This window comes from Lentzea sp. DG1S-22 (assembly GCF_036321065.1).
GTDB classification, from domain to species: domain Bacteria; phylum Actinomycetota; class Actinomycetes; order Mycobacteriales; family Pseudonocardiaceae; genus Lentzea; species Lentzea jiangxiensis.
Genome location: NZ_CP143276.1, coordinates 2,572,699 through 2,627,880 on the forward strand (window position 1 = coordinate 2,572,699; position 55,182 = coordinate 2,627,880).

Here is a 55,182-nt window from a genome sequence, read left to right on the forward strand (position 1 = left end):
GTTCGGAGTAGTCCGCCGACACGGGCCGGATCGCCGCGACCGCGGCCGCCGCCGGATCCTTCTCGTTCGACGCGAACCCGCGCACCGCCAGCAAGGCCGACAGGCTCGCCGGGTCCTTGGCGGGATCCGCGATGCCCGCGACCGCCTTGGCGCCGGGCCCGATCAGCTCCCGCCAGCTCCTGCCCTTGGCCGGATCCCTCACCGCGAGCACCACGGGCGACAGCGCCACCGACACCCCGGCCTCGGGCACCCGCCAGGCCCCGGAGTCCCGCGCCTGCCGCAACCACATCGTCGACTCGGGCACCCACACCGACGGCGCCCCGCTCCCGTCGACGAGCCGGGCCATCGTCTCGCGCGCCGCCTGGGCCTCGACCACGACGCGGTAGCAGTCGCCGCTCACGTCGAGCTTCGAGGCCGCCTCGGTCAGCGCCGGCGCGACCGCGGGGGCGGCGGTGACCTGGACGGTGGCCGGGTTGGTGCAGCGGGTGGCGGTGAGGCGGTCGATGACGGCGTCTCCACCGATCCAGGCGACGATGGACAACACGAGCAGGACCGAGAGTCCGACGACAGGCGCCGTCGCCCGTCGTGGTCGCACCATGGCGGACACCTTAGACAACAGGGCTCGGCACGACCAGAACTCGTTGGTTCCGATTTCGGGGACAGCGTAGGCGCACCAGCAACGTGCGTGGCGCGCCCACTGTTGTGCGCGAAGCGCGGCACGCGCGGCATGCGCGAAGCGCGGCATGCGCGAAGCGGCGTGCGCGCGAAGCGGCGTGCGTGCGCCGGTCCTCCCCGCCTCAGGCCCAACACGGCGGCAGGCGCCGTCACCACTGGTGACGGCGCCTGCCTGGCTCCCCCTGCGGAACCCCTGACCGCAGCCTGCGCGGACCACACCTGCGCGGACCACACCTGCGCGGACTACACCTGGTCGGCCCCGGCCGTCGTGGCCGGCTGCGCGCCGGGACGGCGGCGGTCCTCGAGCTTGATGTCGCACTTGCCCACCAGGGCGACGCCGGCGCCGATGGTCGTGGCGACCGGAGCGGCCAGCGCGGCGACGACACCGAGAGCCACCGGCACCTCGAGCACGACGTCGTCCTTGCTGTCCCGCACGACGACTCGACGGTTGATGCCCTCGCTGACCAGCCCGCGCACGGCGTCGACCACCGAGTCGACGGTGGTGCGGGTGGACTCGGGCTTGGGTTCGCTCATGACTCTCCTCGGACTGCGGTTTCCCCTTGACGACTTCCAGCCTGCCCGCGGCGGGAACGCCTGCCATCAGGGTTCGACCCTGACCTCCACCTGATCTTCCCCTCAGAACACCGGAGGTCCGCGTCCCCGAGCCGGTACCCCCGTTTGCCGCCCCCGGCGCCGGGTAGCCGACCGACGTGGCTGAACAACTCCCTTTGACGGATTACGACCAGCTCCCGCTGGGCGACCTGAAGCACCGCATCCGGTCGCTCACCGAGGAGGAGCTCGAACGCGTGCGGGACCACGAGCGCGAGCACGGCAACCGCGCCCCGGTGCTGCAGGTGATCACGGCACGATTGGAGGAACTCGCGGGCGGTGCCGAGCCCGCGCCGGGCGACCAGCGCAACGCCCCGCCGGTCAGCGGCGCGGCCGGTGGTTCACCCGTCTCACCCGCGCATTCGCCCGACGGCAACACGCCTCTGCGGCACGGTGTGTACCAGCAGACGCCGGCACGCGGGCGGGACTAGGCGAACACCCGTCATGGCGACCCCGCACACCGGTCGGTCGGCTGTGCCCCAGGGGCCGCCTCAGGCCCGGCTGTCGCGAACGTGGACCTCGGCACAGGCCCAGGCGAACACCCGGTAGGACGACCGTCCACACCGGTGTTTCCGCCGGGCCGGCCGGGGTATCCGCCGGAGTCGCCGACCGTCAGCGCTCGGTGACTCCGAGTTGAGAACGCAGCTCGCCGCATTCGACTGTGGGAGCGCTCAGTGAAGATCGCAATGGTGTCCGTCCGCTCGAACCCGCTGGGCCTAGGCGTGGATCCGCTCGGCGCCCAGGTCGCCGGTCTCTCGGCGGCGTTGGCCGGGCGCGGTCACGAGGTTGTCGTCTACAGCCGCCGGGCCGATCCGGAGCTGCCCGACCGGGTGCGCACCGATCGCGGTTTCGACGTGGTGCAGGTGCCCGCCGGGCCTGCGGAGAGGCTCGCGGACGCCGAGGTCCTGGCGCACCTGGGCGACTTCACCTCGTCCCTCACCCGGGAGTGGGGTGTGACGCCGCCGGACGTGGTGCACGGGCACGGGTGGATGTCGGGCCTGGTGAGCGTGCTGGGCGCGAGGCGGGCCGGGGCCCCCGTCGTCCAGACGTTCCACTCGCTGGCGAAGCCGGGGAGGCACCGCGCGACCGACGGAGGTTCCGCCGAGCGCGGCAAGATCGAACTGCTGGTCGGCAGGGAAGCGGCGCACGTCGTCGCGGCCGGCTCGGACGAGGCGTTCGCCCTCGCCAGGAAGGGCGTCGACCGGAAGAAGATCTCCATCATCGGCAGCGGTGTCGACGTCGACAAGTTCACCCCGGAGGGTCCGCGGGCCCGGCGCGACTGGATGTACCGCGTGGTCGTCGCGAGTCCGCCACCGGCCGCGCGCGGCATCGACGGCGTCCTCGTCGCACTGTCGCGAGTGGACTGCGCGGAGCTGCTGATCACCGGGCTCCCCGACGGCGAGCGCGAGGCCGCCGAGCTGCGGGCACGGGCGGAGAAGTTCGGCGTCGCCTCCCGGACGACCTTCGTCGGCAAGGTGCCGCACGAGTCGATGCCCGCCCTGCTCCGCTCCGCCGACGCGGTCGTGTGCGCGCCCGCGGGTGAGCCGTCGGGCGGGATCGCGGTCGAGGCCATGGCGTGCGGTGTCCCGGTGGTCGCCACCGCGACCGGCGAGTTCACGGACATCGTCGTCGACGGCATCACCGGCCTGCTCGTCCCGCCGGACGACACCGAGAGGCAGGCGCGGGCGCTGCACAGGCTCCTGATGGACGACACGCTGCGCCAGGAGTGCGCGATCGCGGGCCGCGACCGGGTCTGCGCCCGCTACTCCTGGAACCACGTCGCGCAGGAGGTCCTGCGCGCGTACGAACGAGCCGGTGCCACCTCGCGGGTCACCACCGCCGTGTCACCGGATCCCGCCCGGTAACGGCGGGAGCGTCATCCCAGCGGCGGGCGAGCGCGCCGCAACGGCTGCACGGCGACCCGCACGACCGGGGCGTCGCGCAGCTCCTCCAGGGGCACGGGCAGCGGGATGCGCCAGTTCGGGTACTCCCCGGCGGAGCCGGGGAAGCCGGCCTGGCGCGCCTCTCCCAGCAGGTCCTCCGGTGCCACCAGCAGCAGCCGGCACGGCGTGCGCGCCAGCAGCTCGTGCATCGCCACCACCACCTCCTGCTCGCCGGCGTCCTCGTCGACGAGACCCTCGGCGAGAAGGAGGTCGACGAGCTCGTCCCGGTCGAGCCGTGCCCGTGCCCGCTCCTGACCGGCGGGCAGCTCCAGCAGCCCGAGCTCCGCGCGCACCCGCACGTGCTCGGCGCGCAGGAAGCCGGTCGCGGTCGGGAGGTCGTGCGCCGACAGGGTCGCCACCGCCTGCGCGGGCCAGCGGTCGGGCGGAAGGGGCCGGCACCCCCGCCGGGACCACAGCGCCGCGGAACTGAGCATCCCCCGGTCGTGCAGCGCCCGCGTCACCTCCGGCTCCACCTCCCCCGGGTCCTCCCCCACGACCACCGCGCCCGCCCGGTGGGCCTCCAGCGCGAGCACGCCGAGCATCGCCTCGGCGTCGTAGCGGACGTAGGTGCCCCGCTGCGGCGGTTCACCCCGGGGAATCCACCACTGCCGCCAGAGCCCGGCGACGTGGCCGACCCTGATGCCGTCGGCGTGCCGCAGGACGCCGCGCAGGACGTCGCGGAACGGGGCGAACCCCGCGGCGGCGAGCCGGTCGGGACGCCACGGCGGCACTCCCCAGTCCTCCCCGGGAGGGGCACCGATCGTCGTCCCGAGCGCCAGCACGTCCTGCGACGCCCACGCGTCCGCGCCCGACGGCGCCACCCCCGCGGCGAGATCGCCGATCAGGCCGACGGCGAGGTCGGCAGAGTCCCTGGCCTTCGCGACCTGCTCGGCGCACAACCGCTGCAGCCACGCGTGGAACGCGACGCGGGGAGCGAGCCGCGCGGCCTGCTCCGCCACCGCGGGCGAATCGGGGTGCCGCAGCCGGGCAGGCCAGCGCCGCCAATCCGCACCGTGCCGCTCGGCCAGCGCGCAGAACGTCGCGAACCGCGCCAGCTCGGGACGCGGCGGCTCGTCCGGTGGCGAAGCGTGCGACCACAACAGCTCCAGGGCCGCAAGCTTGGCCTGCCACGTCTCGTCGTGGTCCACCAGCTCGCCGCCGGACGGCCGGAGCTCGTCCACGACCTCGCGGATCTCCGCCGGGGCGTGGCGGTACGCGGCGGTGTCCTCCACCCGCAGGTAGAGGGGGTTCAGGAACTGCCTGCTCGACGGCGAGTGCGGGGACCGCTCGACGGGCGAGACGGGGGTGACGGCGTGCACCGGGTTCAGCAGCACCGCGCCCGCACCGAGCTCACCGCACCAGCCGACGAACGAGCTCAGGTCGCCGAAGTCGCCCATGCCCCAGGACCTCCCCGAGCGCAGCGCGTGCAGCTGGACCGTCCACCCCCAGGCGGGCAACGGCGTCGGCACCCCGCGCGGGGTCACGAGCAGCAGCACCCGCTGGTCCTCCGTCTCCAGGCGGTGCACTCCGAACGGGAGCCGGTCGGCGCGCGCCCGGCCGCTCACCGGGATCTCCTGGCCTCCCTCGCAGTGCACGACCCCGGCGCGCGGCAGGTCCACGGCCTGCCGGCCGCTCAGCACGACGGTCTCCGGCAGAACGCCCGCGCAGCGCCGCCGCCGGACCTCCGCCAGCTCACCGCGGACCGCCGCGGCACTCGAGGTGTCGAGCCCGAACTGCTCCAGTACCGCCCGCACCACCGGCCGGTCCACCGGCAGCCGCTCCTGACCGGCGCCGCGGTAGGAGGTCGACACCCCGAAGGCCTCGGCCAGTTCGTGCAGGTCGTCGTCCACCACGCGCGCATCAGCTCCTCGGCGCTCCGCACCCGAACTTCCCGCGCGGACCGCGCTGAAACGCGCTGGCGGACCTGGAAGCCGCACTACCACGCAGTGGTCATCGGTGCCGAGGCGCTTCGGGTTCTGCCGGGCGGTCCGCGGAGCGCATCGAGCAAGCCGCCGACGGGGTGCTGCTCGAACAAGGACACGTGCAGCTGTGAGTCCGGGACCGGTGCACGTCGAGCCGGCCACCACGGCTACCGGCGGCCGAGCACCGCCCACACCGTCTTGCGGCCCCCGGCCGCGTCGACCACGCACCCCCAGGTCTTCGCGAGCTGGGCGACGATGTGCACACCCCTGCCCGCGTTGCGGGCGTCGCTCGCGGGGTCGACGAGCACGGCCGGAGCCGGGTCGTCGTCGCCCACCGCCACGGTGAGCCGGCCGCGGCGCAGCTCCAGCCGCAGCCGGGCCTCGGAACCGGCGTGCTCCACGGTGTTCTGCACGAGTTCCGACGCCACGTGCACCGCGTCCTGCGTCAGCCGGTCCGGCAGTTCCCACTCCGCGCAGGTCCCCGCGACGAACCGGCGGGCGGCGCGGGGACTGCCCAGGTCGTGCGGCAGGGTCCGGTGCGCGCGCCGGCGCGGCTGCGGCCGGTCGACGTTCGCCAGCGCCTCCCCCACCTCGCCGAACACCCCGACGTAGCGCCGCGCGGGTGCGCGCCGGAACAGGTCGACGTACGCGGCTCCGGTGGCCACCAGCACCGGGAGCGCCGGCCAGTCGCTGATGCGCAGCCACACCGTCGTGAACACGTTCAGGACGCTGTTCGTCGCGATCTTCACAGCGCTGAGGTCGACGACCAGCGCCCGGGGTTGCTCGACGGCGCACTTCAGCATGAAGTCCCGCAGCACGCCGTAGGTCGAGTGCCCGAGGACGCCTTCGGGGCGGATCACCGCGCACCCCTCGCGCTCCTCGGCACTGCACCTCAACCGCTGTTCGCTCCGCAGTCCGGTCATCAGCCGGCTTTCGCGGCGCTTCCCGCACTCACGAGCGCGTCGTGCAGGGACCCGGCCACCGGGAGGTGCCCGTCGAGCCCGCTGACCTCCAGCAGCCGCTGGAGCGGGCGCGTGTTCACGACCACGCGCAGGTCGACGCCGTCCCGTCTCGCCTGCTCGCAGGCCTCCACGAGCACACGCAGGCCGGTGGACCCGATGAAGGAGACCTCCTCCAGGTCGACCACCACCACCGGTGGCGTGGCGTCGAGGGCCTCGAAGAGAGGGGCGCGGACCGCCGCCTCCGTGAAGGCGTCGACCTCACCGGCTATCCGGACCACCACGGCCGCGTCGATCGTGGCGACACGCACCGACGCGAATTCATCGTGCTCAAAAGCTTCTTCAGTCATACGGCATCCCTTGTGAGGTGGCGCCGCATCAGCCGAGCTGCCTGCTGAACCCGACCTGGCGGTGAAGGCAGGTGGTACGACCGTATTACCGTCCGGCCCTGCCGTCGACCCGGAAACCCGCGGCGGGGCCGAACGGAGCAACGGCCCCGAAGTGTCGCTTCGGGACCGCGGGGTACCCCGTCCCGACGACACGAGGCAGAGGAGCACCATCAGTGCCACGAGACCTTGTCGCCGGAGCCTCCGCCGACGCAGTGGAGGCGTTGCGCGCTCCCGTCTCCGGACTGCCCGCAGCGATGATGGTCGTGCCGCACATCCCGGCGCGTGGTTCCTCCGCCCTGTCGACCATCCTCGCCCGCTCCGGGTCGCTGTCCACCTCCGTGGTCGCTGACCTCCCCCGAGAACGGCTGGACGCCGGACGCGCTGCTCGACGCTCACAACGGCGGCCCGGAGAAAGCGCCTGCCGGACGAAGGCGTCGCACTCCCCGCCGGCGCGGGCGTGAGCTGATCGCCGTGCGGTACGACGTGCAGGAAGAAGAAGCGCACCCGCTGAGATCGGGTCTGCGGCGGGACGCGGGCGCGTGACGGACATCAGCGTGCGGACGGCGGACCTCGCGGGCGTGGTGGTGGCGACCCCGGTGGGGCGGCTGGACCTGTCCACCTACGCCGAGCTGCGCGACGGGCTGCTCGAGCAGGCGACCGGGGTGCCGGTCGCGATCGTCGTCCGCCTCGGTCCGGACTTCGAGTCGGCGAGCCACGCCATGCTGTCCGTCTTCGCCACGGTCTGGACGAAGATCTCGGACTGGCCGGACGTGCCGCTGGTGCTCCTCGCCGAGACGGCACGGCACCAGCGCGACCTCAGGCGCAGCGGCGTGACGCGGCACGTGGCGACGACGACCGACATGGCCGCTGCCCTGGAGCGCGCCGAAGGACCTCCCCTGCGGCGCCATCGCCTCCTGAGCCTGCCGCGGTCGCTGGTCGCGCCGCTGATGGCCCGGGACGCGGTCCGCTCCGCCTGCGAGGAGTGGGAGCTGCCCGCCGTGGCCGACGACGCGGTGCTCGTGGTGAGCGAGCTCGTCGAGAACGCGGTCCGGTACTCCGGTTCCGAGCCCTCGCTGCGCGTCGAGCTGCGCGCCGGCGGCCTGTCCCTCGCCGTCCGCGACGACAACCCCGAACCCCCGGCCCGCCGCGCCGGACCGTGGTGGGGCGGACTGGACCTCGTCGACCGGACGTGCCTCGCCTGGGGCAGCACCCCGTCCTTCGGCGGTGGCAAGGTCGTGTGGGCTGTCCTGCCGCTTCGGCGCCGGCGGTAGTTCCGCCGGGTGAACGACCGTCTCCTCCCCGACGCGGACCAGTCCACAGTGGAGGAAATGGCGACCACCACGCCGGGAACAGGGGTGCCGCGGCCGGGCGGATTCGCTCGGGAACGGCGTGTGATCCCGTGGTCCGTGCGGTTGAACGCGTTCTCGGCGGGAACACCTGCGGTTCCGAAAGCCGATCGTCGCGAGGTGGCAGCAGATGTCCGCAGACCAGTACACCCGGCAGGACCCGCGGGAGCAGTACCCGCGTCCCGATGCCCAGGAGGGGCAGGAGCAGGCCCACCCCGGCACCGGCCGGCAGATGGGGCCGGAGCCCGACCACGGGGAGAAGACCTACCGGGGCAGCGGCCGGCTCACCGACACCAAGGCCGTGATCACCGGCGGGGACTCGGGCATCGGCCGGGCGACGGCGCTCGCGTTCGCCAGGGAGGGCGCGGACGTGCTGCTGTCCTACCTTGAGGAGGAGCAGGAGGACGCCGAGCGCACCGCCGAGCTCGTGCGCGACGCCGGGCGGCAGGCCGTGCTGGCGCCGGGCGACCTGCGCAGCGAGGACGCGTGCCGCGACCTGGTCGAGCGGGCGCGCGAGGAGTTCGGGCGGATCGACGTCCTCGTCAGCAACGCGGCCTACCAGATGACGCAGAGCGAAGGGCTGCTCGGCATCGACACCGAGCAGCTGGACCGCGTCTTCAAGACCAACATCTACGCGATGTTCTGGCTGTGCAAGGCCGCGGTGCCGCTGATGCGGCCGGGATCGGCGATCATCACCACCTCGTCGATCCAGGCGTTCATGCCCTCTCCCTCGCTGATGGACTACGCGGCCACCAAGGCCGCGATCGTCAACTTCACCAAGGCGCTCTCGGCCGACCTGATCGAGAAGGGCATCCGGGTCAACTCCGTCGCACCCGGCCCGGTGTGGACGCCGCTGATCCCCGCGACGATGCCCGCCGAGAAGGTCGACGACTTCGGCGCGCAGACCCCGATGGGCCGCGCCGCGCAGCCCGCCGAGCTGGCACCGGCCTACGTCTTCTTCGCCTCGCAGGAGTCGAGCTACATCACCGGGGAGGTCCTGGGTGTGACCGGCGGTCAGCTGCTCACCTGATCTTCAGCGGTTCAAACGCCGCGTCGCGGTACACCTCCACTATGGACCAGAACAGGGCACCAGTGCTGGAAGCGTTGCAGGCTTACCGCGAACGCGGCTACACGCCGTTCACCCCACCCGGCCACCGCCAGGGACGTGGAGCCGACCCGCGCGTGCTCGACGTCCTCGGCGAGGACGTCTTCGCGGCGGACGTGATCCCGGTGAACGGCCTGGACGACCGGACCAGCAGCCAGGGCGTGGTCGAGCACGCCCAGCAGCTGATGGCCGAGGCCGTGGACGCCGACCAGGCGTTCTTCTCGACCTGCGGCAGCTCGTTGTCGGTCAAGAGCGCGATGCTGTCGGTGGCGGGGCCGCACGAGAAGATCATCGTGCCCCGCCACGCCCACAAGTCCGTCATCTCCGCGCTCATCCTCAGCGGCGTCTCGCCGGTGTGGCTGTCGCCGCACTGGGACGCCGAGCGCCACCTGTCCCACCCGCCGGGCCCCGAGGACGTGCGGGAGCTGTTCGAGGCCGAACCCGAGGCCAAGGGCATGCTGCTCGTGACGCCCAACGACTACGGCACCTGCGGTGACATCGCGGCGATCGCCGAGGTATGCCACTCCTTCGGCAAGCCGCTGATCGTGGACGAGGCCTGGGGCGCGCACCTGCCGTTCCACCCCGACCTGCCGCAGTGGGGCATGGACGCCGGTGCCGACGTGGTCGTCACCAGCGTGCACAAGTCCGGTGCCGCGGTGGAGCAGAGCTCCGTGTTCCACCTGCAGGGCGACCTGGTCGACCCGAACGTGCTCAAGGCGCGGGAGGACCTGCTGGCCACCACGAGCCCCACGTCCATCGTCTACGCCACCCTCGACGGCTGGCGGCGGCACATGGTCCAGCACGGCGAAGAACTGCTCACGGCGGCGCTCGCACTCGCCCACGCCACCCGTGACTCCATCAACGACCTGCCCGGCCTGCGCGTGATGGGCGAGGCCGAGTTCATCGGGAAGGGACTGGCGCACGCGCTCGACCCGCTCAAGATGACCATCGACGTGTCCGGCCTCGGCATCAGCGGCTACCAGGCCACCGACTGGCTGCGCGAGCACCAGCGCGTCACGCTCGGCCTCTCCGACCACCGCCGCGTCGTCGCCCACTTCACCCACGCCGACGACCACCGCACCGCCGCCATCCTGCTCGAAGCGCTCTCGGCGCTGGTCAAGGCCGACCTGCCCGCACCGCCGCAGGTGGACCTGCCGTCACCGGACGAGCTGCAGCTGGAGACGGCGATGCTGCCGCGGGACGCGTTCTTCGCCGAGGTCGAGCAGGTGGGCGCGGAGCAGGCCGTCGGCCGGATCAGCGCCGAGGTGGTCACGCCCTACCCGCCCGGCGCTCCCGCGGTCCTGCCCGGCGAGGTGATCACCCAGGAGGTCGTGGACTACGTCCGCAGCGGCCTCGACGCGGGGATGACCCTGCCCGACCCGTCCGACCCGGAGCTGAAGAGCTTCCGCGTGGTGGTGCGCAAGCCGTGAGGTCCAGGCGTGCGCGCGGTGCGGCTCCTCAGAGGTGATGTGGAGGTCCGTCACGACTGCGATCGCACCCCGAACTCGCTGACGACACCGGCGACCACGCCGGTGTCGTCAGCGAGCGGTCCCGGTCAGGTCGGGACCTTCGACAGTGGAACCGGCCGGTGGCCTCGCGGACAGTGGAGCGGTACGACGCGGGACCAGGCCACACGACGGGGTGAAGGACATGGCTCAGGTGACGGCGGCGCTGGGGCTCGGGCCCGAACAGGTCGAGGGCGTGCTCGCGGCGGCGTCGCTCGCGGCGGCGTCGCTCGCGCCGTCCGTGCACAACACCCAGCCCTGGCGGTTCCAGGTGAAGCGGGACCGCATCGAGCTGTACCCGGACCACGGCCGCAGGCTGGCGGCGACCGACCGAGAGGACCGCGAACTGCGGCTCTCGTGCGGCGCGGCGCTGTTCAACCTGCGCCTCGCGCTGGAGGCCCGGGGCGTGCGCCCGCTGGTGTCGATGCTGCCCGGTCACGACGCGCCGGGCGCGCTCGCGGTGGTCCGGCGCGGCGGCTCGATCAAGATCAACGCCGAGAACCGCGCCCTGCTCGACGCCGTTCCCCGCCGGCGCACCAACCGCACCCCGTTCCTCGAGGCGCCGGTCGACCCTCGGCAGCGGCACGCCCTGGTCAGGGCGGCCGAGCTGGAGCGCTCGTGGCTGCACGTCATCTCGACGCCGCAGGACCGGGCGCAGCTCAAGCGGTTCGTCCGGCAGGCGCACGAGATCCAGCTCGGCGACGAGGGCGTGCAGGCCGAGCTCGCGGCGTTCACCGGCCACCGCCCCGGCGCCACCGACGGCGTGCCGCCCGCCTCGGCGGGGGTGCGGCCCGCGATGCAGGACGAGTGGGCCTTCCGCGACTTCCAGGGCCCCGAACGTCACCCCGGCAAGGACTACGAGTCCGACCCCCTCGTGGTGGTCCTCTGCTCGTTCTACGACGGCCCGCTCGGCGAACTGCAGGCAGGGCAGGCCATGCAGCGCGTCCTGCTCACGGCGACCACGCGCGGCCTGTCGGCGTCGTTCCTGTCCCAGCCGGTCGAGGTGCGGCAGGTCCGCGAGAACCTGAGGCGCGCGCTCGGCGGCATGCTGGTGCCGCAGACCGTGCTGCGGGTGGGGTTCAGCACCCCGGTCCCGGCGACGCCGCGCCGCCCCGTCGCGGAGCTGCTGGTGGGCACTGACGAGCACGCGCCCTGCTGACGTCGGGACTCCGGTCCCGTCGCCGAGCCCGCTTCCCGCTCTGCCGCGGACGGACGGCCCGAAGCACCGCGGGCCCGGCACGCCGAAGGCCGTCGGCGCAGGGCACCGCCACGTCACCGCACCGGTCGGGGGCGGAGCGGGTGACGGCCGCGTGCCGCGCCGCCGTCCTGGTCCGCTCCCAGCCCCACGAGGCGATCGTCCGCACTGCACCACGCGCCGTGTCCCGTTCTCGTGATGCACCACCCCGTCCTGGAAGCCTTCCAGACCACATGACCGTCCCCGCCTCCCGGTGCACACCGGAAGTTGATCGAGGTGTGCACGACCGCCCACCGGGAACCCAGGGACTTCGGTCCTCGTCCGCGTGGACCGCATGCCCTGTCCGGTGGTCCTCCGCGACGGCAGCGTGGGAGGCAACGAAACCCAGTGAGGAGCACGAGATGCCGAACGCCGACCTGGAGCTCGTCGACGCGTACTGGCGAGCCGCCAACTACCTGTCGGCCGGCCAGATCTACCTGCTGGACAACCCGTTGCTGACCGAACCGCTGACACCGGAGCACATCAAGCCCCGTCTGCTGGGCCACTGGGGCACCACGCCGGGGTTGAACTTCCTCTACGCCCACCTCAACCGCGTCATCCGCGACCGCGACCTGGACATGATGTTCGTGACCGGTCCTGGTCACGGCGGTCCCGCGCTGCTGGCCAACACCTGGCTGGAGGGCACCTACAGCGAGACCTACCCGGACGTGCCGCGTGACGAAGACGGCATGCGCAAGCTGTTCCGCCAGTTCTCCTTCCCCGGCGGCGTGCCGAGCCACGTGGCGCCCGAGGTGCCCGGCTCGATCCACGAGGGCGGCGAACTGGGCTACTCCCTCGCGCACGCGTTCGGCGCCGCGTTCGACAACCCCGACCTGATCGTCGCGTGCGTCGTCGGTGACGGCGAGGCCGAGACCGGGCCGCTCGCGACGAGCTGGCACGCCGGCAAGTTCCTGCACCCCCGGCGTGACGGGGCGGTGCTGCCGATCCTGCACCTCAACGGCTACAAGATCGCCAACCCGAGCCTGCTCGCCCGCATCCCGCACGACGAGCTGGACGCGTTGCTGCGCGGCTACGGCTACACGCCGTACTACGTCGAAGGCGACGAACCCAAGGCGATGCACGCGCGGATGGCCGAGGTGCTCGACCAGGTGGTCGACGAGATCCACCGCGTCAAGGGGTCCGAGGACCGGCCGCGCTGGCCCATGATCGTGCTGCGCAGCCCCAAGGGCTGGACCGGTCCGTCCGAAGTGGACGGCAAGCCGGTCGAGAACACGTGGCGTGCGCACCAGGTCCCGTTGGCCGGAGTGCGGGACAACCCCGAACACCTGGGCCAGCTGGAGGCGTGGCTGCGCAGCTACCGGCCGGACGAGCTGTTCGACGAGAAGGGCACCCCGCGGCCCGAGCTCGCGGCCCTGGTTCCGGACGGCGCCCGCAGGATGGGTGCCACGCCGCACGCCAACGGCGGCTTGTTGTTGCGCGAGCTGAAAACGCCCGGCATCCGCGCGCACGCCGCCGAGGTCGTCGAACACGGCACCACGCACTCCGAACCGACCCGCGTGCTCGGCCGGATGCTGCGCGACGTCGTCGAGCTCAACGCCGACGCGCGCTCGTTCCGCATCTTCGGCCCGGACGAGACCGCCTCAAACCGGCTCGACGCCGTCTACGACGTGACCGGCAAGCAGTGGCAGGCCGAGACGCTGCCCGTCGACGAGCACCTCGTCCACGACGGCCGCGTCGTCGAGGTGCTGTCCGAGCACCTGTGCCAGGGCATGCTGGAGGGCTACCTGCTCACCGGCCGGCACGGCCTGTTCAACTGCTACGAGGCGTTCATCCACATCGTCGACTCCATGTTCAACCAGCACGCCAAATGGCTCAAGACGCACAGGAAACTGGAGTGGCGCCGGCCCGTCGCGTCGCTGAACTACCTGCTCAGCTCGCACGTGTGGCGCCAGGACCACAACGGCTTCTCCCACCAGGACCCCGGCTTCATCGACCACGTCATGAACAAGAAGGCCGAGGTCGTCCGCGTCTACCTGCCACCGGACACCAACACCCTGCTCTCGGTCGCGGACCACTGCCTGCGCAGCAAGGACCACGTCAACGTCATCGTGGCCGGCAAGAACGACACCCCCGACTGGCTCCCGATCGACGAGGCCGAGCTGCACTGCGCCCGCGGCGCGGGCATCTGGGAGTGGGCGAGCAGCGACGACGGCACCGAAGAACCCGACGTCGTGCTCGCGTGTGCCGGCGACGCCCCCACCGTCGAGGTGCTGGCGGCGGTGTCGTTGCTGCGCGAGCACCTGCCGTCGTTGCGGGTTCGCGTGGTCAACGTCGTGGACCTGATGCGACTGCAACCCGACACCGAACACCCGCACGGCATGCCCGACCGCGAGTTCGACGCGCTGTTCACCGCGGACCGGCCGGTGATCTTCGCCTACCACGGCTACCCCTGGCTCATCCACCGCCTGACCTACCGCCGCACCAACCACCACAACCTGCACGTCCGCGGCTACAAGGAGGAAGGCACCACCACCACGCCGTTCGACATGCTCGTGCTCAACGACATGGACCGGTACCGGCTCGTCATCGACGTCATCGACCGCGTTCCCGGGCTCGGCCCCAAGGCGGCCCGCCTGCGGCAGCTGATGCAGGACCAGCGCAACCGCCACCACACGTGGATCCGCGAGCACGGCGAGGACATGCCCGAGGTGCGCGACTGGGCGTGGCGATGAACGTTCTCGTGGTGAACGCCGGTTCTTCCAGCTTGAAGCTGCGTGTGCTCGGCGGCGACGACGAGGTCCTCGCCGAGACCACCCTCGAACGCTGGTCCGGAGGGGACGAAACCGGCCCGCTGGAGGACTTCCTGCAGGACGCGCCCGCCGTGGACGCGGTCGGGCACCGCGTCGTGCACGGTGGTCCCGAGTTCACCGGGGCCACGGTGGTCGACGACGACGTGCGGTCCGGGATCGAAGAGCTCACCGGGCTGGCGCCGTTGCACCAGCCGCGCGCGCTCGCCGGCATCGACGCGGCTCGGCGGCTGCTGCCCGGTGTTCCGCACGTCGCGTGCTTCGACACGGCCTTCCACACCACGATGTCCGCGGCCGCGACGACCTACGCCGTCCCCGCGGCCTGGCGGCGCAGGTGGGACCTGCGCCGGTACGGGTTCCACGGCCTGTCGCACGCCTACGCGTCCCGGCGGGCCGCCGAGCTGGCGGGCACGCCCGGTGCCCGGGTGGTGAACTGCCACCTGGGTTCCGGCGCCTCGCTCGCCGCCGTGGCGAACGGGCGGTCGGTCGACACGACGATGGGCTTCACCCCGCTGGCGGGACTCGTGATGGCCACCCGCAGCGGTGACGTCGACCCCGGTCTGCTGGTGTGGCTGCAACGCGCCGGACTGGCGCTGGACGACCTGGAGGACGGCCTGGAGCACCACGCCGGACTGGCGGGGCTGTCCGAGGTCGGCGGTGATCTGCGCGACGTCCGCGACGCCGCGGGGAAGGGCGACGAGCGCGCGCTCCTGGCGTTGCGGGTGTACGTGCACCGGCTGCGGCAGGGCATCGCCGCCATGACCGCCTCGCTGGGCGGGCTCGACCTGCTGGTGTTCACCGGCGGTGTCGGCGAGCACGACGCCGAGCTGCGCGCCGACACCGCCGCGGGCCTGGGGTTCCTGGGCGTCGACCTCGACACCCGGCTCAACGCCGAGGACCCGCGGGACGCCCGGATCAGCGGGGACGGCTCGGGCGTGGGGGTGTGGGTGCTCGAAGCCCGTGAGGACGTCGAGATCGCCGGTCAGACCCGCGCACTGCTCCACTGACTGTCCACAGTGGATTTCCGTGCGGGTCCCGGGACGAAGGTCCCGGCCGGGCAGCGACCTTCCCAACTGCACCCGCGGCGGGTGATCGCGCAGGCTCAGCAGGTGTCAGGAACACGGGCCACACGTCCGGTTCCCGCCGATCCCGAGGAGCTACCTGTGCTGTCCGCTGCTTCGGCCGCCGTGGTGCGGGCGACCCTGCCCGTCGTCCGCGACCACGCCGCCGAGATCACCGCCGAGTTCTACCCGTCGATGTTCGCCGCGCACCCCGAGCTGCTGAACCTGTTCAACCAGGGCAACCAGGCCAGCGGCAAGCAGCAGCTCGCGCTCGCCTCCGCGGTGGTCGCGTACGCCCGGCACCTGCTCGACGGGACGCCGTTCGGCCCGATCGCCGAGCGCACCGCCCACAAGCACGTCTCGCTCGGCGTGCGCCCCGACCAGTACCCCATCGTCGGCAAGCACCTCATCGGCGCCGTCGCCACCGTCCTCGGTGACGCGGTGACGCCCGAGGTCGCCGCCGCCTGGGACGAGGTCTACTGGCTGTTCGCGGTGACGCTGATCGCCGCCGAGGCCCGGCTGTTCCAGGCCGCGGGCGTCACCCCGGACACCCCGTGGAGGCCGTGGCGCGTCGCCAAGTGCGACGAGGAAGCCGTCGACACGGTGTCGTTCACCCTCGTGCCCGACGACGGCGGCCCCGTTCCGGTGTTCGAGCCCGGCCAGTACGTGTCCGTGGCGGTCGACCTGCCGGACGGCCACCGGCAGCCGCGCCAGTACTCGCTGTCGCAGGCGCCCGGCCGCGGCGCGCTGCGCATCACCGTCCGTCGGGTGCGCGGCGCGGACGGCACGCCGGACGGCGCGGTGTCGAGCTTCCTGCACGACCACGAGCGGACCGACGACACGCTCCTGCTCGGCCCTCCGGCGGGCGAGGTCGTGCTCGCCGCGGGAGACCGTCCCGTGGTGCTGGTCAGCGCGGGCATCGGCATCACCCCGATGGTGTCGATGCTCGACCACCTCGCCACGACGCAGCCGTCGCGCGAGGTCGTCGCCGTGCACGCCGAGCTCTCCGCCGACCGCCACGCCCACCGCGAGGAGTACGCGCGCCTGGCCGGACCGGACCGGCTGACCTGGTACGAGAACGGTGACGTCGGCGGGCAGGCCGGCCGGGTCGACGTGGAAGCGATCCCACTGCCCGCCGACGCCGTCGCGTACCTGTGCGGTCCCATCGCTTTCATGCGTGACGTGCGGGCCGGGCTCCTCCGCCGCGGGATGCACTCCGACGACATCAGGTACGAGGTCTTCGGGCCCGGCATGCTCGAGGGGTGACCTCCCCCGCCGGCCGCACGCTCACGCCTCCCGGGCGACCGCGCGGCCGGTAGGGTCGTCGTCGTGGATCTCGAGAACACCGCGGCACGGCTCGGAGTTCCGGTCGCGGACGTCGAACGCGTGCACCGGCTCGCCGGTGACCGGCCGTCCGCCCCGCTGCCCGCCAAGGCGGACGCACCGGCTCTCCTGGACCGGCTCGCGGTGCCGCCGGACGACGCCGCCGAGATCATGGCCGGCTGGCCGGACGCCGACTCTCCACTGTGGACCGACGAGCTGCGGTGGCTGCTGGACCGCTCGATCGCGCTGGTGCGCGCCGACCTCGGTGGCGCCGGCTGGCTGCCACCGGGACCGGAACTGCCGCGGGACCGGGGCCTCGCCTGGCGGCACCTGTACGTGTACGCCTACCTCGCCCTGGTCGACGTCGTCAGGGAGTACCACCGCGACCACGGCATCGACGACGCCGTCTCGTGGGCGACGCTGGCGGACCTGGGCCGCAACCTCGCGGTCGACCGCCGGATGCGCGGCGAGGGCTGGCCGGTCATGCAGAGCTGGCTCACCCTGCACGTGCGCGGGGGCGTCCACGAGCTCGGCCGGCTGCAGCACCAGCGCGGCGACACGGCCCTCGGCCTGCACGTGCCCGACTCGGGACCGCTCACCCCGGAGGCGGTCGACGCGTCGCTCGACGAGGCACGCGCGTTCTTCCCGCGCCACTTCCCCGAGGAGCGCTACACGGCGTTCTCCTGCGGCTCGTGGCTGCTCGACCCGCAGCTGCGCGAGTACCTTCCGGAAGACTCCAACATCATCCGGTTCCAGCGGAGGTTCGAACTGGAGCCCTACGAGGTGCCGGAGGGCATCGACGCCGACGTCGAGGTGCGGCGGTTCGTCTTCCGCACCCTGACCACCCCGCTCGACGACCTGCCGCGCCGCACGGTGCTCCAGCGCGCGGTCGTCGACCACCTGCGGGCCGGGCGGCACTGGCAGTGGCGCAGCGGCCGGTTCGCCCTGTAGCGAGGCCTGCCGGTAACCGCCGAACGACCGGTCGGGGTAGCGGCGTTTGGGCGCGCCGACCGCGGCTACCCAGCAGCATGTCCGACGACGCGCCGTTCGAGGTACCGCGGGAGCACCCGGTACCCGGCGACCTCGCCGCCGTCGCCGCCCGGCCAGAGCCGCTCGGGAGCCTGAGCAGGCCCACCGACGGACAGCTCACCCGGTCGGCGCACGGCTGACCGGCCGCAGGACCATCCTGGTGATTCACCCGCCAGCGCGGAGTCCTTCCCGCGCTGGCGGCCTGCTGCCTGGGGGCGGTGCCACGAGGCCACCGGAGCCTTGAACGCGGCGCCGGCCGAGGTGGTCACCTCGGCAGCACGAAGGTGTCCCCGCGTTCCACCACCCGCACGTCGAACCCCGCCCGCCGCCGCGCGACCTCCGAGGTGAAGTCCGACAGCGGCGACTTCATCACCCCGTACTCCTCGTAGTGCACCGGAACCGTGGTGCGCGGGGCGAGCAGCTCCAGGAGATCCGCGCCCTGCTTGCCGTCCATGGTGAGCAGCACGCCGAGCACCTTGGTGCCGCCGAGGTGCACCACCGCGAGGTCGATGCCGTCGAAGCGCTCGCGGATCCGGCCCAGTTCGGGGTGCACGAGGGTGTCGCCGCTGAGGTAGATCCGGAACGGGAGGACGCCCGGCGCCTCCCGGTACTCGAGCATCGTGCCCATCACCGGGGGCAGCAGGCGGCCCAGCGGCCCCAGCGCGTGCCGGCCCGGCAGCGAGGTGACCGTCAGCCTGGCCGACCCGCGCGACAGCGTCACGGTCTCCCAGGTGCGCAGCGGCGCGGCTTCGCGGAAGCCGCGCCGCACCAGGCGTTTCGCCGCGTGCGGGGTGGTGAGCACGGGCAGGTCGCGCCGGAGCTCCCTGCTCGCCACCCGGTCGAAGTGGTCGCCGTGCAGGTGCGAGAGCACGACGGCGTCCAGTTCGGGCAGGTCGGCGATCTCGATCGCGGGATCGGTGAGCCGCCTGGACACCACGCCCTGGCCGATGTGCGTCCACTGTCCTCTGTGGAGGAAGTTGGGATCGGTCAGCAGGGTGAAGGGTCCGAGCCGCAGCACCGTCGTGGCGTTGCCGACGAAGTGCAGCGAGCCCGGTCCCGGGTTCTCAACGCTCATGCCGGTCGGCTACCCCGGCATTCCCGCCGTGAACGTCGATCACAGGCGGAAGACCGAACGGACGCAGTCGTCTTCCTTCTTCTTGAACAGCTCGTAGCCGCGGGCGCCTTCGCTCAACGGCATGACGTGCGTCGCGAGGTGGTCGGTGACGAGCTCGCCGGAGGCGATCCGGTCCAGCAGCATCGGGATGTAGCGCTGGCCGTGCTGCTGCGCGCCGCGGACCGTCAGGCCCTTGTTCATCATCGCTCCCAGCGGGAACTTGTCGACGATGCCGGTGAAGACGCCCAGGACGAACACCGAGCCGCCCTTGCGGCAGTTGTAGATCGCCTCCCGCACCGCGATCGGGCGGTCCATCTCCAGCTTCAGCTTGCTCTTCACCTGGTCGTAGACGTACTGCGGACCGGTCGAGTGCGCCTCGCAGCCGACGGCCTCGATGCAGACGTCCGGTCCACGGCCACCGGTGGCGTCGAGCAACGCGTCGCCGACGGAGGTCTCCGCGTAGTTGACCGTCTCCACCCCGAACATCGTTTCGGCCTGTCGCAGGCGGTAGTCGAAGCGGTCGATGATCAGGACCCGTTCGGCGCCGAGCAGCTGGGCGGCGCGGGCCGCCATCTGCCCCACCGCGCCCGCGCCCCACACGGCCACGACGTCGCCCTGCTTGACCCCGCCGAGGTCGGCGCCCATCCACCCGGTCGCCGCCGAGTCCGACGTGAACAGCGCGCTCATGTCGTCCACGGCGTCGGGGATCGGGATGGCGGTGTGGTCGGCGAACGGCACGCGCACGTACTCCGCGTGGCTGCCCCGGAAGCCGCCCATGGCGTGGGAGTAGCCGAAGATGCCCCCCGGATCGGACCCCCACAGGTGCTGGGTGATCGCCGGGTTGGTGTTGGTGTTGTCGCACAACGAGTACAGCTCGTTGCGGCAGTACCAGCACCGGCCGCACGCGATGAACGAGCACACCACCACGCGGTCACCGGGCCGGTGCCGGGTCACACCGGACCCGACCTCGACGACCTCGCCCATGAACTCGTGGCCGATCACGTCCCCCGCCTGCATGAACGGGATGTGCCCGGTGAGCAGGTGCAGGTCCGAGCCGCACACGGTGCTCAGCCGCACCTTGAGGATCATGTCCTGGTCGCCCAGCAACTCGGGGTCGGGCACGTCCTGCACGCGGACGTCGTTGATCCCCTCCCAGCACAGCGCCTTCACAGCCGGCCACCTCCTCCCGCCTGGTTCGTCACGAGCCGCAACGCCTTGCCCAGCGGCCCCGGATGCGTGGGCGCGGTGTCGGGCCGCACCACCTCACCGGCCTCCAGCACCGACTTCGCCCGGCGCAGCGCGAGCCTGAGGTCGTGGCGGGAGACGTCACCGGTCGGCTTCACCCGCAGCTCGGTGCCCTTGTCGCCGGTCGCCGGCTGGATGCGCAGCTCGAACTGGTCACGCCACCGGGTCAGGTCCTCGGGGAGCGAGGCCTGCACCTCCTCCGGAGCGCGGTACACCGTCACGGCCAGCCACTGCCCGGAGCCCTGGTCGTCCGAGCCGCCGCGCCGCCGCCTCACCACCGCGACGGCGGTCGCCACCCCCGCCGCCAGGAGCGCTTTGCCTGCTGTGTTCATGTATCCGGCCCTTTCTCGGAGCATGAGGGCCGTGGATACCCCGGGCGATGCGGAACAACCGGGTTGTGACATCTGTTTGCGGCGCGGGGGCACGGGTAGCCGGGCACGACCGAAGCCCGTCCCCGCTCCCCCGTTGGAATGGTCATGTCCCAGACCCGAGCCGCGGCCAGGAAGGCCGCACCGGCGGTCAGCGCCGTGGTCGCACCTGCCGGCCGGGCTCAGCGGCGGCGCCCGCACGCACCACCGGTGCCGACGGCTAGAGCTCGGTTCCCCCGGTGATGATCAGCAGGACGACGTCGACGACGGCGACCACGAGCAGCGCGTTGAAGTTGGCCCGCGACCCCGCCCGCCGGCCTCGCACCCTGCCGACCAGGAGGATCACCACCGACAACGGCACCGCCACCAGTCCCGCCGTCGTGACGGGACCCGGCGGGCCGAGGGCGAGGACCACTCCGGTGATCACCGCCAGCGCGGCCGCCACTCCCGCGCTGGCGGCCCCGCCGATGCGGTGCGGCAGACCGCGCACACCGGTCGCGGCGTCGTCCTCCAGGTCGGGGATGACGTTGGCGAAGTGCGCGGCGCTGCCCAGCACGGCGCCGGCGACGAGGAGCCACGCAGGGGCCCACCGGCCGTCCGGACCGCCGAGCGTGACGAACGCGGGCAGCAGGCCGAACGAGACCGCGTACGGCACGACGGAGAACGCCGTCGCCTTCACCCCGAAGTCGTACGCCCAGGCCGAGCACAGCGTCACGACGTGCACGAGCGCGGCGTCCACCCCGGACAGCAACGACAGCAGAACCGCCGCCAGCGCCGCGATGACCGTGGCGGTCGCGACCAGCTCCCGCGACACGGTGCCCACCGCCACCGGCTTGTCGGCACGGCCGACGCTCGCGTCCCTGTCCGCGTCCAGCAGGTCGTTGAGCCACCCCACGGACAGCTGGCCCGCGAACACCGCCGCGGCCACCGCGGCCACCCCTCCCGGCGACCTCCCGGTCGTCACGGCCAGCGCCGCCGCGACCGCGGTGACGGCGAGAGCGGGCATCGGATGACACGAACGCGCAAGAGCTCCTGTACGACCCACGGATCTCCACTCTGCCAGCTGCCGGCGAAGCCGCAGAACGAGCTCGAACCCAACGACCCCGAGCTGTACGAACGGCTCGCCGCGCAGTGGTGGCACCCGCGCGGCCCGTTCGTCATGCTGCACTGGCTCGCCGCCGCACGTGCCCGGCTCGTCCCCGCGCCACGGCCCGGGGCGGTCCTCGTCGACCTCGGCTGCGGCGCGGGCCTGCTCGCACCACACCTGCACGGGTACCGGCACATCGGCGTGGACCTGTCGGAGGCCAGCCTGCGCCAGGCACGCGGCATCGAGCCCGTGCTGGGGGACGTGCTCGCCGTGCCGTTGCCCGACGAGTGCGCGGACGTCGTGGTCGCGGGCGAGATCCTCGAGCACGTGCACGACCTCGCGGGTGCGGTCGCGGAGGCGTGCCGGATCCTGCGCCCCGGTGGTCTGCTGGTGCTCGACACGCTGGCGGACACCGCGGTGTGCCGCCTGGTCGCGATCGGCCTCGCGGAGCGCGTCGGTCTCGCGCCGCGCGGCGTGCACGATCCCGCGTTGCTCGTCGACCGCGCCGCCCTCGTCCGCGAATGTGCCCGCCACGGTGTACGGCTGGCGTTGCGGGGTATTCGCCCGTCACTGCTCGACCTGCTCACGTGGCCGGTGCGCCGCGGGCGTCCCGTCCGCATGGTCCCGACCGCGACCACGGCCGTGCTCTTCCAGGGTGCCGGCCGCAAGAAGGGATGAGCCTTGGACCTCCACTCGCTGGCCGAACGCATGTCCGGCCGGGCGGCGCGCTACGACGCCGCCGGCGCCTTCCCCGAGGAGGACTTCGACGACCTGCGCGAGGCCGGACTGCTCGGCCTGATGGCACCGCCGCACCTGGGTGGCGCCGGTGCGACGTTCGCCGAGTACACCGACGTGGCGATGCGGCTCGGCAGCGGGGCGGGTGCGACCGCGCTGATCTTCAACATGCACGCCTCCGTCACGGGCGCGCTCGCTTCCACACCGGACGAGCTGGTGCGCCAGTTCGGCGGCACGGAGAGCTTCTTCGCCTTCCGCGACCGCGTCCTCAAGGCCGCGGCGGAGGGCGCCCTGTACGCGGTGGCGATGAGCGAGCCCGGCATCGGCTCCCGGCTGTCGCAGGTGCGCACCTCCTACGAGCGGACGGGTTCCGGTTTCCGCATCGACGGCGCCAAGACGTTCGTCTCGGGCGCGGGCCACGCGGACGCGTACCTCGTCGCCGCCAGGGACAGGCACTCCGACGAGCCGCGGATCTCGTACTTCCTCGTTCCGGCCGGTCCCGGCGTGGAGGTGCGGCCGGTCTGGGACTCGCTCGGCATGCGCGCCACGGCCAGCCACGACCTGCACCTGGGCGTCGAGGTCGGCGAGGACGCCCTCGTCGGCGGGATCGAGGGCGCCGCGCTGCTGCTGGCGCAGGTGATGCCCCAGTGGCTCGTCGCCTCCTACGCCGCCGTCTACGTCGGTGTCGCTCAGGCCGTGCTGCGGCACGGAGCGGAGCACCTGCGTGAACGCGGGCTGCACACGCTTCCGATGGTCCGCGCTCGCCTCGGGCGCGCCGACGTGCAGGTGGCCGCGGCGGAGCTCGTCGTCAGGAAGGCCGCCGCGCTCGTCACCGACGACCCCGGCAGCCCCGAGACGAACCGCTGGGTGTGGCGGGCGAAGCTGATCGCCGGGGACACGGCCGCCCAGGTCGCGTTCTCGGTGCTGGAGGCGGCGGGCGCCTCGGCGACCCGCCGGGGCCATCCGCTGGAACGGCTCTACCGCGACGCCCGGTGCGGCGCGCTGCAACCGGCCACGTCGGACGTGTGCGCGGACTGGCTCGGCGCCAGTGCCCTGGGCGAGAACCCCGACGAGGCGCGCTGGTGACCGCGCACATCGCCGCGATCGCCACCGCACTGCCCCGGGCGGTCGAGCAGAACACCCTGTGGGACGAGCACTTCCGTCCGCTGCTGGGAGGCAGCAGAGCCGCGGAGCGGATCTTCGCGGCGGTGGGCGTGCGGCGCCGGCACGCCGTCGTCAGCCCGCTGGACCTCGACCTGTCCGAGTCCACGACCGGTGAGCGGATGCGGCTCTACAACGAGTACGCGCGGCCGTTGGGGCACGAGGCCGTCTCCGCCGCTCTCGCGTCCGCCGACCTCGACCCCGCCGACATCGGTCAGCTGACCGTCGTGTCGTGCACCGGTTACACCGCGCCGGGACTCGACGTGCAGCTGGCGTCGTCGCTGGAACTGGCCGATGACGCGCAACGGCTGATGGTCGGCCACATGGGCTGTTACGCGGCCCTGCCCGCGATGGCGGCCGTCACCGACTACGTGACCGCTCACCACCGCCCGGCCGTGCTGCTGTGCGTGGAGCTGACCTCCCTGCACGTCCAGCCGTCCACCGCGGACATGGGTCAGATCGTGTCGCACGCGCTGTTCGGTGACGCGGCCACGGCGGTGGTGCTGCGACCGCAGGAGTCCGGGCTGGAGGTCGTCGCCACCGGCGCGGTCACCGATCCGGCCACGGCGGACCACATGACGTGGGCCGTCACCGACCACGGCTTCCGGATGACGCTGTCCCCGCACGTGCCCGAGGTGCTCGGCAAACACGTGAAGCGAGCCGTCGAACGCCTGCTGGACGACCACGGTCTCACCGTGCCCGACGTGCGGGGCTGGGCCGTGCACCCCGGTGGCCCGCGCATCCTCGACACCGTCGAGCACGAGCTCGGCCTGGCGCCGGAAGCGCTCGAACCGTCGCGGCACGTGCTGCGCGAGCACGGGAACTGTTCATCGGCAACGGTGTTGATGGTCCTCGACGAACTGCTCCGCGGCGGTGCGACGCGGCCGGGTGATCCCGTGGTGGCGATGGCGTTCGGTCCCGGACTGACTCTCTACATCACGCTATTGCGCGCGAGGTGAACATCATGCGATCCGTGCAAGACAAAGTCGTTCTCGTCACCGGAGGTTCAGCCGGCATCGGGCGCGTCACCGCGCGGCGGCTCGTCCGCGGTGGGGCGCGGGTCGCGATCTGCGGCCGTGACCAGGACCGGCTCGACGCGGCCCTCGCCGAGCTGCCCGGAGCGTGGGGAATCCGGTGTGACGTCACCGATCCGGCCGATCGCGAGCTGCTCGTGAACGCCGTGGTGGAACGCTTCGGCCGCATCGACGCGTTGGTGAACAACGCCGGGCAAGGCCGCGTCGACAAGCTCGCCGCCCTGAGCGGCGAGCAGGTGCGCAGCCTCGTGGAGGTCAACTTCACCGCGGTCGCCGAGATGACCCGGCTCGTGCTGCCGCTGTTCGGGAACCGCGGCGGGGACGTGGTGATGATGTCGTCCATCGGCGCGTGGGCACCGATACCGCCGTTGTCGCTCTACTCGGCCACCAAGGCGGGCGTCCTGGGACTGGCCGTGGGGCTGCGCCGGGAGGTGCCGCGCGGGGTCCGGGTGCACGCCGTCTGCCCCGGTCCGATCTCCACGGAGTGGCTCACGCGCGACATCGACGGCAGGCCGAGCGAGCGGGAGGCACCGCACCGCCTGTCGGCGGGCTCCGATCCGGAACGCGTCGCCCGCGCGGTCGAGAAGTGCCTGACCGCGCGGACGTCCCGCACCCTCGCCGTGCCGCGCTGGTGGGCGATCGCGCGACTCGCCGCGTTCACGCCGGTCAGCCGGGTGCTCGACGTCGTGGTCGCTCCCGCGTCGACGGCGATCGTCCGGCTGGCCCGGCGCTACGGCGAACGGCTCGGCTCATCGTCGTGACGGCGCCAGCGAGCTCGGCGCGTCGGGGTGCGCCTCCTCCTCCACGCTGATGCCGAGCCTCTCGACCAGCTCACCGCCCAGCCAGCCGCCGAGCCCGCCCGCGAGCAGGCCTGCCCAGCCGGCGATGATCGCGGGCCACGTCGGCGTCCAGTCCGCCTCGGCCAGGCGCAGCAACCAGCTGATCGCGAACACCAGGAGCACACCGGCGTTCACGAGGCCGTGCAGCAGGCCGACGCGGCGGGCGCGCGTGCCGCGCGGGACGACGAGGAACCAGTCCAGCCACCCGGTCGCCGAGGTGACGAGGCCCAGGAGCACGCCGGCGGCGATGAGGTGGGCCGCCGTGAACGCGAAGCTCGCCCGGTCGGTCAGCAGGTGCAGCACGTCGAAGCCGACCGCCGTGGTCAGCAGGCCGAGCGGAAACACGATGAGGATCGGGTGGACGGCGTGGCCCGCTGCTCGGACACGACTGCGCATGAGGTGTTCCTTTCCGGAGAACGGCTCTGCTCCCGCGTACCCGGAAGCAGAGCGAATACCCCTGCGACCCGTCCCGAAGTCAGGCGCGCTCGCGCACGGCCGGCTGTGACCGCCTGCTCATCAGGACGCCCGCCACGACGAGCACGGCTCCCACCACGAGGAATGCGATGTCGTAGAGCAGCTCGCCACGCCCGTGCCGGACGTGGTGGATACCCGGCATGAGGTGGTCGACGACGCCCTCGACGAGGGTGAACACGCCCCAGCCGGTGACGATCCCGCCCGCCAGCACGGGGTTCGGCAACGGCTGCCGCTGGTTGAGCAGGGCGGTGCCCCAGAGCACCAGCAGCAGGCAGAGCAGGTGGAACAGGCCGTCACCGACCATCACCAGGTGGACGTCGTCGAGCGGGTACCACCCCGACAGCACGTGGCGCCAGCCGAGCAGCTGGTGGATCACGATGCCGTTGATGAACCCGCCGATCCCCAGGCCCAGCACGAGGGCCGCCCGGTCCACGTACCTCATCCCGTCACCGTCCTCACGAGCAGGAAGAGGTTCAGCGCGGAGATCACGAGAGCCGCCGCCGCGCCGGCCGCCGTGACGCCCCTGCGGTTGGCGGCGGCGCCCATGACGTCCTTGCGCCTGGTCAGCAGCACCAGGGGGACCAACGCGAACGGGATGCCGAACGACAGGACGACCTGGCTCAGCACCAGCGCTTTCGTGGGGTCGACGCCGAACGACAGCACGGCGAGCGCCGGTGCCATGGTCACCGCACGGCGCAGCCACAGCGGGATCCGCCGGCGCAGGTACCCCTCCATGATCACCTGACCGGAGTAGGTGCCCACGCTCGACGCCGCGAGCCCGGACGCGAGCAGTGCCAGCGCGAACGCCAGCGCCGCACCGGGGCCGAGCAGCTGGCCGAGGCCGGAGTGCATGTCCTCCAGCGACTCGCGCGGCGCACCGGCCTGGTGGAACGCGCCGGCCGCCACGACGAGCATGCTGACGTTCACCATCCCGGCGATGCCCAGCGCCACCACGATGTCGGTGCGGCTGGCCCTCAACGCACCGCGCTGCCGGTCGGGCGACGGGCTGTGGTGGCGCTGGGTGAGCGCCGAGTGCAGGTAGATCACGTGCGGCATGACGGTGGCACCGAGCATGCCGGTGGCGAGCAGCACGCTGTCCACCCCGGCGAACCCCGGCACCAGACCGGCGGCGGCACCGGTCAGCGGGCCGAGGTGCAGGGTCTGGTAGAGGAACCCGCCGAGCACGACGGCGAGCAGTCCGATGATCACGGACTCGAACCTCCGCCTGCGCAGCGGCGCCAGCGCGAGGATGCCGAACGACACCACCGCGGTGATCAGGGCCGCCGGCAGCAGCGGCACGCCGAACAGCAGGTTCAGCGCCACCGCCGCTCCGACGAACTCCGCCAGGTCGGTGGCCATGGCCACCAGCTCCGCCTGCACCCACAACGCCTTGGTGACGGGCCGCGGGTAGTGCTCGCGGCACAGCTCCGGCAGGTTGCGGCCGGTCACGATGCCCAGCTTCGCCGACTGGTACTGGATGAACATCGCCAGCGCGCTGGCGCTGACGATCACCCACAACAACAGGTATCCGTGCGTCGCGCCGCCCGCCATGTTCGTCGCGAAGTTGCCGGGGTCGACGTAGGCGACCGCGACGACGAAGGCGGGTCCCATGACGACGGCGGCCGATCGGATGCGAGCTGGCACCGTGATGCCGACCATCGGGTGGTCCTCCTCAGGTGAGCTTGCGGATGGCCTTCTCGATCAGCCCGAGGTTGGCCGGGCTGGTCGCGTAGAGCAGCGGGTCCGGCTTGGGCGCGGACGCGGGGCCGCCCAGGGGCTCCGGGTTCATCACGTAGGAGAACTCGTGCGCGCCGTCGGGCGCGGTGCCCGAGGCCCAGCCGCCCTCGGCGCCCAGCGCGCCGTCGGAGTTGTGCCAGATCGTGCCCGCGTGCTCGGCGTGCTCCTCGTCGAACAGCGCGCTCGGCGAGATCGGGCCCTCGAGGCCGTCCTCCTGCAGCTCCTCGATCGCGGCGAGCCACATGTTCTGGTGGGCGGTGTCGCGGGCGAGGTTGAACTTGAGCATGTCCCGCACGCCGCTGTCGTCGGTCATGTTGTAGAGCCGCGCGGTCTGCAGCCGGCCCTGCGCCTCCGCGGCGACGTTCGCGCGGAAGTCGGCCATGAGGTTGCCGCTCGCGACGATGTAGCGACCGTTCCACGGCACGCCGTTGGAATCGGACAGCGTGGGCCCGCCGCCGCTCACGATGGCCTGCTGCGGGTCCATCCCGCCGAGCACCGCCGCCATGACCGGGTCCTTCACCGCCTCGTCGGTCGCCTCCGCCGGAGCGTTCTCCAGCAGGCGCGCGACCATCGTGGCGAGCATCTCGACGTGGCCGATCTCCTCGGTCGCCACGTCCATGATCAGGTCCTTGTACTTGCCCTCCATCCGGCAGTTCCAGCCCTGGAAGAGGTACTGCATCGTCACCGTCATCTCGCCGTACGCGCCGCCGATCAGCTCCTGGAGCTTGCGGGCGTAGTGCGCGTCGGGACGGTCGGGCTTCGCTTCGAACTGCAACCTGCTGGTGTGCAGAAACATCTCGCCTCCCGTGGGGTGTGACTCCACGGCGAAAGCTAGGCGGCACTCGTGACGCGCACGGCTCCGCGCCGACACCCGCACGGCACGGCCGCGTCACCGCTGCTGGTCAGGAAGGAGCAATTTGGTCCGGCGGTGTGTGACACCGCAACCTCCGGGCACCCGGCGACCCTGAAAGCGAGAGAGGAGTGGTCCGGCGACATGACAGAGCTGACCCGTGCCCCTGATCCCCGGCCGCACATCCAGCTGCTCGACGGGTTCCGGCTGGCGTTCGGCCCGGCGCCGGTCCACGTCGTGCCCGGCGCGCAGAGACTCCTGGCCCTGCTCGCGCTGCGCGAGGGTCCCGTGCCGAGGGGCATCGCCGCCGCCCTGCTCTGGCCGGAGGCCACCGCTCGGCGTGCGGCGGCGTGCCTGCGGTCGTCGCTGTGGCGGCTGGGAAAACCCATTCCGCTGGTCACGGCGGTGGACGACGCGCTGACCCTGGCCACCGGGGTCGACGTCGACTTCCGCCACGCCTGCGCCCTCACCGCCGAACCGGGCGCGACCCCCGGGGCGGTCGCCGTGCTGAAGGCCGACCTGCTGCCCGGGTGGGACCAGCCGTGGGTGCAGACCGAACGGGACTGGTGGGGAGAGGCACGGCTGCGCGCGCTGGAGGTGCTGAGCGAGAGGTTCCGGTCGCACGGCGACCACCACCACGCACACCAGGCGGCGCTGGCCGCCGTCCAGACCGACCCGCTGCGGGAAAGCGCTCACCGCACGCTCGTCGAGCTGCACCTCGCGGACGGCAACCCCGCCCAGGCCGTGCGGCAGTACCAGAACTACCGGGCCTTGCTGCGCGCGGAACTGGGACTGGAGCCCTCAGCGCAGATCCACGACCTCATGCGGCCGCTGCTGCGCAGCACCGGTTAGCGCGTCAGCCGTTGTCGGGTCCCAGCGCGACGGCCAGCCCGCGCACCGCGAGCACCGTCGACTCCGGACTCTCCGGCAGCACGAAGTCGACGTCGACCGGTTCCCCGTCCCAGGACACCGGTTCCCGTGCCTCCAGGTGGACCTCACCGCCCGGCTGGGTGACGGTCGCGGTGCCCTGCTCCAGCACGACGGTCCCGCCGTCCTCGGGGCCTCCCGCGTCCGGCAGCTCGGCGACCAACCGGATCGCCTCACCGTCGCACTCCCCGGTGAAGTCGAGCACCATCGTCTTGGAGCGCAGCGTCACCTCGACGTCCCGGGCGTGACAGCGAGTCGTGGTCATGCAAGACCTCTACCCCCGGTCGACCGGCTGAAAACATCGGTTGCGGCTCGCGGGACACTGGGCTCGACCGCTGATTCGTCAACGTGCGACCAGAGCTGGACGCGCTCTCCGGCGATCCAGACGCCTTTGACGTTCCGCGTGGCGGCGACATCGGTCGTCGGGTCGCCGTCGACGAGGACCAGGTCCGCGCACTTCCCCTCCGCGATCACGCCGCGGTCGTCGAGGCCGAAGACCTGCGCGGGCAACGACGTGGCACCCGCCAGTGCCTCGAGCGGGGTCAGTCCGGCGACGACGAGCAGTGCGAGCTCGTGGTGCAGCGACTCGCCGTGCTCCGGGGCGAACGGTGCTCCGGGCGCCGAGTTCGCGTCCGTCCCGGCCAGCACCCGGACGCCCGCGTCGCGGAGCGCCGTCACCGACACCATCCCGATCTCCCGCATCCTCGCGATGGTGCCCTCGTCGAGGACGGCGTCGAGCGGCGCGGGGGCCGTCTACGCTGGGGGCCGTCGGCCATGGTGTTGCGGACATGCAAGGCGCTGGCTCGACACGCCCGGACACGACGGCTGTGTTCGCCACTGCGGACATCCTCACAACGACATCATCCAAGGCATCTTCGAGGCCGGGATGGACGTCCGAGGCCAGGTGTCCGTGGTGAGTTCCGACGATCCGACATCAACGCCCACATCACGCCGAAGCTGACCACCGCCCAGAACATCGTCGGCGAGCTCACGCAAGCCGCCGACCGGCCGGTGACCCGCACCTCGTCGGCGAACGGCCTCGCTACTCGCCCGCGGAAGGCGCGTCCCGGAAGACGACGGACAGCGCGTCGTCGAGGACACCCTGCTCCTCATCGCCGCTCGGCCGCGCGACGGGCACGATCCGCGAGAGCGCCAAGCCTTCCACGACGGTGAGCAGGAAGCGGGCCCGTTGGCGCAGGCCGTCGCCGGGAATGGCGCCCTGGTCCGCGAGAACGCCGAGCCAGCCGGCGATCGCGTCGAGCGTCCTGACCGTGTAGGCGCCCCACGTGTTGCGCGCCTCGGCGGTGCTGCCGGACCCGAACGTCGTGCTCAGGACCGTCAGCATGCGGTCGGCGGCGGCCCTGCTCATCGGCTGGGGCGGCGGCAGCAGCTGCACCAGGCACTCGCGGAGCCTGGTCGCGGCGGGCACGGAGGTGTCGTGGATCCGCAGGTCCGGCGGGAGGTCGTCGAGGGCGGTCGCGAAGATCGCCTCGTGCAACGCCTGCTGCGTCGGGAAGTAGTGGCGCAGGGTGCTCGCGCCGATGCCCGCCCGTTCAGCGACCGCCCGGACCGCGAGGGTCGATTCCGGGTCCTCGGCCAGGATCGCTCGTGCCGCGTCCACGATCTGCTGCCGCCGCGAAGCGCCCATCGCTCTCCTCGGACTCCTTCCGGTGCTGGTGCCGATGGCGAGAAGTCGACCACGGGGCGCGACGGATCCTACCTCGGGCGAGGGTCCAGGTTGCCGTTAGCACATTGTGCTAGTACGTTGTACTAGTGCGTCGGCGGACGTGCCGCCGTCCGGCCGGACGGCCGTGGCGAAAGGAAGCTCCGCTCATGTCCACATCGAACGGTGACCTCGTGCGAACACGGGTCGCCGCCTCGGAACCCCGGCCCCCGCGCCGCCTGAGGACCTGGCAGTTCCTCGTGGTGGTCGCGGTCTACCTGGCCGTCGTGCAGGGCGTCAGCGCGTTGCTGGCGGCTGGGCAGGACATCGCCTACGCCGCGCCGACGTCGATCGACTACCTGGTTCGCGTGGTCGTCGTCCCGGTCGGCCTCGCGATCGCCTTCACGCTCGGCGTGGCGGCCCGGCTCGGCGCCTGGCAGGAGGTGTTCGTCAGCGACAGGCCGGTGCGGCGCTGGCTGGTCGTCGTGCCGGTGGCGCTCCTCGTCACGGTCGTGGTGATCACCAACTACCCGGGACTCGCCTCGCACGGCCCCGCGTTCGCGCTTCTCCTGCTGGTCGCGACGCTCATGGTCGGCTTCGGCGAGGAGTTGCTGTTCCGCGGGATCGGCGTCGTGGCCTTCCGCCGCAACGGGTACAGCGAGTTCCGGGTCGGCCTGTGGACCACGCTGCTGTTCGGGGCGGCGCACGGCACCAACATCGTCACCAGCGGCCCGAAGGCGCTGGTCCAGGTCGTGCTCACGAGCGCCACCGGCCTCGTGTTCTACCTGGTCCTCCGCAGCACCGGAGCCCTGGTGGCGGCGATGGCCGCCCACGGCCTGTGGGACTTCTCCGTGCTGAGCGGCCAGGTGAACCCCGGCGAACCGTGGCCGCTGGTCAACCTCGCGGGCGTCGTCCTCGCCGTCCTGCTCCTGCTCGTCCTCGTGTTCCGCCGCCGCATCACCCCCGCCCCGACCGACCAGCAGAAGGACGGTGAGCGATGACCGACGACAAGGCGTTCTCCCGCAGGGCCGTGCTGCGCGCCGTCGCAGGGGCGGCCGGTGTCGCGCGGCCTCCGCGGTGGGTGGCTCGGCCTTCGCCGGGCAGCAGTGGCAGGTGCGGCGCGGAAGCGGGCGGGTGGGGATCACCTGGGACGAGTGGGCCGTCCCCACCATCACGGCGAAGGACGAGTTCGGCGTCACCTGCGGCGTCGGCTACGCCCAGGCCAGGGCCAACGCCCGCGAGGTCCTGGACGTCTACGGACGTGCCCGCGGAGCGGCCGCCGCGCTCTGGGGACCGGACTACCTCGCCGACGACACGTTCACCGTCCGATTGGGGCTCAAGACCAGGACGGACGTCTGGCTGCGAGCCCAGAAACCGCAGACACTCGCCAGGATCAGGGCCTTCTGCGACGGCTTCAACGCGGCGTGCGCCGAGAACACCGCGCTCGGCGGCGACCGCCGCGAGGTCCTGCCAGTCACCCCGAGGGACGTCATCGGGCACATGGTGCGGGTCTTCACGCGGTTCACGACGATGGACGGCAAGGGCCTCGCGTTCCCGCCGGAGCAGTTCACGAACTCGGTGGGCTCGAACGGGTGGGCCGTCTCCGGCCGCCGGTCCTCCACCGGGCACGCGGTGCTGGTCATCAACCCCCACCTGGTGTGGCGCGGCTACCAGCGGTTCTTCGAGATGCGCACCCACCACCCCGGCCGCGACTTCCACGGCGCCGCGCTGCTCGGGCTGCCCTGGCAGAACATGGGCTACAGCCCGGCCGTCGGCTGGGGGCACACCGTCAACCCCGTCCCGAACATGACGGTCTACGACCTGGGGCTCTCCGGCACCCGGTACGTCCACGACGGACGGCAGCACGAGCTGGAGGTCGTCGAGCACCGCGTCGAGGTCAAGGGCGCGGCGCCCGTCACGGTCCTGCAGCGGACCAGCGTCCACGGCCCGGTCGTCACCGCGCCCGACGGCACCGACGTCGCCGTCCGCGTCGCCGGCGTGCTGCACCACCCCGCCACCTCCGCCCTCGAAGGCTGGTGGCGCCTCTCGCACGCCAGGAGCGTGCAGGAGCTGTTCAAAATCCACGACAGGATGCCGCTCCCGCTCTTCAACATGATCGCGGCCGACGCGCGCGGCTCGATCGGCGCGCTCTACTGCGGCACTCCCCCGGTGCTGCACGACTACGCCGACAGTCAGCGCCGGCTTCCCGGGGACGACCCGAAGTGGTTGTGGGACAGGGTGCACCCGGCGTCGCGGATGCCCAGGGTGGTCAACCCCGCCTCCGGGTGGGTGCAGAACTGCAACGAGACCCCGTGGTTCTACACCGAGCCGCCGCTGCCGCCGGAGAACTGGCCGCCGGGCATCGCCCCCGGCGTGCACCAGGTCGACGACTTCCGGCCGATCACCTCCCGGACGTGGCTGAAGGCCCAGGACAGGATCACCCCGGAGGAACTGCTCGGCCTGAAGTTCAGCAAACGCGCCACGCTCGCGGACGTCGTCCTCGACGACCTCCTGGCGGCCGCCGCGGCACAGCCGGACCTGCGGGACGCCGTCCGGGTGCTGACCGCCTGGGACCGCCGCGCCGACAGCGGCAGCAAGGGCTACGTGCTCTTCTACCTGTGGAGCATCCTGAACATCACCGGTATCGGCGACAAGACGCTGTTCCGGCACGTCGGCGAGCCGGGCACCGTCCCGGCAGGACTGGCCGACCCCGCCGCCGGGGTCGCGACCCTGCGCGCGGCCAAGGCGGCGCTGCTCGGCACCGGGGCCGCGCTCGACGCGTCCATCGGCCAGGTCGCCTCCCTCGGCGACGGACCGGGGGCGATCCCGGCCGACGGCGGTTCCGGCGTCGTGGGCGTGCTCAAGTCGTTCGAGGTGCTGCCCGCGGCCACCGGGTTCAGGAAGGTGCTCGGTGACACCTGGGTGTCGCTCGTCCAGTTCCGCCCCGGCGGCAGGACCAGTGCGCAGAGCGTCCTGGTCTACGGCAACACCACCGAACCGGGTGCGCCGGCGTCGAAGTCGCAGTACGCCGTGTGGGCGGCCGATCGGCTGCGCACACCGTGACCGCCGCCCCGGCCGGACGTGGTCGCGCACGTCCGGCCGGGGCGGCGCGAACGCGGACCGCACCGCCCCGTGGCCCGGCGCTGTCCGGGTGAACGCCTCGCCGCCGCAGGTCAGGCCACCTTGGTGGAGCCCGCGTCGACCGCCCACGTCGAGCCGATGACGCTCGGCATCGTCGGCGACGCCAGCAGCAGCACCGCGCGCGCGATCTCCTCCGGCTCGATCATCCGGCCGGTCAGCATGCCCAGCTCCTTCGGCAACCCGGACAGCAGCGTGGCGTGCTCGACGCCGAAAGCGCCCGCCACCCGGGAGAGGTAGCCGCCGTCCCCCGCGATGCTGAAGGTGCGGGTGAGCGACGGCGAGACGGCGTTGACCCGCACGCCCTCCGGCCCGACGCGCTCGGCGAGTGCCCTGGTGAACAGGTTCAGCGCCGCCTTGGCCGCCGCGTAGGGCAGCGGGGTGGCGCCGGGCGCGCCGATGCGGCGGGCGGTGTCGGAGCCGATGTTGACGACAGCGCCCTTCGCCTCCAGCAGCGCCGGGAGCGCGGCCCTGGTGACGCGCACCGCGGAGTGCAGGTTCATCTCGAACACGTCCCGCCAGATCTCGTCGCCGCCGTCGAGGACGTTGCCGAGCGACCCCGCCGGCAGCGTGCCGCCGCCCGCGTTGTTGACCAGCACGTCGAGGCCCTGACCGGTGGCCAGCACGGCGTCGACCACGTGCTGCGGCCCGTCGGGGGTGGAGAGGTCGGCCGCCGCGAAGCTCGCGCCGGTCGCCTCCAGTTCGGGCGTGGTGCGCCGCGAGACGGCCGTGACGTGCGCGCCCTCCTCGAGGAACGCCTGCACGATCGCCAAGCCGATGCCCTTGCTGGCGCCCGTGACGAGAACGCGCTTGCCGGCGAGCTTCAGATCCATGGTGAACAACTCCTGCGGTCGGAAGGGTGACACCACAAATGCAACATAAGAGTCTCACTTCTGTCAACAAGTGAGACTTTGATGTCGCATTTACGCTGATCGTTACTCTTGGTCGTCACCCTGGAGGTCAGATGAGCGCGTCCACCCCGCCCCGCCCCGTCCGCGCGGACGCCGAGCGCAACGTGACCCGCATCCTCGAGGCCGCCAAGGTCGTGCTGGCCGACGACCCGACCGCGTCGCTGGAACGGATCGCCGACGAGGCCGGGCTCGCGCGCGCGACGGTGCACCGCCGCTTCGCGTGCCGCAAAGCCCTGCTGGACGCCCTGTTCGCGCAGCTGAACGAGCAGTACCTGCACGCGCTGGACGAGGCGAAGGTCGAGACCGCTCCCCCGCTCGTGGCCCTGCACCGCGTCACCGAGCTGGTCATCGGGATCAAGTTCAGCCACCGCCTGGCGGTCGACGCCGTCAGCCGAGTCCACAACGGACATTCGTTCCTCGGCGACGAGGTGGTGGAGCGGGCGGAGCTGCTGTTCTCCCGCCTGCACGCCGCCGGCGCGATCACGGCGGCGTCACCGTCCTGGTGCCTGCGCCTCTACCTGGCGGTTCTGGACGTCGTGCACCAGCTCCCGGCCGGGGCACCCGAGCTCGGCGAGGGCGACGACGCCGCGGCGCGCACCCACCTCCAGGTCTCCACGGTCCTCGGCGCGCTCGGCGGAGGCGGTCCTCAGTAGACGGTCAATGCGCCTCGCGGCCGTAGTCCGACGGACGCGTGCGCAGTTTCGCGGCGATGCGCGCCAACGCCTGCCGATCAGACTTGTTCAACGGGTCCAGCACGTGTTCCCGCACCGCGCGCAGGTGCACCGGCGCCGCGGCCACGACGAGCTCGTAGCCGTCGTCCGTCAGCGAGGCGAGCGTGTAGCGGCCGTCCGCCGGGTCGGGTGAGCGCGTCACCCAGCCGCGCTGCTCGAGGCGCTTGACGACGTTCGACAGCCGGGACAGCGAGCCGTTGGTCAGGTACGCCAGCTCGCTCATGCGGATCGCCCGGCCCGGCGCCTCCGAGATCTGGCTCAGCGTCATGTACTCGAAGAGCGTCAGGCCGTGCTCCTGGTGCAGCGGCGCCTCGAGACGGCCCGGCATCAGCAGCGCGAGCGAGATGAGCCCGGTCCACGCCTCCTTCTCGGCGGCGTCGAGCCAGCGCGGCTCCTCCGGAGCGCCTGGGTCGGATGCGGGGTCCACTGCTGCCACACGGACACCCTACCGGGACCGGCTTGACTTCACGCTTGAAGTGAGCGCATAGTGGAATTACTTCAAGCGTGAAGTCATTGAGGAGTGAGTGATGACGGTTTCCCTGATCAACCCCGACGGTCACGTCCAGGTGCCGCTCTACCACCACGTGGCCGTGGCCACCGGCAGCAGGCAGGTCCACGTGGCGGGGCAGGTCTCCTGGAACGAGAACGGCGAGCTGGTCGCCCCCGGCGACCTGACCGGGCAGGTGGTGCAGGTCTACCGGAACGTGGCCAAGGCGCTCGCGGCCGCCGGGGCGACGTTCGACGACGTCGTCCGCGTGACCTGGTACGCGGCGGGCTGGAAGCGCGAGATGTACGACGCGTTCGTCGCGGGCGTCGAGCAGGCGACGGAGGAGCTGGGCATCACCGCGACCCCGCCCGCCGCGCTGATCGGCGTCGAGGTCCTGTTCGAGCCCGGCATCCTGGTCGAGGCCGAGGTCACCGCCGTCGTCGCCTGATCACCGGCGCCTGACGTCCCCGGCGTTCGCGCCCCACCTGCGTCGGCGGCGCGCCACGTCACGTGCGCAGGTGGGAGGCTCCGTTCAGGTCCAGGACCGCCCCGGACGACCACGCGGCCTGCGGCGAAGCCAGGTGCACGATCGCGGAGGCGATCTCCTCCGGCGTGCCGACCCGCCCGAACGGGCTCTGGTCGCGCACCGCGTCACCGTCGTCCCCGGCGAGCTTCGAGGTCTGGCGTTCGGTGGCGACGAACCCCGGTGCCACCGACGTCACCGCGATGCCGTGCGGGGCGAGGGCGATCGCGGCCGACTGCCCGAACGCGTGCAGCGCCGCCTTGCTCGCCCCGTAGGCCGGGTGGTCGGGTTCGCCGCGGAACGCGCCGCGGGAGCCGACGTTGACGATGCTGCCCGGCGCGCCGCGGTCGATCAGGTGCCGGGCCACCGCCCACGTGACGTTGGCGGCACCGAGGAGGTTCACGTCGAACATGGACCGCCACGCGCCGGTCCACTCCTCCCACGTGCTGTCGCCGAGGCGGTGCAGGTTGGCGGCGCTCGGTGCCACGGCGGCGTTGTTGACCAGCACGTCGACCTCGCCGAGGGCGGCCACCGCCTCGGCGACCAGTGAGCGGGCGGCCTCCGGTGAGGCCAGGTCGCCGCCGATCAGCACGTGGCCGTCGCCGGCGAGCCGGGCGAGGGTGTCCTCCGCGTCGTCGCGGCGGCTGCTGTAGTGCACGGCGACGCGGTGGCCCCGCTCGGCGAAGGCCACGGCCGTCGCGCGGCCGATGCCCCGCGACGCCCCGGTGATGATCACTCCACTCGACATCGGCCCACGGTACCCACAGGCCCCGCCCGAACGGGGGACGACGGGTCGTCGCAGCCGAACGGCAACCCGCGGGTCCATCACGTTCCTGCTGCTCAAAGCGGTGAAACGAGTCCGGTTCCGGCCGGAGCGCGCACTTCGGTGACCACCCGCGCGCCGCACCGAACGTCATCCGTTCGTGGACGGACGATTGCACTCACTCCAAAGTGGGCATTTCGAGCCCGTGACGACCGAGAACGACGACTTGCTCCGCGCGCCGCTCGACCGGGAGACGCGGGAGTTACTGGATCCACACCACCACCGGGCGAGCGCCCACCTCGGCGACCAGCTCCTCGTCGACCCCGTCCAGGTGCTCGAGAACGTCGCGATGGCGATGGAACGGGTCGACCTCGACATCAGCACACCGGTCAGCATCGAGGAGGACGTCGCCACCCTCGAGGAACTGGTCGCCATGGTCGAGCACTTCGACAAGGGACCGGCGCTCGTCGCCCACGCGCTCAACACGGCCGCGCGCGTCATGAACGCCCGCTACCCGGCCGAGCTGGTCCGCCACCCGCTGCCGCACGACTGCGACCTGCGCCGGCTGTTCCACGCGGACGTCGACGAGCGCAGCCAGGACGTCGCGCGGGCGATCTTCAACCAGCGGCTCGCGGAGAACGCCGACGTGCGGGACTCGGAGATCGCGGTCGACCTCGACGGGCTGTCGTCCGAGCAGCGGATCGAGGTCTTCATGGCGGTCTTCTTCCTCTACGGCATCAAGGTCGGCGCGCTGCAGAACCGAACAGGAATCCGTTGAGATGCCTCGTGATGGGCGCGACCGGGCACCTCGGGTCGCGCCTCGTGCCGGAGCTCCTCGCGGCCGGCCACGACGTCGCCGTGCTCGTGCGCGACAGCGCGCAGGCGACGCGGTTCCCCACCCGGGTCATGGTGCACGTCGGTGATGCCACGGACCCCCATGCGGTGCGGGAGTCGTTGGCGGGCAACGAGCTCGTGTACTTCCTCGTGCACTCGCTCGACCGGGCGGACTTCGCCGACGTCGACCGCGGGGCCGCTCTCGTGCTGGCGGCCGCGGCGGAGGACGCGGGCGTGCGGCAGGTCGTCTACGTCGGCGGCCCGCGGCCCGACTCCACCTCCCCGTCCCCGCACCTCGCCTCGCGGGCCGAGGTCGGCGACGTCGTGGCCGCCGGAGGGGTGCCCGCACTCGTGCTGCGGGCGTCGATGGTCATCGGCGACGGCTCAGCGAGCTTCGAGCTGCTGCGGTCGTCCGCGAAGCTCAGCCCGTGGGTGCCGGTGCCGTCGTGGATGCACAACACCAGCAGGCCGGTCGCCGTCGCCGACGTCGTGCACTACCTCCTCGCCGCCGCCGACCTGCCCGAGCCGGTCGACGGCACGTTCGACGTGCCCGGCCCCGAACAGCTCAGCTACCTCGAACTGGTGCAGCGGTGCGCACGCGTGCTCGGGCTCCCCGTCCGGCTGCCGGTGCCCGCGCCGGTGTGGTCGCACAAGCTCGCCGCGCAGGTCGCCGGACTGGTGACGCCCACACCGGCCGCGGTCGCGGAACCGCTGTTCGCCTCCCTGGACCACGACCTCGCGGCCGACGGCCCGCCCGTCACCGACGTGCTGCCCCCGCCGCCCGGCGGCGTCACGAGCGTCGACAACGCCATCCGCGCCGCGACGGCGCCCGAGCCGGAGAAGTCCGGCGGCGAGGTGTTCACCGAGGAGCGGACCGTGCTCACCGACGCGTCACCGGAGGACGTGTGGCGCACGGTGACCACGTTGGGCGGCAAGAACGGCTGGCACACCATCCCTCTCGTGTGGACGGTCCGCGGCGCGATCGACCACCTCGCCGGCGGCATCGGGCTCTACCGCGGCCGCGCACCCCGGGTCGGAGAAGGCGACGTCGTCGACTTCTGGACCGTCGTGCACCGCGACGACGCGGCGAGGCGGCTGGTGTTGCGGGCGGACATGAAGATGCCCGGCCACACGCTGCTCGACATGCGCGTCGACAGCGACGGCGGCCGGACGCGCTACCGGCAGAAGATCACGTTCACCGCGGACGGACTGCTCGGCCAGCTGTACTGGTGGACGCAGAAACCCTTGCACGACCTCGTGTTCGCAACGATGGCGCGCGGAATCGTCCACGCAGCGGCTAAGGCATGATCTGCGCATGCGCAGCTCACTGTTCAACCACGAGGAGCGGGCCGTCGAGCCCGGAAGCTTCCAACTGCAGAACGAACGCATGCTCAAGGTGGACCTGACCGGCAGCGGCGGCTTCTTCTTCGCCAAGCAGGGGTCGATGATCGCCTACCAGGGCGACGTCGACTTCGCCTACGAGGGCGCCGGTGGCATCGGCAAGCTGTTCAAGAAGGCGTTCACCGGCGAGGGCATGTCGCTGATGAAGGTCTCGGGCAGCGGTGACGTGTTCCTCGCCCAGGACGCCGACGAGATCTTCGTGCTCCACCTGGAGGACGAGAGCGTCACCGTCAACGGCAAGAACGTGCTCGCCTTCGACAGCTCGCTCCGGTGGGACATCAACCGCACCGAGGGCGCGTCGATGCTCAGCGGCGGCCTGTTCAACACCACGTTCACGGGCACCGGGGCGCTGGCCGTGACCGCCTACGGCACGCCGGTCGTGCTGAACGTGGACGTGCCGACGTACGTCGACATGCAGTCGGCCGTGCTGTGGTCGACCTCGCTGCAGTCGTCGATCCGCAAGACGGCCAAGCTCGGCGCGGTCATCGGCCGCGGCTCGGGTGAGGCCTACCAGCTCGCGCTGCAGGGTCAGGGCATCGTCGTCGTGCAGGCGTCGGAAGGCCACCCGATGCCGACCGCGCAGTAGGACCCCGGGTTCCGGCTCGGGTTCCGGACCCGAGCCGGTCCCGCGGTCACGACCCGCTGTAGGAGAGCCGGTCGAAGTTGACGGCGCCGGTGTCGCCCTGCTCGTAGGAGAACGCCACCACCGCGTCGCGGCCGTTCACCGGAACGCCGTCGAACGTCACCGTGCCCCAGGCGTCCCAGCTGTCGGAGACCTTCGGGAAGCTCACCTGGCGCACGACGCTCCCGTTGACCGACAACGTCATCGTGCGCGCGTCGTTGTGGGCGTTCGCGTACCTCACCGTGACGGCGCCGGTGCCCTGTCCGGCCGACGCGCGGTGCACCGTGAACGCCGACGAGGCGCCCTGCGCCCAGAGCCCGTCGACGAAAGCGCGGCCGGAGTAGCCGGTGTGGTTGACGTTCGTCTTGACGCCGCCGGTGTTCAGCGCGTCCTCGGCCTCCAGGTGGGCCGGTGCCGGACAGCCCGAGACCGTGCCCGCCGTGTCGGGGCAGCGGTCCCGCGCGTCGGCCAGGCCGTCGCCGTCGCGGTCGCCGCCGGTCGCACCCGCCAGCGTGATCTCGACGGTGTGCGCGCCGGTCAGGGTCGCGGGGATCTCGGGGCGTGACGGGCGGCCGTCGACCGTGACCGAGCGGATCGTCGTGCCCGCTCCGCGCAAGGAGATCGTCAGGTCGGCGTCGCGGTAGCGCAGGTTCCGCAGGGTGACGTCACCCCAGCCGGCGGGCAGGGTGGGCGCGAACGTCAGGCCCGCGTCGCCGTACCTCAGGCCGAACAGTCCGGTGTGGACCATGTCGAGGAACGCCGTGGCGGACCAGGTCTGGTCGGGTTCCGAACCCCAGTGGAACTTCACCGTGTCGCCCAGCCGCTGGTAACCGCCGTCCACGACACCCGTGGTGCCGTTGTAGATCTCCCAGAACCCGCTGTTGTTGTTCGCGAGCTTCGCGAGACGCGCGGTTTCCGCCGCGAACTTCGCCTGGTCGCCCTGGCGTGCCAGCGCCTTGGCCCACAGGCCCTGCACGAGCGGCCAGACGATCGCGTTGTGCCTGCCGGGCCGGGCCTCGGAGTAGCGGTCCCAGTGCGGGAACGTGTCGGGCATGCCCCACTTCATCCCGCGGGCGTTCGCGACGATCGACCGCGCCCGGTCCGGGTTCGCGACGCCGAAGAGGATCGCGAACGCGAGGCCGGTGCCCTCCTGGTAGGCGCCGCGCGTGCCGTCGGCGAGCAACTGGTAGTCGTACAGGCCCGTGGCCGGGTTCCAGAAGTGCCGGTTGATCGCGGCCTTGAGCGCGGCGGCCTTCGAGCGGTGGCCGGCGGCCTCCCGCGCCCGCCCCAGCCGTTCGGCCATGTTCGCCGCGTTGACGTAGGCGGCGTAGTAGACCTCGTTGGTGCTCAGGTACATCCCGCTCGCGATGCCCGGCCACGGCATGCTGCCGGTGCTGACCGACTCGGTCGCGTCGGCCGGCGGTGCGGGATAGCCCGCGATGCCGTCGTTGAAGAACGACGCGCCGGTGAACAGCCCGTAGGTGGCGTTGAAGCCGGCGCTGCCGGCGTTCTCGCGGATCGACAGGGTGTTCCTGGCGGTGTCGTAGGCGTTGCCGAGGAACTCGCGGTCGCCGGTGACGAGGTAGTGGTGCCACGCGGCGGTGAGCCAGACGACCTGGTCCCACTGCTGGTCGTCCTGCTGCACCCGCAGGGCCCCGGCGGAGTCCCTGTCGACCACGGCCCAGAGCGTGTTCTCCGCCAGGGCCGGGGACAGCTGGCTGGCCGCGTTCCAGCTGTTGATCGACGCGTCGCGCGTCCACGGCTGCTGGTAGCCGCCGCCCGCGCGGACGAAGCCGACGGCCGGGTCCTGCAGGCCGCTCCTGTTGTAGCGCGGGTCGTAGGCCAAGGTGTTGCGCCGCAAGAGGTTGTCCAGCGCCGCCGTGTACGCGGTGCCGTACAGCGCCTGGCTGTCCGGGTTCGCGAACCGCAGCGACGGCGGCGTGGCGGCGGTCGCCGGTGAGGCACCGGAGAGCACGCCGCACACCGTCACCACGCTCAGAAGGACACGACCGATCCACCGCCGGGGGCTCATTCCGGGCACCTCTCCCGGCCCCGGGACCGACCCGTGGCCGAAGGGCAGTGGACCATGGAACCGCTCTCACGGAGAGTACCGGGGCGATTCCTGTCCGCTTGTGTCACACCCCGCCGCGGCCTCTCCTCCGGGAGGACGCCCGTCACTGCGCCGGAACGGCGATGGCCTCCCGCGCCACGGGGCCGCTCGACGCGGGATTCCGGCCGGTGCAGGGGTTGCCGTCGCGGCGCCGCGGCTCAGCCGAGCAGCGCGCGGGCCACGGCTCGTCCGGAGAGCCAGGCGGTCTGCACGCGCGGACGGCCGAACGCGTCACCGCAGAGCCACACCCGGCCGTCGGTCGCGTACGGCGACGCGTCACCGGCCTCGGGCTGGGCGTAGGTCCAGCGGTGCACCTCGATCCGCGGTGGGGCGCTGAGTCCGAGCAGCTCGCCGACGGCCTCCGCCAGCACCGGACCGGCGGCATCGGGGTCGTCCAGGTGCGCGGCGGCCAGTCCTGCGGTGGAGTGGGCGACCAGGACCGGGGCGCCGTCGCCGCGGCGGTCACCGTCGTCGCAGACGGTGGCCAGGACGGGGTGGTCGTTGACGAACGCCCCGGGCAGGGACGCCCACGAGCGGTCCGGGTAGGTCAGGACGGCGGCGATCACCGGCCGCCAGGTCTGGCGGGACGCGGCCGAGGCGACCGCGGGCGGCGGGGACAACCGCAGGGCCTGTGAGCCCGGCATGGCGAGCACCACCACGTCCGCGTCCTCCGGCACGGAGTCGACCCGCGTGGACAGCCGGACGTCGAGTCCGCGGGCGAGGTCGACCGCCAGGCCGCGCAGCCCACCCGGAGCGGCCCACCGGACCGGTCCCCGCGTGTCCCGGCCCTCCGGGAAGACCTTGAGCGTGTCGGTCCAGGGCCGGGCGAGGTCCCGTGCCCGCCAGGACTCGACCTGCCCGGCGAAATCCGGGTCGTCGACGACGAAGTAGGCAGCACCGATGTCCGCGTACCGGCCGCCGACCCGCTTGCCGGCCATCCGCCCGCCCACGACCCGGCCGCGTTCGACGACCCGCACCCGCGCGCCACCGTCCGCCAGCGCGCGTGCGCACGAGAGTCCGGCGATTCCCGCCCCGACCACGACAACGTCCACACAGGTCACCCTAGGCGCCGGCCGCACCGGCCACACGTCTGCACGACCGCGCCGGGCGCGGAGCGCCTACCCGGCCCTGCCTGCCGCCGGCACCGGCTCGGAGTCCTCGCCGAACAGCCCGTCGAGCTCCCCGGCGGGCAGGGTCTGCGTCGAGTTGTGCTCACGCACGATCCGCCACCCGTCCGGCGTGCGGCGCCAGACCAGCGAGGTCGTAGTGCGGATGTCCGTCACGCCGTCGGGGGTGGCGATCCGCGCCGCGAACCGCAGGGTGGACGCCGCGAGGTCACCGGAGACGAGGACGTGCGGGCCGTCGTCGACCGCGTGGTGGGCGGAGGTCATCCCCTGGAAGGCCGGGGTCCAGATCTCGCCGTACGCGGCGGCCGACGTCGCCACGCGGTGCTCGGGGTCGAAATCGTCGTAGAGGCGGACGTCCGGGGCGCCGAAGTCGTAGAACTCGCCGAAGACCCGCCGGAAGTCGAAGGGCTCGTCCCCTTCGCGGCGGTCCCAGCCGAACACCCAGCGCTCGTGCAGGTCCGCGATCACCCGTTCGTCGTTCATGCTCTCGACGCTAGGGCCGCCGGCGTCCTCCCGGGAGGGTGTGCCACACCCACCCACGGCCGCGGGAGGACCGGCGTGTTCCCGGCCCTCCCGCGGTGCCGCGCGATCGTCAGATCTTGCCCGCCGCCACGTCGGCGAGGGTCACGCGGGACGACTTGTAGGTGACGATCGCGTGCTTCGACGGGGTCTTCGAGTCCTTCGCCGGGAAGATCTCGTTGCTGATGGGCAGACCGTTGTCGAAGTCGAGGGTGAGCACCGTCGAGGCGTCACCGCCCAGGATGTCGGGGCTCGCGCTGAGGTTCAGCACGCGCTTGCCGCCGGCCTCGGCCTCGGCGACGGTCACCTCCTTGATCGTGGCGAGCAGCTTCAGCACTCCGGCGCGGACGTCGGCGTTGGCGGCACCGACGAACAGCGCGTACGTGCTGTTGCTCCACAGGTGGTTGTTGATGCGGTTCTCGAGCTCCTTGCCCGTCGGACGCGGCCGCGGGGCGGGGACCTGCTTGCCGAGCTTGCGGAACTCCTCCGCCATCTCGGCCTGGGCGTCCGCCCACGCCTTGTCCGCCTCGGCGGGGCTCAGGCCGAGTCCCAGGGCGTTGCCGGCGGGGGTGACCATCGCGGTCCTGGCCTTCTCCACGTCGCCTTCGGCGGCCAGGCGGGCCGCCGCCATCACCTTGGCGTCGAACGGCATGGCCTGGTCGTCGTTCTTGGCCACCGAGCTCGCCAGCGTCTTCGGCGAGTCGCCCTTGAAGATCTGGCCGCGGTCGCTGTAGACGGTGTAGTAGACGTACGGCGTGCCGTCGGGCGCGGGCTTCGTGCCGACGATCAGCGACGCGTCGCCCGGCAGCGTTCCCCCGCCTTGACCTCGGAGGCGAGCTTCACCAGCGGCGACTCGACCACCGCCTGCGGCGCGGCCTCGGACCGGCCAGCGTCGGACGGCCCGGCCGGGGTGGTGCCGCTCGTCGTCGCCATCACGACGACCACCGCGACGGCGGCCGCGCCCACGGCGGCGGCGCTCACCCCGGTCCAGGACCTCCACCGCCGGGGTCGCACGACGGTGCTCCCGGGTTCCGCCATCGCCGCCCGCAGTGCCGTGCGAGCACGGTCGTAGGCCTCGGCGTCGGGGGACGGGACATCACGCAGCTTCTTCATCAGGTCCATCTCATCCATGGGGGTGTCTTCTCACGTTGTCGGGACTTGCAGCAGCGCGGCCACCTCGGGGGCCTCTCGCAACGCCTTGCGCGCCTGGTGCAGCAGCCGGCGCGCCGTGCCGGCCGGGATGTCGAGCACCCGGCCCGCCTCCGCGACCGTCAGGTCCTCCCAGGCGACCAGGCCGAGCACCTCCCGTTCCTCCGGTTTGAGCCGGTCCAGTGCCGTGCGCAGCAACGCCTGCGCGTCCACGCGGGCATCGACCGCCGGCCACGGGTCCCAGTCGCTCACCACGCGGGTGAGGTCCGCCGACGGCTCCTCGGCCGGCTCCGACCGCCAATGCCGCCGCACCCTGTTGAGCGCGACTCCGTAGAGCCAAGGCCTGGCTTCGGGAAATGACCGGTCGTAGGTCGCACGGGACTCGTAGGCCGCCACCCAGACGTCGCCGAGCACGTCCTCGGCGGCCTGCCGACCCACTCTGCGCGCGAGGTAGTTCCCGATCGCGGTCTCGTGGCGGCTGATCACCTCCACGAAGGCGTCGGTGTCTCCGCGCAGTGATCTGCCGATCAGTTCCGCGTCTGACGACATGAAGCTCCTCGGGTTTCGCTTCGCCCTTGCACCCCGTCTTTGCCAACGCGCGCCGAAACCGTTCAGGTTGCTCCCCCGAGTCGTCGAAGCGGCTGGTCAGCGCGCTCTCACGCCCGGCCGCGCGCAGCGGGGCGACCGCGGGGGCATGCTCTTGCGGCCGGGACCGATGAGTTCGTGCGGCCACCGCGGTCAACCTGCCGACCAGGAACGGAAAGGAAGCTCCATGACCCAGCTGGTGAAGGTGCAGAACTTCGTCGTGTCGCGGGACGGGTTCGGCGCGGGAGAGGACCAGACGCTCGACAGGCCGTTCGGCCACGCCGACCCGGGCGCCATGTTCGCGTGGGCGGGCGCCACGGCGAGCTGGCCCAACCGCACCGACCCCGGCGGCACCCGCGGCCTCGACGACTACCTGACCCGCGACTTCGCGAACAACATCGGCGCGGAGATCATGGGCGCCCACAAGTTCAGCCCGCACCGCGGCCCGTGGGAGAACCACGACTGGCAGGGCTGGTGGGGCGACGAACCGCCGTTCCACACGCCGGTCTTCGTCCTGACCCACCACGTGCGGCCGTCGTTCACCCTCTCCGACACGACCTTCCACTTCGTCGCCGGCGACCCGGCCGACGTCCTGCGCCAGGCCAAGGAAGCCGCGCGGGGCAAGGACGTGCGGATCGGCGGCGGCGCCACGACCATCCGCTCGTTCCTCGACGCCGACCTGATCGACACGCTGCACGTCGCGGTGTCGCCGGTCGAGCTCGGGCACGGCGTGCCGTTGTGGAAGTCGCCGGACGAGCTGCTCGACCGGTTCCACGTGGACGTCGTGCCGAGCTCGAGCGGGGTGACGCACCACCTGTTCTGGCGCAGGTGACGTGTGCGGCGCCGGGGCTCCCGGCGCCGCGGTTCAGCGCCGTGTCACCCGTTCCAGCAGCCCGAGCGCCCTGGCGAGCACCGGTGAGTCGTCGTCAGCGCGCACAGCGGCCACCAGGTCGACGCCCTGGTTCCCGGCCAGCGGCCGGTAGGTCGTCCCCGGCACACCGAGCTCCGCCACGGGCCGCGGGACCACCGCCACCCCCAGCCCCGACGCCACGAAAGTGACCAGCGTCGAGGTCTCCGCGACCTCGTGCCGGATGCGTGCCTCGAAACCCGCCGAGCGGCACAGGTCCGTGACGATGCCGTGCATGACGGACCGTCCGCGGGAGGCGTGCACGATCAGGTCCTGGTCGCGCAGGTCCTCGACGCCCAAGCGCTTGCGGCGGGCCAGCGGGTGGCCTTCGGGCAGCGCGACGATCAGCTGGTCGCGGCGGACCGTGGTCACCCTCAGCGCGGAGTGCTCGACGGGCGGGCGCAGCAGGGCGAGGTCGATGCGGCGGCCGAGCAGGGAGTCGAGCTGGTCCGGGGCGAGCATCTCGCCGCGGAACGTGAAGTCGACGGCCGGCAGCTCCTCGCGCAGGGCCCGGGCGAAGGCGGGCAGCAGGCTGTAGGTGGCGGAGCCGACGCAGCCGACGACGAGGCGGCCCTGCAGTCCCTTGGCCACGCGCTGGGCTTCGGCGGCCGCGTCGTCCACGGCGGTGAGCACGGCTCGGGCCCGTTCGAGGTACACCGCGCCGGCGCCGGTCAGCTCCACCTTGCGGGTCGTGCGGTGCAGGAGCGCCACCCCGAGCTCGGCCTCCAGCTGCTGGATCTGCTGCGACAGCGGTGGCTGGGCCATGTTCAGGCGTTCGGCGGCGCGCCCGAAGTGCCGTTCCTCGGCGACAGCGACGAAGTAGCGCAGGTGACGCAGTTCCACGCGATTGATATTCCCAGAGTCTCACCGGGCACGAAATGAGTATTTCTGAATATCGCCGCAGGGGCCTAGCGTCGAGACCATGACCGACGTCGTGATCTGCGAACCCGTCCGCACACCGGTCGGGCGGTTCGGCGGGGCCCTGTCCTCGCTCAGCGCCGCCGACCTGGCCACGGCCGTGCTCACCGAACTGGTGCGGCGCACGGGGCTGGGAGAGGGCGATGTCGACGACGTCGTGATCGGGCAGAGCTACGCGAGCGGCGAGTCGCCGGCGATCGGCCGGGTCGCGGCGCTGGACGCGGGACTCGGCACGGGCGTGCCCGGCATCCAGGTCGACCGGCGCTGCGGCTCCGGGTTGCAGGCCGTGCTCTACGCGGCAGGACAGGTCGCGACCGGTGCGGCGCGGGTCGTCGTGGCAGGCGGTGCCGAGTCGATGTCGCAGGTCGAGCACTACGCGCTCGGGCTGCGCACGGGCGTCCGCAGCGGCGGCGTGCAGCTCGTCGACCGCCTCGACCGGGCCAGGGAGACCGCCGGCGGCAGGTTCCACCCGGTGCCCGGCGGCATGCTCGAGACGGCCGAGAACCTCCGCCGCGAGTACGGCATCTCGCGCGAGGAGCAGGACGAGCTGGCGGTGCGGTCGCAGCAGCGGTGGGGCGCGGCCGACGAGGCCGGGCTGTTCGCCGACGAGCTCGTGCCGGTGACCGTCCCGGGGCGCCGCGGCAAGCCCGATCTCACGGTCGGCAGGGACGAGCACCCGCGACCGGACACGACCCTGGAAGACCTGGCCGCGCTCAGGCCCGTGCGGCTGAGGCTGGACCCGGAGTCCACCGTCACCGCGGGCAACGCGAGCGGCCAGAACGACGGCGCGGCGCTGTGCGTCGTCACCACCCGCGACGAGGCCGAGAAGCGCGGGCTGCGGCCGTTGCTCGCGCTGAGGTCCTGGGCCGTCACCGGCGTCGGGCCGGAGGTCATGGGCATCGGGCCGGTGTCCGCCTCGGCCGCCGCGCTCGGCCGCGCCGGGCTCACCCTCGACGACGTCGACGTCATCGAGCTCAACGAGGCGTTCGCCGCGCAGGTGCTCGCCGTGCTGCGCGAGTGGGAGCTCGACCCGGCCGACGACCGGCTCAACCCCAACGGGTCCGGCATCTCGCTCGGCCACCCGGTCGGCGCGACCGGCGCGCGGATCCTCGCGACGCTCGCGCACGAGATGCGCCGCCGCGGCAGCCGCTACGGCCTGGAGACGATGTGCATCGGCGGCGGCCAGGGCCTGGCCGCCGTCTTCGAGGCGGTGCGCTGATGGGCGTCGAGGTCCACCACGTCGTCAGCGGGAGGCGGGACGGTCCTGTCGTCGTGCTGTCCGGGTCGCTCGGGTCGGCGCTGGAGATGTGGGACGCCACCGTTCCCGCGCTCGAGGAGCACTTCCGCGTCGTCCGCTACGACACCCGCGGTCACGGCCGCTCCCCCGTCGTCCCCGGCGCCTGCACCCTCGACGACCTGGCCGACGACCTCGTCGGGCTGCTCGACCGGCTCGGCGTGCCGAAGGCGCACCTGGTCGGGCTGTCGCTCGGGGGCATGACGGCGCTGCGCGTGGCCGCCCGCGACTCCGAGCGCGTCGACCGGCTCGCGGTCCTGTGCACGAGCGCCTGCCTCGGGCCCGCGTCGACCTGGACCGACCGCGCCGCCCTCGTCCGCGCGGAGGGCACGCGGGCGGTGGCGGAGTCCGTCGTCCAGCGCTGGTTCACCCCGGCGTACCGGGACCGTGCGCCGTGGGAGGCGATGGTGGCGGCCACCCCCGCCGAGGGGTACGCCAGTTGCTGCGAGGCGATCGCCGGCATGGACCAGCGCGCGGGCCTGCGCGGGATCACCGCGCCCACCCTCGCGATCGCGGGGGCCGACGACCCGGCGACGCCACCGGACCACCTGCGGGAGATCGCCACGTCCGTCCGGAACGGACAGCTCCTCGTCGTGCCGGGAGCCGCGCACCTCGCCAACGCCGAACAGCCGGGCGCCGTCACGGCCGCGCTCGTCGACCACCTCACGGAGGAGAACCGCTCATGAGCCTGGACAAGGTGGTCGGCGGACCGGCCGAGGCCGTGGCGGGCATCCGGTCCGGTTCCAGCGTCGCGGTCGGCGGGTTCGGGCTCGCGGGCATCCCGTGGTTTCTCATCGAGGCGTTGCTGGACCAGGGCGCCGACGACCTGACGATCGTCTCCAACAACTGCGGCGTCGACGGCGCCGGTCTCGGCCTGCTGCTCGAACACCGCCGCATCAGCCGCGTCATCGCGTCGTACGTGGGTGAGAACAAGGAGTTCGCCCGGCAGTACCTCGCCGGCGAGCTGACCGTCGAGCTCACTCCACAGGGGACGCTCGCCGAACGGCTGCGGGCGGGCGGTTCCGGCATCGGCGCCTTCTACACGCCCACCGGCGTCGGCACGCTGGTGTCCGAGGGCGGCCTGCCGTGGCGCCACCACCCCGACGGCACCGTCGCGCTCTCCTCACCGCCCAAGGAGGTCCGCACCTTCCACGGCAAGCAGATGGTGCTGGAGGAGTCGATCGTCACCGACGCGGCGCTCATCCGGGCCGCCGTCGCCGACCGGGCGGGCAACTGCGTCTTCCACGCCGCCGCCCGCAACTTCAACCCGGCCGCCGCGATGGCGGGCCGGTTCACCGTCGTCGAGGCCGAACGCGTCGTCGAGGCCGGCGAGATCCACCCCGACCAGGTGCACCTGCCCGGCGTGTTCGTGCAGAGCGTCGTCGCCCTGACCCCCGAGCAGGCCGCCCGCAAGGACATCGAGAAGCGCACGACCCGAGCCCGCCGGGAGGCGAACTGACATGGCCTGGACCCGCGACGACATGGCCGCCCGCGCCGCGCTCGAGCTGCGCGACGGCGAGTACGTCAACCTGGGCATCGGCCTGCCCACGCTGATCCCGGACCACCTGCCCGCGGACTCGACCGTGACGCTGCACGCGGAGAACGGCATCCTCGGCGTCGGCCCGTTCCCCTACGACGACGAGGTCGACCCGGACCTGATCAACGCCGGCAAGCAGACCGTCAGCGTGCTGCCGGGGGCGTCGTTCTTCGACTCCCCCACCAGCTTCGCGATGATCCGCGGCGGCCACATCGACACCGCGGTCCTCGGCGGCATGCAGGTCTCCGCGCACGGGGACCTCGCCAACTGGATGGTGCCCGGCGCGATGGTCAAGGGCATGGGCGGCGCGATGGACCTCGTGAGCGGCGCCCGCCGGGTCATCGTCCTCATGGAGCACACCGCCCGCGGCGGCGACCCGAAGCTGGTCGCCACCTGCACGTTGCCGCTGACCGGACGTGGCGTCGTCTCGCGCGTCATCACCGACCTGGCCGTGCTCGACGTCGCGGACGGCGCGTTCGCGCTCGTCGAGCTCGCCCCCGGTGTCACGGTCGAGGAGGTCGTGGCGAAGACCGGCGCACCGGTCGCGGCGGCAGCACCGGACCGTCCTGGTCCGCCCGCGGCACGGCACCCGGCCTGAACTCGGCGCCGCCGGGGAGAACCGGGCCAGGTGCACCCCTGCTACCTGCCCGGTGTCCCCCATCGGCGGGAGCTGCTCGGAAGGCTACCTCCCGAGCAGCTCCGCGCCGTCCACCTCAGCTCGCCGCGAGCTCCGAGCCGGCCCGGTAGGCCTCGACGGCGGCGTCGCGTTCGACCGGGGACCACCCGAGCGGACCGGCGATCAGGTCGGCGACCTCACCGGCCACGGAGGCACCGAAGTCGAGGTGCTCCATGGCGATCCGCGTGCGGCGGGCCAGGACGTCCTCCAGGCCCAGCGCGCCCTCGTGCGTCACGGCGTACACGATCTCCGCCGCCAGGTGGCCCGCGACCGGCGAGGCCAGTGACGGGTCCCGGGCGATGAGCGCCAGCACGTCGGACACGGCCGAGCCGTAGCGGCGCAGCAGGCGCTCCACAGTGGACGTGGGCAGGCCGGACTCCGCAGCGACTCGAGCCCGGTCCGCCCACAGCTCGTGGAAACCGACCGCGCCGCACAACGGCAGCCGGGCGGTCAGGGAGGGCGCCACCGCGCGCCCCAGGCCGGAGACAGCGGCGTCGACCACGTCCGCGGCCATCACGCGGTAGGTCGTGTACTTGCCGCCCGCGATCACGAAGAACCCCGGCTCGGGCTCGGCGACGGCGTGCTCGCGCGACAGCTTCGACGTGTCGCTGGACGCCCCGGCGAGCAACGGCCGCAGCCCCGCGTAGGTGCCGACGACGTCGTCCACCGACAACGGCGACCGCAGCACGGCGTTGACGTGGTCGAGGATGTACGAGACGTCCTCGGCGGTGGCCGCGACGTCTTCCGGCGCACCGGAGTACGGCGTGTCCGTGGTGCCGATGATCCAGTGTGCGCCCCACGGGATCACGAACAGCACCGACTTCTCGGTCTGCGTGATCAGGCCGCCGTCGAGCTGGATCTTCGAGCGCTCCACCAGCACGTGCACGCCCTTGGACATCCGCACCTCGAACGGCGGTGTGCCGGGCGACATGGCGTTGAGCGAGTCGGTCCACACGCCGGTCGCGCTGATCACGCGGCGGGCGCGCACGACGTGCGTGACGCCGGAGAGCTCGTCGCGCACCGAGGCACCGGCGACCCGGCCGTCCACGCGCAGCAACGACGTGACCCGTGCCCGTGAGACGACGGTCGCGCCGTGCTGGGCGGCCGTGCGGACCAGCGCCGACACGAGGCGGGCGTCGTCCACCTGCGCGTCGTAGTAGCGGATCGCGCCCGCGAACGCGTCGGCGTCCAGGGAGGGGCCGATGCCGGCCATCTTGCGGCGGGACAGGTGCCGGTGCATCGGCACGGCACCGGCGCCGCCGATCGAGTCGTACAGCAGCACGCCCGCGCCGACGTAGGCGCGTTCCCACTGCTTCTTCAGCGGGAAGAGGAACGGCACCGGCCGCACCAGGTGCGGTGCGAGCCGGCGCAGCAGCAACCCGCGTTCCTTCAGAGCTTCCCGGACCAGCTTGAACTCCAGCTGCTCCAGGTACCGCAGCCCGCCGTGGACGAGCTTGCTGGACCGGCTCGACGTGCCCGCCGCCCAGTCGTCGGCCTCGACCAGTGCGACGGACAGCCCGCGGGAGGCCGCGTCGAGGGCGGCGCCCGCGCCGACCACGCCACCGCCGACGACGAGCACGTCGAACTCCGTGGTGCCCAGGGCCTCCAGGGACCGGGCACGCCGAGCCGGATCCAGCCTTGCGAACAACTTCTTCAGCTCCTCAGGGGAAATCAGCGGACGTCGGAGTCGACCCAGTCGAACGACTTGGTGACGGCCTTCTTCCAGTTGCGGTACTCGCGCTCGCGCTCGTCGGCGTCGAGCTCCGGCGTCCAGCGCTTGTCCTCGGCCCAGTTCGCGCGGAGCTCGTCCAGGGACGACCAGTAGCCGACGGCCAGACCGGCGGCGTACGCGGCACCCAGGGCGGTGGTCTCGGCGACGACCGGGCGCACGACCGGCACGTCCAGCACGTCCGCCTGGAACTGCATCAGCAGCTCGTTCGCGACCATGCCGCCGTCGACCTTCAGCTCGGTCAGCGGCACACCGGAGTCGGCGTTCATCGCGTCCAGCACCTCGCGGGTCTGGAACGCCGTCGCCTCCAGCACGGCCCGCGCCAGGTGGCCCTTGTTGACGAACCGGGTCAGGCCGACGACGGCGCCACGGGCGTCGGAACGCCAGTACGGGGCGAACAGACCGGAGAACGCGGGCACGAAGTACGCGCCGCCGTTGTCCTCGACCGTCCGCGCGAGCGTCTCGATCTCCGGCGCGGAGCCGATGATGCCGAGGTTGTCGCGCAGCCACTGCACGAGCGAGCCCGTGACGGCGATGGAGCCTTCGAGCGCGTAGACGGGCGCCTCGTCACCGATCTTGTAGCAGACGGTGGTGAGCAGGCCGTTCTTCGAGGCGACCTTCTCGGTACCGGTGTTCAGCAGCATGAAGTTGCCGGTGCCGTAGGTGTTCTTCGCGGTGCCGGGCTCGTAGCAGGCCTGGCCGAACGTCGCCGCCTGCTGGTCGCCGAGGATGCCCGCGATCGGCACGCCCTTCAGGACGCCGCCGGGGCCGCCGGTGCCGTAGACCTCCGAGGACGAGCGGATCTCGGGGAGCATGGACACCGGGATGCCCATCTCGCCCGCGATCTCGGCGTCCCACTGCAGCGTGTCGAGGTCCATCAGCATGGTCCGCGACGCGTTGGTGACGTCCGTGGCGTGCACACCGCCGTTGGGGCCGCCGGTGAGGTTCCACAGCGTCCACGTGTCGGTGTTGCCGAACAGCAGGTCGCCTGCCTCGGCGCGCTCCCGGGCGCCTTCGACGTTGTCGAGGATCCAGCGGATCTTGGGGCCGGAGAAGTAGGTCGCGAGCGGCAGGCCGACCTTGGCCTTGTAGCGGTCGGCGCCACCGCCGAGCGCCCCGAGCTCGTCGACGATCGCCTGGGTGCGGGTGTCCTGCCAGACGATGGCGTTGTAGACGGGCTCACCGGTGTTCTTGTCCCACACCACGGCCGTCTCGCGCTGGTTCGTGATGCCGACGGCGGCGAGGTCGCCGGTGTTGAGGTCGGCCTTGGCGAGCGCCTGGCCGATCACGAACCGGGTGTTCTCCGAGATCTCCACCGGGTTGTGCTCGACCCAGCCGGCTCTCGGGAAGATCTGCTCGTGCTCCTTCTGGCCCACGGAGACGATGGAGCCGCTGTGGTCGAAGATGATCGCCCGCGTGCTGGTGGTGCCCTGGTCGACGGCGAGAACGTACTGCGTCATCGAAGCTGTCCTTTCGGGATGGTCAGGTCAGAACGCGAGCGAGGCGACGACACCGGCGAGCGCGCCACCGATGACCGGGCCGACGACGGGCACCCAGGAGTAGCCCCAGTCGGAGTCCTTCTTGCCGACGGCCTCGCCGTCGGTGCCCCGGTAGGACAGCGGGAGGAGGGCGTGCGCGATGCGCGGGCCGAGGTCGCGGGCCGGGTTGATCGCGTAGCCGGTGGGGCCGCCGAGGGAGGCGCCGATGCCGACGACGAGCATCGCGACGGCCAGCGGGCCGAGCTGGGTCGGGGTCTTGCCGAGGGCGAGGACCACGAAGACCAGGACGAACGTGCCGATGACCTCGCACACCAGGTTCCAGGTGTAGCTGCGGATCGCCGGGCCGGTGGAGAAGACCGCGAGCTTGAGGCCCTCGTCGGGCGTCTCGTCGAAGTGCGGCTTGTAGGCGAGCCACGCGAGCACGGCACCGAGGAACGCGCCGAGGAACTCACCGGCGAAGTAGACGAGGGTCGAGGTCACGCTCACCGGCACGCCGGGGGCGAACTCGTCCGCGCCACTGGTGAGGATGCCGATCGTCACGGCGGGGTTGAGGTGCGCCCCCGACTTGTACGCGATGTAGACACCGGCGAAGACACCGAGACCCCAACCGAAGTTGATCA

At 72.4% G+C, this 55,182-nt stretch carries 58 protein-coding genes (2 of these 58 cut by a window edge); 28 read left to right on the forward strand and 30 right to left on the reverse strand.

Annotated features, from left to right (window positions below):
* Positions 1 to 598: the 5' end (the start) of a VWA domain-containing protein gene (locus V1227_RS11155; protein ID WP_329792438.1), read on the reverse strand. It extends 950 nt beyond the left edge of the window; the window shows 598 of its 1,548 coding nt (coding positions 1-598); it begins with the start codon at positions 596 to 598; the stop codon falls past the left edge of the window.
* Positions 599 to 918: 320 nt separating this feature from the next.
* Positions 919 to 1,209 carry a DUF4342 domain-containing protein gene (locus V1227_RS11160; RefSeq protein ID WP_329792439.1) on the reverse strand — a complete coding sequence of 97 codons (291 nt, stop codon included), beginning with the start codon at positions 1,207 to 1,209 and terminating at the stop codon, positions 919 to 921.
* Positions 1,210 to 1,385: 176 nt separating this feature from the next.
* Here V1227_RS11160 and V1227_RS11165 point away from each other — a divergent pair, with 176 nt between their 5' ends.
* The gene (locus V1227_RS11165) at positions 1,386 to 1,715 is read left to right on the forward strand and encodes a hypothetical protein (RefSeq protein ID WP_329792440.1); all 330 of its coding nucleotides are present in this window, start codon (positions 1,386 to 1,388) and stop codon (positions 1,713 to 1,715) included.
* Positions 1,716 to 1,958: 243 nt separating this feature from the next.
* Entirely contained in the window at positions 1,959 to 3,149 is a 1,191-nt protein-coding gene (locus V1227_RS11170; RefSeq protein WP_329792441.1) for a glycosyltransferase, read from the forward strand.
* Between the two features lie 11 nt (positions 3,150 to 3,160).
* On the opposite strand, the gene V1227_RS11175 is transcribed toward V1227_RS11170, so the two are convergent.
* The 3 genes from V1227_RS11175 to V1227_RS11185 all read right to left on the reverse strand — a co-directional run bounded on the left by V1227_RS11175 (position 3,161) and on the right by V1227_RS11185 (position 6,458).
* Positions 3,161 to 5,080, reverse strand: coding sequence for a 4-alpha-glucanotransferase (locus tag V1227_RS11175; RefSeq protein ID WP_329792442.1), 1,920 nt, complete (start codon positions 5,078 to 5,080; stop codon positions 3,161 to 3,163).
* A 236-nt stretch (positions 5,081 to 5,316) separates the two neighbouring features.
* Positions 5,317 to 6,072 carry an ATP-binding protein gene (locus V1227_RS11180; protein ID WP_329792443.1) on the reverse strand — a complete coding sequence of 252 codons (756 nt, stop codon included), beginning with the start codon at positions 6,070 to 6,072 and terminating at the stop codon, positions 5,317 to 5,319.
* On the reverse strand, positions 6,072 to 6,458 hold the full coding sequence (locus V1227_RS11185; RefSeq protein WP_329792444.1) for an STAS domain-containing protein: 387 nt from the start codon (positions 6,456 to 6,458) through the stop codon (positions 6,072 to 6,074). The genes V1227_RS11180 and V1227_RS11185 overlap by 1 nt, the downstream gene beginning before the upstream one ends.
* A 212-nt stretch (positions 6,459 to 6,670) precedes the next feature.
* On the opposite strand from V1227_RS11185, the gene V1227_RS11190 reads away from it, so the two are divergent.
* From V1227_RS11190 to V1227_RS11230, 9 genes are all read left to right on the forward strand, one after another.
* Complete coding sequence (locus tag V1227_RS11190) at positions 6,671 to 6,958, forward strand: hypothetical protein (RefSeq protein ID WP_329792445.1); 288 nt, start codon at positions 6,671 to 6,673, stop codon at positions 6,956 to 6,958.
* A 78-nt stretch (positions 6,959 to 7,036) separates the two neighbouring features.
* Complete coding sequence (locus V1227_RS11195) at positions 7,037 to 7,768, forward strand: ATP-binding protein (RefSeq protein WP_329792446.1); 732 nt, start codon at positions 7,037 to 7,039, stop codon at positions 7,766 to 7,768.
* Between the two features lie 205 nt (positions 7,769 to 7,973).
* Positions 7,974 to 8,873: an SDR family oxidoreductase gene (locus tag V1227_RS11200; RefSeq protein ID WP_329792447.1), complete on the forward strand. Its 900-nt coding sequence runs from the start codon at positions 7,974 to 7,976 to the stop codon at positions 8,871 to 8,873.
* A 41-nt stretch (positions 8,874 to 8,914) separates the two neighbouring features.
* Positions 8,915 to 10,378: an aminotransferase class I/II-fold pyridoxal phosphate-dependent enzyme gene (locus V1227_RS11205; protein WP_329792448.1), complete on the forward strand. Its 1,464-nt coding sequence runs from the start codon at positions 8,915 to 8,917 to the stop codon at positions 10,376 to 10,378.
* Between the two features lie 220 nt (positions 10,379 to 10,598).
* Positions 10,599 to 11,612: an Acg family FMN-binding oxidoreductase gene (locus V1227_RS11210; protein WP_329792449.1), complete on the forward strand. Its 1,014-nt coding sequence runs from the start codon at positions 10,599 to 10,601 to the stop codon at positions 11,610 to 11,612.
* A 437-nt stretch (positions 11,613 to 12,049) separates the two neighbouring features.
* Positions 12,050 to 14,380: a phosphoketolase family protein gene (locus V1227_RS11215; RefSeq protein ID WP_329792450.1), complete on the forward strand. Its 2,331-nt coding sequence runs from the start codon at positions 12,050 to 12,052 to the stop codon at positions 14,378 to 14,380.
* The gene (locus V1227_RS11220; protein WP_329793999.1) at positions 14,377 to 15,462 is read left to right on the forward strand and encodes an acetate/propionate family kinase; all 1,086 of its coding nucleotides are present in this window, start codon (positions 14,377 to 14,379) and stop codon (positions 15,460 to 15,462) included. The genes V1227_RS11215 and V1227_RS11220 overlap by 4 nt, the downstream gene beginning before the upstream one ends.
* A gap of 156 nt (positions 15,463 to 15,618) precedes the next feature.
* Positions 15,619 to 16,782 (forward strand): globin domain-containing protein, encoded by a 1,164-nt coding sequence (locus tag V1227_RS11225; protein WP_329792451.1) that lies wholly within the window; start codon positions 15,619 to 15,621, stop codon positions 16,780 to 16,782.
* A gap of 63 nt (positions 16,783 to 16,845) precedes the next feature.
* Positions 16,846 to 17,790, forward strand: coding sequence for an acyltransferase domain-containing protein (locus tag V1227_RS11230; protein WP_329792452.1), 945 nt, complete (start codon positions 16,846 to 16,848; stop codon positions 17,788 to 17,790).
* A 65-nt stretch (positions 17,791 to 17,855) separates the two neighbouring features.
* Here V1227_RS11230 and V1227_RS11235 read toward each other — a convergent pair whose 3' ends face one another.
* The 5 genes from V1227_RS11235 to V1227_RS11255 all read right to left on the reverse strand — a co-directional run bounded on the left by V1227_RS11235 (position 17,856) and on the right by V1227_RS11255 (position 21,601).
* Positions 17,856 to 18,137, reverse strand: a complete 282-nt coding sequence (locus V1227_RS11235) for a hypothetical protein (protein ID WP_329792453.1) — start codon at positions 18,135 to 18,137, stop codon at positions 17,856 to 17,858.
* The gene (locus tag V1227_RS11240; protein WP_329792454.1) at positions 18,134 to 18,943 is read right to left on the reverse strand and encodes an MBL fold metallo-hydrolase; all 810 of its coding nucleotides are present in this window, start codon (positions 18,941 to 18,943) and stop codon (positions 18,134 to 18,136) included. The genes V1227_RS11235 and V1227_RS11240 overlap by 4 nt, the downstream gene beginning before the upstream one ends.
* Before the next feature lie 39 nt (positions 18,944 to 18,982).
* Positions 18,983 to 20,152, reverse strand: a complete 1,170-nt coding sequence (locus V1227_RS11245; protein WP_329792455.1) for a zinc-dependent alcohol dehydrogenase — start codon at positions 20,150 to 20,152, stop codon at positions 18,983 to 18,985.
* Positions 20,149 to 20,559: a hypothetical protein gene (locus V1227_RS11250; RefSeq protein ID WP_329792456.1), complete on the reverse strand. Its 411-nt coding sequence runs from the start codon at positions 20,557 to 20,559 to the stop codon at positions 20,149 to 20,151. Before V1227_RS11250 ends, V1227_RS11245 begins: the two co-directional genes overlap by 4 nt.
* Positions 20,560 to 20,815: 256 nt before the next feature.
* Positions 20,816 to 21,601: a UbiA family prenyltransferase gene (locus tag V1227_RS11255; protein ID WP_329792457.1), complete on the reverse strand. Its 786-nt coding sequence runs from the start codon at positions 21,599 to 21,601 to the stop codon at positions 20,816 to 20,818.
* Between the two features lie 3 nt (positions 21,602 to 21,604).
* Here V1227_RS11255 and V1227_RS11260 point away from each other — a divergent pair, with 3 nt between their 5' ends.
* The 4 genes from V1227_RS11260 to V1227_RS11275 are packed head-to-tail and all read left to right on the forward strand — an operon-like array spanning position 21,605 to position 25,373.
* Entirely contained in the window at positions 21,605 to 22,360 is a 756-nt protein-coding gene (locus V1227_RS11260; protein ID WP_329792458.1) for a methyltransferase domain-containing protein, read from the forward strand.
* A gap of 3 nt (positions 22,361 to 22,363) precedes the next feature.
* Positions 22,364 to 23,503: an acyl-CoA dehydrogenase family protein gene (locus V1227_RS11265; RefSeq protein WP_329792459.1), complete on the forward strand. Its 1,140-nt coding sequence runs from the start codon at positions 22,364 to 22,366 to the stop codon at positions 23,501 to 23,503.
* On the forward strand, positions 23,500 to 24,537 hold the full coding sequence (locus V1227_RS11270; RefSeq protein WP_329792460.1) for a type III polyketide synthase: 1,038 nt from the start codon (positions 23,500 to 23,502) through the stop codon (positions 24,535 to 24,537). Before V1227_RS11265 ends, V1227_RS11270 begins: the two co-directional genes overlap by 4 nt.
* A gap of 14 nt (positions 24,538 to 24,551) precedes the next feature.
* A complete protein-coding gene (locus V1227_RS11275) occupies positions 24,552 to 25,373 on the forward strand; it encodes an SDR family oxidoreductase (protein WP_329792461.1) in 822 nt (273 codons plus the stop codon).
* On the opposite strand, the gene V1227_RS11280 is transcribed toward V1227_RS11275, so the two are convergent.
* From V1227_RS11280 to V1227_RS11295, 4 genes are all read right to left on the reverse strand, one after another.
* Positions 25,362 to 25,847: a DUF2231 domain-containing protein gene (locus V1227_RS11280; protein ID WP_329792462.1), complete on the reverse strand. Its 486-nt coding sequence runs from the start codon at positions 25,845 to 25,847 to the stop codon at positions 25,362 to 25,364. The two genes, V1227_RS11275 and V1227_RS11280, sit on opposite strands and share 12 nt — an antisense overlap.
* A gap of 79 nt (positions 25,848 to 25,926) precedes the next feature.
* On the reverse strand, positions 25,927 to 26,367 hold the full coding sequence (locus V1227_RS11285; RefSeq protein WP_329792463.1) for a DUF2243 domain-containing protein: 441 nt from the start codon (positions 26,365 to 26,367) through the stop codon (positions 25,927 to 25,929).
* Positions 26,364 to 27,584, reverse strand: coding sequence for an Nramp family divalent metal transporter (locus V1227_RS11290; protein WP_329792464.1), 1,221 nt, complete (start codon positions 27,582 to 27,584; stop codon positions 26,364 to 26,366). Before V1227_RS11290 ends, V1227_RS11285 begins: the two co-directional genes overlap by 4 nt.
* A 13-nt stretch (positions 27,585 to 27,597) precedes the next feature.
* On the reverse strand, positions 27,598 to 28,458 hold the full coding sequence (locus V1227_RS11295) for a manganese catalase family protein (RefSeq protein WP_236219488.1): 861 nt from the start codon (positions 28,456 to 28,458) through the stop codon (positions 27,598 to 27,600).
* A 198-nt stretch (positions 28,459 to 28,656) separates the two neighbouring features.
* Between V1227_RS11295 and V1227_RS11300 the strand changes: the two genes are divergently transcribed.
* Positions 28,657 to 29,364, forward strand: a complete 708-nt coding sequence (locus tag V1227_RS11300; RefSeq protein ID WP_329792465.1) for an AfsR/SARP family transcriptional regulator — start codon at positions 28,657 to 28,659, stop codon at positions 29,362 to 29,364.
* Positions 29,365 to 29,368: 4 nt separating this feature from the next.
* Here the strand turns inward: V1227_RS11300 and V1227_RS11305 are convergent, their stop codons facing one another.
* The 3 genes from V1227_RS11305 to V1227_RS11315 form a co-directional block, all read right to left on the reverse strand.
* A complete protein-coding gene (locus V1227_RS11305; protein WP_329792466.1) occupies positions 29,369 to 29,704 on the reverse strand; it encodes a hypothetical protein in 336 nt (111 codons plus the stop codon).
* The gene (locus V1227_RS11310; protein WP_329792467.1) at positions 29,701 to 30,141 is read right to left on the reverse strand and encodes an amidohydrolase family protein; all 441 of its coding nucleotides are present in this window, start codon (positions 30,139 to 30,141) and stop codon (positions 29,701 to 29,703) included. Before V1227_RS11310 ends, V1227_RS11305 begins: the two co-directional genes overlap by 4 nt.
* Positions 30,142 to 30,481: 340 nt before the next feature.
* The gene (locus tag V1227_RS11315) at positions 30,482 to 31,087 is read right to left on the reverse strand and encodes a TetR/AcrR family transcriptional regulator (protein WP_329792468.1); all 606 of its coding nucleotides are present in this window, start codon (positions 31,085 to 31,087) and stop codon (positions 30,482 to 30,484) included.
* Between the two features lie 185 nt (positions 31,088 to 31,272).
* On the opposite strand from V1227_RS11315, the gene V1227_RS11320 reads away from it, so the two are divergent.
* Together V1227_RS11320 and V1227_RS11325 are read left to right on the forward strand one after the other, a co-directional pair.
* Complete coding sequence (locus V1227_RS11320; protein ID WP_329792469.1) at positions 31,273 to 32,103, forward strand: CPBP family intramembrane glutamic endopeptidase; 831 nt, start codon at positions 31,273 to 31,275, stop codon at positions 32,101 to 32,103.
* A gap of 133 nt (positions 32,104 to 32,236) precedes the next feature.
* A complete protein-coding gene (locus V1227_RS11325; RefSeq protein ID WP_329792470.1) occupies positions 32,237 to 34,165 on the forward strand; it encodes a penicillin acylase family protein in 1,929 nt (642 codons plus the stop codon).
* A gap of 110 nt (positions 34,166 to 34,275) precedes the next feature.
* Here the strand turns inward: V1227_RS11325 and V1227_RS11330 are convergent, their stop codons facing one another.
* On the reverse strand, positions 34,276 to 35,073 hold the full coding sequence (locus tag V1227_RS11330) for an SDR family oxidoreductase (RefSeq protein WP_329792471.1): 798 nt from the start codon (positions 35,071 to 35,073) through the stop codon (positions 34,276 to 34,278).
* A 131-nt stretch (positions 35,074 to 35,204) separates the two neighbouring features.
* Between V1227_RS11330 and V1227_RS11335 the strand changes: the two genes are divergently transcribed.
* Positions 35,205 to 35,804, forward strand: coding sequence for a TetR/AcrR family transcriptional regulator (locus V1227_RS11335; protein ID WP_329792472.1), 600 nt, complete (start codon positions 35,205 to 35,207; stop codon positions 35,802 to 35,804).
* A gap of 4 nt (positions 35,805 to 35,808) precedes the next feature.
* Here V1227_RS11335 and V1227_RS11340 read toward each other — a convergent pair whose 3' ends face one another.
* Positions 35,809 to 36,318 (reverse strand): MarR family winged helix-turn-helix transcriptional regulator, encoded by a 510-nt coding sequence (locus V1227_RS11340; RefSeq protein ID WP_329792473.1) that lies wholly within the window; start codon positions 36,316 to 36,318, stop codon positions 35,809 to 35,811.
* Between the two features lie 91 nt (positions 36,319 to 36,409).
* Here V1227_RS11340 and V1227_RS11345 point away from each other — a divergent pair, with 91 nt between their 5' ends.
* Positions 36,410 to 36,817, forward strand: a complete 408-nt coding sequence (locus tag V1227_RS11345) for a RidA family protein (protein ID WP_329792474.1) — start codon at positions 36,410 to 36,412, stop codon at positions 36,815 to 36,817.
* A 58-nt stretch (positions 36,818 to 36,875) separates the two neighbouring features.
* Here V1227_RS11345 and V1227_RS11350 read toward each other — a convergent pair whose 3' ends face one another.
* Positions 36,876 to 37,640, reverse strand: a complete 765-nt coding sequence (locus V1227_RS11350; protein WP_329792475.1) for an SDR family NAD(P)-dependent oxidoreductase — start codon at positions 37,638 to 37,640, stop codon at positions 36,876 to 36,878.
* Between the two features lie 220 nt (positions 37,641 to 37,860).
* Here V1227_RS11350 and V1227_RS11355 point away from each other — a divergent pair, with 220 nt between their 5' ends.
* From V1227_RS11355 to V1227_RS11365, 3 genes are read left to right on the forward strand one after another with little or no spacing between them, the layout of a single operon-like run.
* Positions 37,861 to 38,433, forward strand: a complete 573-nt coding sequence (locus tag V1227_RS11355; protein ID WP_329792476.1) for a hypothetical protein — start codon at positions 37,861 to 37,863, stop codon at positions 38,431 to 38,433.
* An 11-nt stretch (positions 38,434 to 38,444) separates the two neighbouring features.
* Entirely contained in the window at positions 38,445 to 39,797 is a 1,353-nt protein-coding gene (locus tag V1227_RS11360) for a DUF2867 domain-containing protein (RefSeq protein ID WP_329792477.1), read from the forward strand.
* Between the two features lie 7 nt (positions 39,798 to 39,804).
* On the forward strand, positions 39,805 to 40,476 hold the full coding sequence (locus V1227_RS11365) for an AIM24 family protein (protein ID WP_236219500.1): 672 nt from the start codon (positions 39,805 to 39,807) through the stop codon (positions 40,474 to 40,476).
* Between the two features lie 46 nt (positions 40,477 to 40,522).
* Here V1227_RS11365 and V1227_RS11370 read toward each other — a convergent pair whose 3' ends face one another.
* From V1227_RS11370 to V1227_RS11395, 6 genes are all read right to left on the reverse strand, one after another.
* Positions 40,523 to 42,544, reverse strand: coding sequence for an MGH1-like glycoside hydrolase domain-containing protein (locus tag V1227_RS11370; protein ID WP_329792478.1), 2,022 nt, complete (start codon positions 42,542 to 42,544; stop codon positions 40,523 to 40,525).
* A gap of 236 nt (positions 42,545 to 42,780) precedes the next feature.
* The gene (locus V1227_RS11375) at positions 42,781 to 43,674 is read right to left on the reverse strand and encodes an NAD(P)/FAD-dependent oxidoreductase (RefSeq protein WP_329792479.1); all 894 of its coding nucleotides are present in this window, start codon (positions 43,672 to 43,674) and stop codon (positions 42,781 to 42,783) included.
* A 66-nt stretch (positions 43,675 to 43,740) separates the two neighbouring features.
* Positions 43,741 to 44,232 (reverse strand): YybH family protein, encoded by a 492-nt coding sequence (locus V1227_RS11380; protein WP_329792480.1) that lies wholly within the window; start codon positions 44,230 to 44,232, stop codon positions 43,741 to 43,743.
* A 109-nt stretch (positions 44,233 to 44,341) separates the two neighbouring features.
* A complete protein-coding gene (locus V1227_RS11385; protein WP_329792481.1) occupies positions 44,342 to 44,944 on the reverse strand; it encodes a hypothetical protein in 603 nt (200 codons plus the stop codon).
* Positions 44,945 to 45,054: 110 nt separating this feature from the next.
* The gene (locus tag V1227_RS11390; protein WP_329792482.1) at positions 45,055 to 45,399 is read right to left on the reverse strand and encodes a hypothetical protein; all 345 of its coding nucleotides are present in this window, start codon (positions 45,397 to 45,399) and stop codon (positions 45,055 to 45,057) included.
* 12 nt (positions 45,400 to 45,411) lie between these two features.
* Positions 45,412 to 45,966, reverse strand: coding sequence for an RNA polymerase sigma factor (locus tag V1227_RS11395; protein WP_329792483.1), 555 nt, complete (start codon positions 45,964 to 45,966; stop codon positions 45,412 to 45,414).
* A gap of 223 nt (positions 45,967 to 46,189) precedes the next feature.
* Between V1227_RS11395 and V1227_RS11400 the strand changes: the two genes are divergently transcribed.
* Positions 46,190 to 46,834, forward strand: a complete 645-nt coding sequence (locus V1227_RS11400; protein ID WP_329792484.1) for a dihydrofolate reductase family protein — start codon at positions 46,190 to 46,192, stop codon at positions 46,832 to 46,834.
* A gap of 33 nt (positions 46,835 to 46,867) precedes the next feature.
* On the opposite strand, the gene V1227_RS11405 is transcribed toward V1227_RS11400, so the two are convergent.
* The gene (locus V1227_RS11405; protein ID WP_329792485.1) at positions 46,868 to 47,752 is read right to left on the reverse strand and encodes a LysR substrate-binding domain-containing protein; all 885 of its coding nucleotides are present in this window, start codon (positions 47,750 to 47,752) and stop codon (positions 46,868 to 46,870) included.
* Positions 47,753 to 47,831: 79 nt separating this feature from the next.
* On the opposite strand from V1227_RS11405, the gene V1227_RS11410 reads away from it, so the two are divergent.
* From V1227_RS11410 to V1227_RS11425, 4 genes are read left to right on the forward strand one after another with little or no spacing between them, the layout of a single operon-like run.
* Positions 47,832 to 49,046 carry an acetyl-CoA C-acetyltransferase gene (locus V1227_RS11410; RefSeq protein WP_329792486.1) on the forward strand — a complete coding sequence of 405 codons (1,215 nt, stop codon included), beginning with the start codon at positions 47,832 to 47,834 and terminating at the stop codon, positions 49,044 to 49,046.
* Positions 49,046 to 49,807, forward strand: coding sequence for a 3-oxoadipate enol-lactonase (gene pcaD / locus V1227_RS11415; protein WP_329792487.1), 762 nt, complete (start codon positions 49,046 to 49,048; stop codon positions 49,805 to 49,807). Before V1227_RS11410 ends, pcaD begins: the two co-directional genes overlap by 1 nt.
* On the forward strand, positions 49,804 to 50,580 hold the full coding sequence (locus V1227_RS11420) for a CoA transferase subunit A (RefSeq protein ID WP_329792488.1): 777 nt from the start codon (positions 49,804 to 49,806) through the stop codon (positions 50,578 to 50,580). The genes pcaD and V1227_RS11420 overlap by 4 nt, the downstream gene beginning before the upstream one ends.
* A gap of 1 nt (position 50,581) precedes the next feature.
* Entirely contained in the window at positions 50,582 to 51,256 is a 675-nt protein-coding gene (locus tag V1227_RS11425; protein ID WP_329792489.1) for a CoA transferase subunit B, read from the forward strand.
* 115 nt (positions 51,257 to 51,371) lie between these two features.
* On the opposite strand, the gene V1227_RS11430 is transcribed toward V1227_RS11425, so the two are convergent.
* The 3 genes in view from V1227_RS11430 to V1227_RS11440 are tightly spaced (at most 27 nt apart) and all read right to left on the reverse strand, a layout consistent with a single transcriptional unit that may run on beyond the window.
* Entirely contained in the window at positions 51,372 to 52,982 is a 1,611-nt protein-coding gene (locus tag V1227_RS11430) for a glycerol-3-phosphate dehydrogenase/oxidase (protein ID WP_442916485.1), read from the reverse strand.
* Positions 52,983 to 53,005: 23 nt separating this feature from the next.
* Entirely contained in the window at positions 53,006 to 54,523 is a 1,518-nt protein-coding gene (glpK, locus tag V1227_RS11435) for a glycerol kinase GlpK (RefSeq protein WP_329792490.1), read from the reverse strand.
* A 27-nt stretch (positions 54,524 to 54,550) separates the two neighbouring features.
* Positions 54,551 to 55,182, reverse strand: the 3' portion of a protein-coding gene (locus tag V1227_RS11440) for an MIP/aquaporin family protein (protein ID WP_329792491.1). Its footprint extends 124 nt past the window's final position; the window shows 632 of its 756 coding nt (coding positions 125-756); the start codon falls outside the window, past its right edge — the gene reads right to left on this strand; the stop codon is at positions 54,551 to 54,553.

Bases quoted from the DNA above. Each gene is read 5' to 3' on its own strand.
- V1227_RS11380 (WP_329792480.1), bottom strand. From the start codon at position 44,232: ATGAACGACGAACGGGTGATCGCGGACCTGCACGAGCGCTGGGTGTTC.
- V1227_RS11305 (WP_329792466.1), bottom strand. From the start codon at position 29,704: ATGACCACGACTCGCTGTCACGCCCGGGACGTCGAGGTGACGCTGCGC.
- V1227_RS11420 (WP_329792488.1), top strand. From the start codon at position 49,804: ATGAGCCTGGACAAGGTGGTCGGCGGACCGGCCGAGGCCGTGGCGGGC.
- V1227_RS11350 (WP_329792475.1), bottom strand. From the start codon at position 37,640: ATGTCGAGTGGAGTGATCATCACCGGGGCGTCGCGGGGCATCGGCCGC.
- V1227_RS11310 (WP_329792467.1), bottom strand. From the start codon at position 30,141: ATGCGGGAGATCGGGATGGTGTCGGTGACGGCGCTCCGCGACGCGGGC.
- V1227_RS11200 (WP_329792447.1), top strand. From the start codon at position 7,974: ATGTCCGCAGACCAGTACACCCGGCAGGACCCGCGGGAGCAGTACCCG.
- V1227_RS11255 (WP_329792457.1), bottom strand. From the start codon at position 21,601: ATGCCCGCTCTCGCCGTCACCGCGGTCGCGGCGGCGCTGGCCGTGACG.
- V1227_RS11210 (WP_329792449.1), top strand. From the start codon at position 10,599: ATGGCTCAGGTGACGGCGGCGCTGGGGCTCGGGCCCGAACAGGTCGAG.
- V1227_RS11330 (WP_329792471.1), bottom strand. From the start codon at position 35,073: ATGGATCTGAAGCTCGCCGGCAAGCGCGTTCTCGTCACGGGCGCCAGC.
- V1227_RS11260 (WP_329792458.1), top strand. From the start codon at position 21,605: ATGACACGAACGCGCAAGAGCTCCTGTACGACCCACGGATCTCCACTC.
- V1227_RS11205 (WP_329792448.1), top strand. From the start codon at position 8,915: ATGGACCAGAACAGGGCACCAGTGCTGGAAGCGTTGCAGGCTTACCGC.
- V1227_RS11425 (WP_329792489.1), top strand. From the start codon at position 50,582: ATGGCCTGGACCCGCGACGACATGGCCGCCCGCGCCGCGCTCGAGCTG.
- V1227_RS11410 (WP_329792486.1), top strand. From the start codon at position 47,832: ATGACCGACGTCGTGATCTGCGAACCCGTCCGCACACCGGTCGGGCGG.
- V1227_RS11370 (WP_329792478.1), bottom strand. From the start codon at position 42,544: ATGAGCCCCCGGCGGTGGATCGGTCGTGTCCTTCTGAGCGTGGTGACG.
- pcaD (WP_329792487.1), top strand. From the start codon at position 49,046: ATGGGCGTCGAGGTCCACCACGTCGTCAGCGGGAGGCGGGACGGTCCT.
- V1227_RS11220 (WP_329793999.1), top strand. From the start codon at position 14,377: ATGAACGTTCTCGTGGTGAACGCCGGTTCTTCCAGCTTGAAGCTGCGT.
- V1227_RS11345 (WP_329792474.1), top strand. From the start codon at position 36,410: ATGACGGTTTCCCTGATCAACCCCGACGGTCACGTCCAGGTGCCGCTC.
- V1227_RS11180 (WP_329792443.1), bottom strand. From the start codon at position 6,072: ATGACCGGACTGCGGAGCGAACAGCGGTTGAGGTGCAGTGCCGAGGAG.
- V1227_RS11395 (WP_329792483.1), bottom strand. From the start codon at position 45,966: ATGTCGTCAGACGCGGAACTGATCGGCAGATCACTGCGCGGAGACACC.
- V1227_RS11185 (WP_329792444.1), bottom strand. From the start codon at position 6,458: ATGACTGAAGAAGCTTTTGAGCACGATGAATTCGCGTCGGTGCGTGTC.
- V1227_RS11315 (WP_329792468.1), bottom strand. From the start codon at position 31,087: ATGGGCGCTTCGCGGCGGCAGCAGATCGTGGACGCGGCACGAGCGATC.
- V1227_RS11160 (WP_329792439.1), bottom strand. From the start codon at position 1,209: ATGAGCGAACCCAAGCCCGAGTCCACCCGCACCACCGTCGACTCGGTG.
- V1227_RS11215 (WP_329792450.1), top strand. From the start codon at position 12,050: ATGCCGAACGCCGACCTGGAGCTCGTCGACGCGTACTGGCGAGCCGCC.
- V1227_RS11290 (WP_329792464.1), bottom strand. From the start codon at position 27,584: ATGGTCGGCATCACGGTGCCAGCTCGCATCCGATCGGCCGCCGTCGTC.
- V1227_RS11300 (WP_329792465.1), top strand. From the start codon at position 28,657: ATGACAGAGCTGACCCGTGCCCCTGATCCCCGGCCGCACATCCAGCTG.
- V1227_RS11285 (WP_329792463.1), bottom strand. From the start codon at position 26,367: ATGAGGTACGTGGACCGGGCGGCCCTCGTGCTGGGCCTGGGGATCGGC.
- V1227_RS11335 (WP_329792472.1), top strand. From the start codon at position 35,205: ATGAGCGCGTCCACCCCGCCCCGCCCCGTCCGCGCGGACGCCGAGCGC.
- V1227_RS11390 (WP_329792482.1), bottom strand. From the start codon at position 45,399: ATGGATGAGATGGACCTGATGAAGAAGCTGCGTGATGTCCCGTCCCCC.
- V1227_RS11280 (WP_329792462.1), bottom strand. From the start codon at position 25,847: ATGCGCAGTCGTGTCCGAGCAGCGGGCCACGCCGTCCACCCGATCCTC.
- V1227_RS11250 (WP_329792456.1), bottom strand. From the start codon at position 20,559: ATGAACACAGCAGGCAAAGCGCTCCTGGCGGCGGGGGTGGCGACCGCC.
- V1227_RS11240 (WP_329792454.1), bottom strand. From the start codon at position 18,943: ATGAGCGTTGAGAACCCGGGACCGGGCTCGCTGCACTTCGTCGGCAAC.
- V1227_RS11365 (WP_236219500.1), top strand. From the start codon at position 39,805: ATGCGCAGCTCACTGTTCAACCACGAGGAGCGGGCCGTCGAGCCCGGA.
- V1227_RS11320 (WP_329792469.1), top strand. From the start codon at position 31,273: ATGTCCACATCGAACGGTGACCTCGTGCGAACACGGGTCGCCGCCTCG.
- V1227_RS11295 (WP_236219488.1), bottom strand. From the start codon at position 28,458: ATGTTTCTGCACACCAGCAGGTTGCAGTTCGAAGCGAAGCCCGACCGT.
- glpK (WP_329792490.1), bottom strand. From the start codon at position 54,523: ATGACGCAGTACGTTCTCGCCGTCGACCAGGGCACCACCAGCACGCGG.
- V1227_RS11400 (WP_329792484.1), top strand. From the start codon at position 46,190: ATGACCCAGCTGGTGAAGGTGCAGAACTTCGTCGTGTCGCGGGACGGG.
- V1227_RS11360 (WP_329792477.1), top strand. From the start codon at position 38,445: ATGGGCGCGACCGGGCACCTCGGGTCGCGCCTCGTGCCGGAGCTCCTC.